We start from the raw sequence: 55,863 nt of genomic DNA, 5'->3' as shown, positions 1-55,863 counted from the left end.
CTGAAGCACCGGCCGGTCGGCATGGGCATCATGGGCTTCCAGGACTGTCTGCACCTGCTGCGCGTGCCTTATGCGTCGGACGAGGCCGTCGAGTTCGCCGATCGGTCGATGGAGGCGGTGTGCTACTACGCCTACTACGCGTCGACGGAGCTCGCCGAGGAGCGCGGCCGGTATTCGAGCTACCGCGGCTCGCTGTGGGATCGCGGCATCCTCCCGCAGGACACGTTGAACCTGCTCGCGCAGGCGCGGGGGGGCTATGTCGAAGTCGACACGAGCGAGACGATGGACTGGGCGACGTTGCGCTCGCGCATCGCCACCCACGGCATGCGCAACTCGAACTGCGTCGCGATCGCGCCGACGGCGACGATCTCGAACATCATCGGCGTGTCGGCGTGCATCGAGCCGACGTTCCAAAACCTGTACGTGAAGTCGAACCTGTCGGGCGAATTCACGGTCGTGAACGACTACCTCGTGCGCGACCTGAAGGCGCGCGGCCTGTGGGACGAGGTGATGGTGGCCGATCTCAAGTATTTCGACGGCACGCTGTCGCGCATCGACCGTGTGCCGGCCGATCTGCGCGCGATCTACGCGACGGCATTCGAAGTCGATCCCAAGTGGCTCGTCGAAGCCGCGTCGCGTCGCCAGAAGTGGATCGACCAGGCGCAGTCGCTGAACATCTACATGGGCGGCGCATCGGGCAAGAAGCTCGACGAGGTCTACAAGCTCGCATGGCTGCGCGGCCTGAAGACGACGTACTACCTGCGCACGATGGCGGCCACGCACGTCGAGAAGTCGACGGTCGCGCATGGCGCGCTCAATGCAGTGCCGTCCGCGGAAGGTGGTCCGAGCGGTGGCGGCGCCGGTGGTTTCGGCGCAACGGGTGGCGCGATGAGCGGCGGTGCGGGTTCGACGACGGGCGGGTTGAACGCAGCGCCGGCAGTGGAGCAAGCGCCGCAGGCGGACGGTCCCGTTTGCATGATGCGTCCGGGCGATCCCGGTTTCGACGAATGCGAAGCCTGCCAGTAACAGCTTCGCTTTGATGTCGGCGCGTGTGCGGCGCGCCGGCATCGCCGGACAAAGGCGCGCGGACGAAGCAAGAACGAGAAACACGACGCGCCCACGATGAAGCGCCACGCGCGCTGCGATGCATCGAACCACCGCGATGCATCGGCATCGATGAAGAGGCAGAGGACGAATAGCCGGTGACACGGGAAGCGTCGCGATCGATGCCTGTCGATGCGCTTTTTGACGAGAAGACAAACGCATCGAGACGACGCTTCACGTGTCATCGACGATCTCGCGTATGCGACCTGACGAACAAAGTGTTGTATCGAGGTCGCAGCGCGAATCGAAAAAAAGGGATTTTCATGAGCGAACCCTTTTATCGCTCGTGAAAAGATGGTACAAACCGATCTAAATTGATGGTGAGAATTTATGCTCAACTGGGATGACGAGACGACTGCCGTAACTCCCTCGATCGGGTCGCAACAGAACGCGTTGCGCAACTCCGCAGGGCAAGGCGTCGGAACGCACGCCGCGACGCATGTCGCAACGCACGCTCCGTTGGCGCAAAACATCTTCGCGGACGACTTCGCCGTCGCTCCGTACGTAGCTGCTGAACAACCTGTCGCTGCCTCCGAAGCGCGAGTCAACGTCGCCGACAAGCGGATCATCAACGGCCAGACCGACGTCAACCAACTCGTGCCGTTCAAGTACAAGTGGGCCTGGGAGAAGTATCTGGCCGGCTGCGCGAACCACTGGATGCCGCAGGAAATCAACATGTCGCGCGACATCGCGCTTTGGAAAGACCCGAACGGGCTGACCGAAGACGAACGTCGCATCGTCAAGCGCAATCTCGGCTTCTTCGTGACGGCCGATTCGCTGGCGGCGAACAACATCGTGCTCGGCACCTACCGGCACATCACGGCGCCCGAATGCCGCCAGTTCCTGCTGCGCCAGGCGTTCGAAGAGGCGATCCATACACATGCCTACCAATACATCGTCGAATCGCTGGGCCTGGACGAAGGCGAGATCTTCAACGCGTACCACGAGGTCGCGTCGATTCGCGACAAGGACGAGTTCCTGATCCCGTTCATCCATACGTTGACGGATCCCGCGTTCAAGACCGGCACGCTGGAGGCGGACCAGAAGCTGCTCAAATCGCTGATCGTGTTCGCCTGCGTCATGGAAGGCCTGTTCTTCTATGTCGGGTTTACGCAAATTCTCGCGCTCGGCCGTCAGAACAAAATGACGGGCGCGGCGGAGCAGTACCAATACATCCTGCGCGACGAGTCGATGCACTGTAACTTCGGCATCGATCTGATCAACCAGATCAAGCTCGAGAACCCGCATCTGTGGACGCGCGAATTCCGTGAAGAGATTCGCGAGCTGTTCAAGCATGCGGTCGAGCTCGAATACCGCTACGCCGAGGATACGATGCCGCGTGGCGTGCTCGGTCTGAACGCGTCGATGTTCAAGAGCTACCTGCGCTTCATCTGCAACCGGCGTTGCCAGCAGATCGGTCTCGATCCGCTGTTCCCGAACGAGGAAAACCCGTTCCCGTGGATGAGCGAGATGATCGACCTGAAGAAGGAACGCAACTTCTTCGAGACGCGAGTCATTGAATACCAAACCGGCGGTGCGCTGTCCTGGGAATGACGCGTGCTTGCCGATGCGATGAATGGATGATGGGGTGTCGCCGCGGGGTACCGCGGCGCAAATGGTAAGGAGCAAGAACGCCTGATGCAAAGCGTGCCCGGCGGTGCGACCGTCCACAAACATGACAGGCACTTTGCGAACCCTTCGGTGGGATGGGCGAACTACCCCCTGAAAAAGCCGGCGGCGAGGCCGTCGGCTTGTCACGAGCGATTATCGGGCTGCGCGAGCGTACAGCGCTCGGCTGCCAACTCGATCTGGCGTGCTGTGCCCTTGGGTACGGCACGCTTTACCGCATTCATTAGCGTAAGCGCTGGGTTTTTGCGTACGCCGATGAATAGCCCGCTTCGCAGCGCGCGCCAGGTGTCACTACTGGCGCGCAGCGGGAAGCGGGTTTGAAGAAGGGTGTAGTTCGACACTGACTCATTCTCAAACCTGAAGGAGAAGATAATGGCAACTGCCAAGAAGAAACCTGCCGCGAAGAAAGCCGCTCCGGCGAAGAAAGTAGCAGCGAAGAAGGTCACGGCGAAGAAGGTCACGGCGAAGAAGGCCGCTCCGGCCAAGAAGGCTGCTCCGGCGAAGAAGGTTGCAGCCAAGAAGGTTGCAGCCAAGAAGGTCGCAGTGAAGAAGGTTGCGGCGAAGAAGGCTGCGCCGGCCAAGAAGGCCGCAGTGAAGAAGGTTGCGGCGAAGAAGGCAGCGCCGGCCAAGAAGGCGGCAGTGAAGAAGGTCGCGGCGAAGAAGGCTGCACCGGCGAAGAAGGCCGCCGCGAAGAAGGCTGCTCCTGCGAAGAAGGCTGCTCCTGCGAAGAAGGCTGCTGCCAAGAAGGCCGCACCTGCGAAGAAGGCTGCTGCCAAGAAGGCCGCTCCTGCGAAGAAGGCTGCGCCTGCGAAGAAGGCTGCGCCTGCGAAGAAGGCTGCCGCCAAGAAGGCTGCGCCTGCGAAGAAGGCTGCACCTGCGAAGAAGGCCGCTGCTGCCAAAAAGGCTGCGCCTGCTGCGCCCACTGCGCCTGCCCCTGCGGCCGCTTCGACGGCGCCGGCTTCGACGGTGAAGACCGCGCTGAACCCGGCCGCTGCATGGCCGTTCCCGACTGGCAGCCGTCCGTAACAGGACGGTGCGGCGAGGGCGGCGCATCGCGCTCGTTCGCTAGCCAACGAAAAAAACCCCGTCGCCGGTACGCCGGCGGCGGGGTTTTTTCTTGATGTTATGCGTGTAGCTCGTCGCTGGTTCGAAGCGGGAACCGGCGCCTGCGCCGACTCAATGCGTCACGCGCGTCACACCGCCGCTCGAGAGCAGGCGGACGCGATCGCCTGCCTGGAAGAGTTCGCCGGTCGCCGATTGCGTAATGGCGCGAAGGTCGCCGTTATCGAGACGCACCGTGATCTCGACGCCTTGGCGTTTCGCCACGCCGTTTTCGACTGCGTTGCCGGCCACGGCGCCCGCGATGCCGCCGATGATCGCCGTAGCAATCGACCCCTTACCGCCGCCGATCGCGCTGCCCGCGACGGCGCCAAGCGCGCCGCCACCGAGGGCGCCGAGCCCGCTCGGCTGCCCGTCGTTGCTCGAAATCGTCACGGCGCGTACGCTTTCGACGGTGCCGAGGCGAACCGTTTGTTCGCGCTGGGCTTGTCCTGCCGTGTACACGTCGGACGAACTGCTGTTGTAGGCGCACCCCGTCATCGCCAGCGATCCTGCCAGCAGGATGGCGAGCATGGCACGAGCCGATGTATTCATTGTCTTTTGCTCCACAAAAGTATTACCGCGAGCCTCGGCTACAAGCTGTAGCCATAGGCCTGCTTGAAGCGTTGGTCGATCTCGTCGCGGGTCGGCGCATAGGTCTGCGGGCCGGGCTGCTCGATCTTGAGCGCGCCCATGACGCTTGCCAAACGGCCCGTCGTGGCCCAATCGAGCCCGTTTTCGATGCCGTAGAGCAGCCCGCCGCGGAATGCGTCGCCGCAACCGGTAGGATCGACGATCTTCGAGGCGTGGACGACAGGAATCTCCTCGCACTGGTTGCCGTGATGGATACGCGAGCCGTGTTCGCCCCGTGTCACGATCAACGCCTGCACGCGCCCGGCGATTTCCTCTAGCGACCAGCCTGTCTTATTGCTGACGAGACTTGCCTCGTAGTCGTTGACCGCCACGTACGTGGCGAGTTCAATGGCGCGCCTCAGGGCTTCGGCCGAGAATAGCGGCAGGCCCTGGCCCGGATCGAAAATGAACGGCACGCCCGCCGCTGCGAGCTTTTCGGTGTGCTGCACCATGCCGTCATAACCATCGGGTGCGACGATCGCGAGCTTGATGCCGCGGGCCTGATCGGCATGATTCAAATGCGACTGCATCATTGCGCCGGGGTGGAACGCGGCGATCTGATTGTTGTCGAGATCGGTCGTGATCATCGCTTGCGCCGTATAGGCGTCGCGCACGACGCGCACGTGCTCGGTCGAGAGGCCGAGGCTCTCGAACCGATCGAGATAGAGCTGACCGTCGACTTCGCCGAGCGTCGCCATGATGCGCGCATCGCCACCGAGCAGCTTCAACGCGTAGGCAATGTTGCCGGCACACCCGCCGAATTCGCGACGCATCGTGGGAACCAGGAAACTCACGTTGAGTATGTGAACCTGCTCCGGCAGGATGTGCTCGCGAAAGCGGCCCTGGAAGGTCATGATGTTGTCGTAAGCGAGCGAACCGCAGATCAGCGTAGCCAAGGCAAGAATTCCTTTCCGTGTCGTTTGATTTTGAGGTGCCATACGAAAACGCCGCGCGGGTGGCGCGGCGTGCTTCGATGGCGGTCGATACCGCTTACTTCAACGCGCTCAGGGCCGCGTCGTAATTCGGTTCGTTCTTGATCTCGCCGACGAGCTCGGCATGGACGACCTTGTCGTGTTCGTCGACCACGACCACCGCGCGTGCCGTGAGGCCCGTCAACGGTCCCGTTTTGATGTCGACGCCGTACGCCTGCGCGAACTCGTGGCCGCGGAAGGTCGATGCCGTGACGACGTTCTCGATGCCTTCGGTCGTGCAAAAACGAGTGGCCGCGAACGGCAGATCGGCCGAGACGACGATGACGGCCGTGTTCTGCAGCTTGGCGGCCGCTTCATTGAACTTGCGCGTCGACGTGGCGCACGTCGGCGTGTCCAGGCTCGGGACGATATTGAGCACTTTGCGCTTGCCGGCGAAATCGGCGAGCGAGATCGGCTTCAGATCTTTGCCGACGAGCGAGAACTCGGGCGCTTGTTGGCCCACCGACGGAAACGCGCCGCCGACTTCGATCGGGTTGCCGCCCAACGTGACTTGACTCATGCTAGCTCCGGATATTCGTTTCTGGTTGTCGCAGGTGCGAAGAGGCGCCGCGCATGACGCGCGGCGCTTGGATTGTGCTACGGGTAGAAAATCTGGACGCGGAAGTTCGTCGCGATCGCGTTGCCGCTGTCGAGTCGCACGATCATCGTTTGCGTCGTATGCGCCGGCAGGCCCGCGGCGACCGTCGTCCCCGGCGGGAGATAGTCTTGCGGCCATAGGATGCGGCGGATCGCGACTTCGTTCTTCGCGTCGAACAGCGTCAGCTCGATTGCCGGATAGGCGAGCGCGATACCGTAGCGGTTGCGCAGCGGCACGCGCAGTTCGAGGCGATGCGGCCCGTCGATCTGGCGCAGGTCGGAGGCTTCGACCTGTAGCCCGTCGATGTCGCGTGGCGGCGTGAGCTGGCAACCGAGTTGGGCGCAGACGCGCGCGAAAAGCGGCTGCGAGTCGGGCCAGTAGACCATGACGGCTTCGCGGCGCCACCATGCGAGCTGGGCGATCAGAACGATAATCAGGGCGAGCGCAATGACGCCGCCGACGACATAGGCGAGCCATCGGCCCGGCGCTCTCTTGCGCGCCTCGCGTGTCACCGCGAAATGATGCTCGTGGGCGCGCGAAGGCGGCGGCTCGGCGAAGATCGGCGGCGCGCCGGCCGCGTGCAGGCGCGGGTCGTCTTCAGCGGCGCCGAAATGGGGTTCCGTCTCGGCTTCTTGTTCTGCACGTGATTGAAGGCTCGCACGCAACTGCGGTTCGAGATGAGGCTCGGTTTCAGCTTGACGGGCGTACTCGGCGCGAGGGGACGGCGCAAAACCGGCTTCGACAGGCGTTCGGTTCGGCATGGCTGCACCGGGAGACGCCGGACGCGTGCCGAAGCCGGGTTCGCTATCGGCGGCGGAGCGCAGGGCATCGCTGAAGCGCGGCTCGTCGTCGTCCCACTGCGACTCGGGCGATTGCGTCCAGGTATGTTCCTCGGCGATTTCGCCGGATTCCATCGCGGGCGGCTCGGACCGGCTCGCCCGGTGCTGGCCGGCGTGCGGCGGTTCGGGCTCGTGTGTGGCGACCTCTGCGGAAACAGAGGGGGCCGGTGGGGTGAGCCGCGCTTCGTGCCGTGGCTCGTCGATCGGTGCCGGTTCGTGCAGAGGCTCCGCTTCAGGCAGCGGCTCCGCTTCAGGCAGAGGCTCGGCTTCAGGCAGATGTTCGGCTTCGGGCGGAGGCTCGGCTTCGGGCAGAGGCTCGGCTTCGGGCAGAGGCTCGGCTTCGGGCAGAGGCTCGGCTTCGGGCAGATGTTCGGCTTTGGGCAGAGGCTCGGCTTCGGGCGGCACGCCGGACTCGGTGACCGGTAGAAAGTCCCCGGAATGCGACTGCGGTGCGAATACGGGTGCCGCGAAAGGCGGCACTTCGGCGCTGATCGGTGGTTCGTATGACAGCGGGGGCTGGGACCACGTCGGGGCCGCGTTCGAAGGTGCTTCGGCTGCGGGTTTCGCTTCCGGCGCCACCTCGTTCGATTCGCCGCGACCAGGCGCGCGCGCCTCTTCCGGCGTCGACGTAGCCGCAGGCTCGGCACTGTGTGCGCCTGCATGCGGATCGAGCGCATTTTGCCGAGCGTCAAAGACCTGCTGGCAGTGTCCGCAGCGCGCGAACCCACCGGAGCGTGCAAGCATGGCATCCTGCACGCGGAAAACCGTTTCGCAGTGGGGACAGCGGGTGGCTAGAACCATAGTGAGCGGAAAAACCGGCGACAAAGGCCGGTGCATCGATCGGTAGTCGCTATTCTAATGGTTTCTTGCCGCGCCCTCGGGAGTAGCCGGACCGGCCCCCGGCTCCGAGGCGGCGCGCATGATGCCAGTCAGGCATACCCATCCGTCGAGCTCGCGCCAGACACTCATCTCGATCCACGGCCGGTAGGCCTGCGCGACCTCATCGGCTTGGCGCGCGAGCACGCCCGATAGCGCAAGGCGCCCACCAGGCTTGACCTTCGCGCTGAGCATCGACGCCATCAGCTTGAGCGGGTTCGACAAAATATTGGCGACAACGACGTCGAACTGACCCTCAGGGCATGCGTCGGGCAAAGCATAAGTGACGGCCGCCCCGTTGCGTTCGCTGTTGAGCCGGGCCGATTCGACCGCTTGCGGGTCGATGTCGACGCCGACCACCGGCGCCGCGCCGCATTTCTGCGCGAGGATCGCAAGAATGCCGGAGCCGCAGCCGTAATCGAGCAGCGATTGCCCGGGTACGACGGACTCTTCGAGCCATTCCATGCACAAGCGCGTAGTGGGATGGCTGCCCGTGCCGAAGGCCAGTCCGGGATCGAGTTCGAGAATCAGGGCCTGGGGATCGGGCGCGTCGTGCCACGATGGCACGACCCAGATTCGCTTGCCGATCGAAATCGGCTCGAACTGCGATTGCGTCAGGCGCACCCAGTCCTGCTCCGGCACTTCGCGCACCTCGAACGATGGCGTGACAGCCAGACCCACAGCATTGGCTGCTGCGGCGGCGATCAGCGCAGGCTCGTGCTCGCGCGCAAGCAGGGCGATCACGCGCGAATGCTGCCACGCCGTGCGCTCCGGCGTGAGCCCGGGCTCGCCGAACAGCGGCTGTTCGTCGGGCGTATCAGCATCGGCGTCTTCCACCGATACCGACAGCGCCCCGAGTTCGATCAGCGCATCCGATAGCGCTTCGGCGCGCGTTCGATCAAGTTCGACGATCAGTTCGCGATAGCTGCTCATGTCGATCAGGCTTCTTCCGGCGCGGCTTGCTGCTTTTCCGCGAGCCGGTTCTCGAGGTAATGAATGCTCGTGCCGCCCTCGACGAAACCGCCGTCGAGCATGAGCTCGCGGTGCAGCGGGATATTCGTCAGAATGCCTTCCACGACCATCTCCGACAGCGCAATGCGCATGCGACGGATCGCTTGCTCGCGCGTCGCGCCATAGGCGATCAGCTTGCCGATCATCGAATCGTAGTTGGGCGGAACGAAATACCCATTGTAGGCGTGCGAATCGACGCGGATGCCGGGGCCGCCCGGCGTGTGCCACGACGTGATCCGGCCGGGCGAGGGCGTGAAGCGGAACGGATCTTCGGCGTTGATCCGGCACTCGATCGCGTGGCCGCGGAGCACGATGTCGCGCTGACGCAGCGCGAGCTTCTCGCCGGCCGCGATGCGAATCTGCTCCTGTACGATGTCGATGCCCGTGATCAACTCGGTCACGGGATGCTCGACCTGCACGCGCGTGTTCATTTCGATGAAGTAGAACTCGCCGTTTTCATACAGGAACTCGAACGTACCGGCGCCAAGATAGCCCATCTTCTTGCAAGCGTCGGCGCAGCGATCGCCGATGCGCTCGATCAGGCGGCGCGCGATGCCGGGCGCCGGCGCTTCTTCGATGACCTTCTGGTGGCGGCGCTGCATCGAGCAGTCGCGCTCGCCGAGCCACAGGGCGTTCTTGAACGAATCCGTGAGCACCTGGATTTCGATGTGGCGCGGGTTCTCAAGGAACTTTTCCATGTAGACCTGCGGGTTGCCGAATGCACGTTCGGCTTCCTCGCGCGTCATGTTGACCGCGTTCACGAGCGCAGCCTCGGTATGGACCACGCGCATGCCGCGTCCGCCGCCGCCGCCCGCCGCCTTGATGATGACGGGGTAACCGATCGAGCGCGCAATCTTGACGATTTCCTTCGGGTCGTCGGGTAGCGCGCCTTCCGAACCGGGCACGCACGGCACGCCCGTTTTGATCATCGTCTGTTTGGCCGTGACTTTGTCGCCCATCAGGCGAATCGTTTCAGGTCGCGGGCCGATGAAGGCGAAGCCCGATTGCTCGACGCGCTCGGCGAAGTCGGCGTTCTCCGAGAGGAAGCCGTAGCCGGGGTGGATCGCTTCGGCATCAGTCACTTCGGCCGCGCTGATGAGCGCCGGCATGTTCAGGTAGCTCTGCGGCGACGGCGCGGGTCCGATGCAGACCGCTTCGTCGGCAAGCTTGACGTATTTGGCGTCTTTGTCGGCGGTCGAGTAGGCGACCACCGTCTTGACGCCGAGTTCGCGGCAAGCGCGCTGAATGCGCAACGCGATTTCGCCGCGATTGGCGATTAGGATTTTTTCAAACATGGCGATGGTTCGACGCAGTTATGGGCTCGTGCGTCGTGGGGCCGCGAAAAGTCGGCGGTACACGGCATTCGAGCGAAACGGCCATGCCCGAGAGGCTGAAACACGCACCCGGGCCCGCTTGCGATCAGCCAATGACGAACAGGGGCTGGCCGTATTCGACGGCTTGGCCGTTTTCGATAAGGATTTCCTTCACGACGCCGGCCTTGTCGGATTCGATTTCGTTCAGCAGTTTCATCGCTTCGATGATGCACAGCGTCTGACCTTCCTTGACCGAATCGCCCACCTGGACGAACGGCTCCGCGCCCGGCGAAGGCGAGCGGTAGAAGGTGCCGACCATCGGCGAGGTGACGACGTGGCCTTGCGCCGCCGCTGCCGCAGGCGCCGCCGCGGCAGCGGGGGCCTGCTCCGAAGCGACGAAGCCGGCCGGGGCGGGGCCCGCTGCCGCGAACTGCGGTGCGTACGCTGCGGACTGTTGCACGTAAACCGGCGGCGCATTCTTGACGATGCGGACCTTGCCTTCGCCTTCGGTCACTTCGAGCTCGGAAATGCCCGATTCGGAGACGAGGTCGATCAAAGTTTTCAGCTTACGTAGATCCATCAGGAATCCCCTCTTTTAATGCGTGAGGCGCCGGCCTGCACCGGCTCCGATTTGTGTTCTGGAATCAGCCGCGCGCGCTTTGCGGCACGAGCCGCTCTAGCGCGAACTCGAGTGCGTAGACGTAGCCTTTCCAGCCCAGGCCGCAGATGACGCCTTCGGCCTGGTCGGAAAAGTACGAGTGATGCCTGAACGGCTCCCGGCGATGCACGTTCGACAGGTGAACCTCGACGAACGGGATGCCGACGCCAGCCAACGCATCGCGCAGCGCGACACTCGTATGCGTGTAGGCAGCGGGATTGATGACGATGAACTCGACCGCTTCCCGAGCGGCGGCTTGTACGCGGTCGACGAGCTGACCTTCGTGATTGCTCTGGAACGTGAGCAGCTCGACCCCCGCTTCCTTCGCGCGTACCGAGAGCGCCTGATCGATCTGCTCGAGCGTCACGCGGCCATAGACCTCCGGCTCCCGCGTCCCCAGCAGGTTCAGGTTCGGGCCGTGCAGCACCAGCAGTCGTTTCATGGTTCGCTTCTGTTTCCGCGGAATTGCGCGCACTTTAGCGCCCTTTGGCGAAACTTGTCTAGCAGCCAATGCAAAAGTCACCCATCGTCGCGGCGCTCGCGACGCGCGAATGTCACGGAAATCTGCTAACTGCCGCCGATCGACGTCGAATTTGCTGATATCTACGCGAATTTTCGGATTTATGCGCAGATACGCTCAGAGCGTGTCCAAAGTCTTGCGCAGTTCGCTCGGCGTGATTTGTCCTAATTTTGTCGACCGTACGGCGCCGTTGGCGTCAATTACAACGGTAAAGGGCAGTGCGCCGGCCGTGTTGCCGAGGTTGCGTGCAAGATCGGCGCCGCCGAATCCGCTGACGAAAATCGGGTAGTCGACCCGCACGCGTTTCAGGAAATTTTGGACGTTCTGTCGGGAGTCGACGCCGATGCCGACGAATTCGATCCCCTTGCTCTGGTAAGTGTCGTGCAGTTGGACGAGCTCGGGCATCTCGGCGACGCAGGGTCCACACCATGACGCCCAGAAGTTCACGACGAGCACGCGTCCTTTATAGGCGGCGAGCGTTTGCGGCTTGTCGTCGACATCGCGCAGCGGCGTGGTGAGCAATTGCGCGACGGCTTCGCTTGCGGACACGCTCGCGGCAGGCGCTTCGGCGACGGCCGGCGCCGCGCTCTTGCCGGAAGCCGCGTCGGCGCCGGCGCCATTGAGCCAACGGTGAGCTGTCACACCAAGCAGGGCGGCAATCACCGCGACGGCGGCGATGGCGAAAGCGGGTTTCATCTTCATGGAGGCAGGCAGTGAGTCGACCGGGGTTCGATGGAGCCACCGATCTCGATGTTCAATTCTTCGACGGCGCTGAGCCGTCGCCTTCGTTCTGGTCAATCAATAACGCTTGCACCGCATCGAGGTTCGCCCGGGCCGTGCGGCCCCTGGCGTCGGGGCGCACGGCGCCGCGCAGGTCGTCCGTATCGTAAAGCGCGATGTGAATACCGACCGGCTCTTCGTCGCGCGCGCCGCGCCAGAGGAAACTCAGCGTTTCGACGTCGCCGCGGCCGCCGAAGTGGCGCGTTTCGGACACGTCGTACTGCACATTCGCATTCAGCAGATAGATCGCGACTTCTTTCGGGTTGTCGCAGAACACCTGTAAATGTATATCCGAGTGTTCGCCCGCCGTGCCGTTGAGCACCGCTCCCGTCAAATAGGGATTGAACGGCGCGAGCCGCTTCATCCATTCGATTGCGATTTCACGCAACCGGCGCAAGACGGCCGGCTGCGTGTCCGCCTGGAACAACGATTGATATTCCCGGATTTCTTCCTCGATCTGGTCGTTATCGGGCAGCCATTCGCCGGCGACACGGGTGGCCCCGGTGACCTGCCGCGCGGCCTTGCGTTTGGCGCTCGCATAGTCGAGCCCATCCTCCGCGATCAGCCGTGCGGCCGCCATCGCGATTTCGTCCCGCACCCGCTGCGGATCGACAAGTGTTTTACGTACCATCCGGCCATCATACTAGATCGTCTGCCGCGGCCCGGCGCGCCCGATCGACGCGAGCGCGCCGGGTACCGTCGGGTACGCCGGGTACCGTCGGGTACAATAGCGGGCCTCAAGCGCCGTCCGTCTCCATCCAGGCGTTGGCATTCATCCATGCACTCGCACTAAGCGCGGCACGAGCACGACTGTTTTATGCACATCCACATCCTCGGCATTTGCGGCACGTTCATGGGCGGCCTCGCGGTTCTCGCGCGCGCCGCGGGCCATACGGTCACCGGCTGCGATGCCGGCGTCTACCCGCCGATGAGCACCCAGCTCGAGGCGCAGGGCATCAGGCTCGTCGAAGGCTACGGCGCCGAACAGGTCGATCTGAACCCCGACCTGTTCGTCATCGGCAATGTCGTCTCGCGCGGCAATCCGCTGATGGAAGCGATTCTCGATCGTGGCTTGCCCTATGTGTCGGGGCCGCAATGGCTCGGCGAGCACGTGCTGGCCGGCAAGTGGGTGCTGGCGGTCGCGGGCACGCACGGCAAGACGACGACGAGTTCCATGCTTGCCTGGTTGCTCGAAGACGCCGGGCTCAATCCCGGCTTTCTGATCGGCGGCGTGCCGCTCAACTTCGGCGTGTCCGCGCGGCTGACCGATTCGAGCTTCTTTGTGATCGAAGCGGACGAGTACGACACGGCGTTTTTCGACAAGCGCTCGAAGTTCGTTCATTACCGGCCGCGCACGGCCGTGCTCAACAACCTCGAGTTCGATCACGCCGATATTTTTCCGGATCTGGCAGCCATCGAAACGCAATTCCATCACCTCGTGCGGACCGTGCCCGCGGTCGGCCGTCTCGTCGTCAACGGGCGCGAGCCGGCGCTCGAGCGAGTCCTGACGCGTGGCGTCTGGAGCGATGTCGAACGTTTTGGCGTGGATGGCGGTTGGGATGCGCTGCCGGCCGCCGACGGCGAACCGATCGACGAGCGCTTTGCGCTTTACTGGCGCGGCGAACGCGTCGGCATGGTCGAGTGGCAGGTGCAGGGCGAGCATAACCGGCTCAATGCGCTGGCGGCGATCGCGGCGGCGCGTCACGTCGGCGTGCCGCCGGCTCAGGCCGCCCGCTCGCTCACGCAATTTCGCAACGTCAAGCGGCGCATGGAAGTGCGGGGGAGTGTGGACGGCGTCACGGTCTATGACGACTTCGCTCACCATCCCACGGCGATCGAGACGACCATCGCCGGCCTGCGCACGCGCGTCGGCGGTGAACGCACGCGTATCCTGGCTGTGCTCGAGCCGCGTTCGAACACGATGAAACTCGGCGTCATGAAGGCTCAACTACCGGGCAGCCTGGCCGGCGCCGACCTTGTGTTCGGCTACGGTGCACCGAGCGGTCGCGATGCGCTCGGCTGGAATCTCGGTGAAGCGCTCGCGCCGCTCGGCGACAAAGCACGTGCGTTCGACGATCTGGAGGCGCTCGTGGCGGCCGTCGCCCATGCGGCGCGTCCCGGCGATCACGTGCTCGTCATGAGCAACGGCGGGTTCGGCGGCGTCCATCAGAAGGTGCTCGACGCGCTCGGTTCGCGTGCACGAGGCGGCGCGTGATTCTTTATCTGCACGGCTTTCGCTCGTCGCCGAAATCGTTCAAGGCGCAGCTGCTCGCGGCGCGCGTGGCCGAGCTGGGCGCTGCGCACGAATGGCGTTGTCCGATGCTGCCCGTTTCGCCGCTCGAAGCGGTCGCGATGGCCGAAGCACAAGTCGCGGCGGCGACGCCCGGCGGCCGGGACGACGTGACGGTGATCGGCAGTTCGCTCGGAGGCTACTTCGCCACGTATCTGGCAGAGAAGCACGGCTGGCGCGCGGTATTGCTCAATCCGGCCGTGCTGCCCGAGCGTGACCTGTCCGCCTATCTCGGCGAGCAGCCGCTCTGGCATGGCGGCGGCAGCATCGTCGTCGAGCCGCGCCACCTCGATGAATTGCGTGCGCTCGGCGTCAAATCCATCACCAGGCCGGAACGCTATTATTTGATCGCCGCCACGGGCGACGAAGTGCTCGACTACCGGGAGATGCTCGCACATTACCCAGGGGTCGAGACGAAGCTGATCGAGGGCAGCGATCATGCGATCAGCGAATTCGCCGAGTATGTCGACGACGTGCTCGCATTTTGCGGCATGACAGGGGCGGGACGGACATAGCGCCGGCGGTCGAGCCGGCGGTGCGCACGCGGTCGGGCGGCGCATCACAAAACCGAACAAGATCAATCGGCAGCGGGCGTGCGGTTTGCGGCACGACAGCGCTGCGAGGGCCATATTCGTAACGAGAGTGTCGAGTGAACGTTTTCTTTGAGGAATCAGGCGGTCTGAAGGCGGGCAGCGTGCTGTCGCGCCAGGGCGATGCGCTGCAAGTCGAGTTGCCGGGCGGCCGGCGGGCCAAGGTGCGCGCGAAAGACGTGCTGATCGAATTCGAAAAGCCGGGTGCGGCAGAACTGATGCAGCAGGCCGATGCCGCCGCTCAGCAAATCGATCTCGACTTCCTGTGGGAGTGCGCCCCGGCCGACGAATTTCCGTTTGCGGCGCTGGCAGGCGAATATTTCGGCGCGCAAGCCGGCCCCGTCGAGCGGGCCGCGCTCGTGTTGCGCATGCAGGGCGCGCCCGTTTATTTTCGTCGCAAGGGGCGCGGCCAGTATCAGCGCGCGCCCGAAGAGCAACTGAAAATGGCGCTCGCGGCGCTGGAGCGCAAGCGTCAGCAGGCGCTCGTGCAAGCACAGTACGAAGAGGAGATGAAGGCCGGCCGGTTGCCCGAGGCGCTGCGCGGCAAGGCGCTCGCGTTGCTGACGAAACCCGACAAGAACTCGATCGAGTACAAGGCGCTCGAAGGCGCCGCGGCCGCGCGCGGGATCTCTCAGGCTCGCCTCATGCTCGAATGCGGCGGCATCGCTTCGGCGCGTGCGCTGCATGAGGCACGCTTTCTGTCCGAACATTTCCCGCACGGAACGGGTTTCCCGCCCGTGACGCCCGGGCCGGTTCCCGACGATTTGCCGACCGCGCATGCGCCGGCGTTCTCGATCGACGACATCACGACGACCGAGATCGACGACGCCTTTTCGGTCGAGCTTCTCGCCGAAGATCGCGCCCGCATCGGCGTGCATATTGCGGCGCCGGCGCTCGGCATCGCACGGGGCGACGCCGTCGACGCGATTGCGCGCGCGCGGCTGTCGACCGTCTACATGCCCGGCGACAAGATCACGATGCTGCCCGACGAAGTGGTCGAAGTCTTCACGCTCAAGGAAGGCGGCCTGCGGCCGGCGCTTTCCCTCTACATCATCGTGGATCGGAACACGCAGGAGATCGTTGCGACCGAAACGCGCGCCGAACGCGTGTTCGTCCAGAGCAATCTGCGTCACAACACGCTCGACGCGTGCGTGACGGAAGAGGCGCTCGCGGCCGGCAGCGGCGAGTATCCGCACAAGAAAGACATCGCCGTATTGTGGCCGCTCGCTCAAGCCCTGTTTGAAAAGCGGCAGGCGGCGCGCGCCGGCTACGGCTTGAGGCGCGAGGTGCACGGCAACACCGATTTCAACTTCTACGTCGACGGCGAACATGTGACGATCACGCCGCGTCGCCGTGGCTCTCCGCTCGATCTGATCGTGGCTGAGCTTGCGATCCTCGCGAATTCGACCTGGGGCGCGTTGCTGCACGATCACGGCGTGCCCGGCATCTATCGGACTCAACGCACTTTTGCGGCCGCGGGACCGAAGCGCACCCGCATGCAGACGAGCGCCGCGCCTCACGAAGGACTCGGCGTGGCCCAATACGCGTGGAGCACGTCGCCGCTGCGGCGCTATGTCGACCTCGTCAATCAATGGCAATTGCTCGCCTGCGTTCAGCATGGCGTGGCCGCGAAGCTCGTCGCGCCGTTCAAGCCGAAGGACGCGGATCTTTATGCCGTCGTGCAGGGCTTCGATGACACCTACACGGCCTACGCCGACCACCAGCGGCGCATGGAGTACTTCTGGTGCCTGCGCTGGCTCACGCAGGAGCAGAAGAAGGAGGTCGTCGCGGCCGTCGTCAAGGGCGATCTCGTGCGGCTCGAGGAAGTGCCGCTGCTGCTGCACGTGCCGGGGCTGGGTGTTCATGCGCGCGGCACGCGGATCGTGCTCGAGGTGATGGGCGTCGACGAGCTGACCGTCGAGGCGTCGGTACGACCGATTCGTGTCCTCGATGCGCCTGGCGCCGCGGGCGCTGCGGCGGAGGACGAGGAAGAAGAGGTCGAGATCGTCGAGGCGTCCGATCGCTCGGCGGAGGGCGAAGAGGAAGCGCGTGCCGAAGCAGACGCAGGTGATGAAGCGGGCGAGGCGTCTCAGGGCGGCGGTGAAACGCCGACTGACTCGATGGACGGCGGCGATGCGGGAGAGGCGGGCAGCGCGGGCGACGCCGGCGACAGTGCGCAAGCCTCCGATGGGCACGGCGGCGTCTCGCGATCGGCGCAGGTGGCGCAATGACTTCGACGATCGGTCCGTCAGCACCGCATTTTGAACCGATCGAACCCGCCGCGGCCGGCTGCGATCTCTACGCGGTGATCGGCAACCCGATCGCGCACAGCAAGTCGCCGTTCATCCATGCGCGCTTCGCCGAACAGACGGGCGAGCGCATCGAATACCGGCGCGTCCTTGCTCCTGTCGATGGGTTCGTCGATGTCGTGCGAGCGTTTGTCGCGGCAGGGGGACGAGGACTCAACGTCACGGTGCCGTTCAAGCTCGAAGCGCACGCGTTCGCCGATCGGCTTTCGCCGCGGGCCGCCGCGGCGGGCGCGGTCAATACGCTGAGGTTCGATGCGGACGGGAGCTATGGCGACAACACGGACGGTGTCGGCCTTGTCGCCGACATCGAACGAAACCAGGGTGTTCGCCTTGCGGGCGCGCGCGTGTTGTTGCTAGGCGCGGGCGGTGCGGCGCGCGGCGCCGTGCTGCCGATTTTAGAGCGCAGCCCGTGCTTGCTGACGGTCGCCAATCGCACCGGGGAAAAGGCGCTGGCGCTCGTGGAACAGTTTGCGGCGGCCGCGCGCAAGGCCGATTGCGCGCTCTTGGGCGGCGCTCCGGCAACGATCGACGCGGCGCCTTATGACGTCGTCATCAATGCGACGGCGGGCTCGCTGGCGGCCGCTTTGCCCGAGTGCGACGATCGGGCGTTCGGCGCGAACACGTTGGCGTACGACATGATGTACGGCGCGCAGCCGACCGTCTTCATGCAGCATGCGCGATCGCTCGGCGCGAAAGCGTCGGACGGGCTCGGCATGCTCGTCGAGCAGGCGGCCGAGTCGTTCCTGATATGGCGCGGCGTGCGGCCCGACAGTGCCGCGGTGCTTGCGCAGTTGCGCGCGATGCTGGCGGCGTCGGCCTGACCCGCGGGCCGGCTTGGATGTCATGCCGATGCGGCCGATAGAAGCGCGAGCGATCAAGACGCGACGATGACCAAAAGGAAACAGCGGGCGGGAAGGGGGTTCGCGGACTGGCTGCTCTATGCGGCGGCGGTCTGCGTGGTCGCGTGGGTCGCGACGCAAGCCTATTACTTCGCGCAGATCGCCGTATGGACCGTCGTCGACCCGCGCTCGACCGCATTCATGCGCGCCGATGCGTGGCGCCTCGCGCAGGATCGCCCCGACGTAGCGATCGCGCACGAATGGGTGCCGTACGATCGCATTTCCCGCAATCTGAAGCGGGCGATCATCGCTTCCGAGGACGCCAACTTCGTCAACAACAACGGCTACGAAACGGAAGCGATTCTGCAGGCTTGGGAGAAGAACAAGGCGCGCGGCAAAATCGTCGCGGGCGGTTCGACTATCACGCAGCAACTCGCGCGTAATTTGTTTCTTTCACGCCAAAAGAGTTATTTGCGCAAGGGGCAAGAGCTCATCATCACCTGGATGCTCGAGACGCTGATGGACAAGAAGCGCATCTTCGAGATCTATCTGAACTCGGTCGAATGGGGCAACGGCGTGTACGGCGCGCAGGCGGCGGCGCGCTACTACTACCGGTGTTCTGCCGCGCAATTGACGGCGTGGCAGTCGGCCCGGCTGGCCGTGATGCTGCCGCGTCCCAAGTACTTCGATCAGCATCGCGGTTCCGCCTACCTCGCGCAGCGCGCCGGCGTCATTGCGCGGCGCATGGGCGCAGCCGAACTGCCGCGATGAACGCGGTTCCCCGCCGGCGGACACCTACCGTAGCCGCGGCCGCGCGGATCGACATTGGCGTCGCTAACCATGCGGCGCCTCGCGATTGAGGTTTTGGGGCGCGAGGCTGCATGCCGGCAGGCATAGCGTGCAGCCGCGCAACTCATGCGCCGCCGTTGACGAAAACGTTCAGTTGCCGTCCCAATAGCCCACGCTCTCACCCTCGCGTGAAACGAACCTGAAACCCTTCGGCTTCTCCCCCGGAGCGCCCGGGAATTCCGCGAGCACCCCGAACTTGCCGGAGTCCGGATATTCGGCGATTTCAGGCAGCATCTTCGTGCTGACCGCCAGGTACCTGAGTTCGACGTCTCCGGTATTGGCGATCTGATGCGCCGCTTCCGCCCCACCCGGCGGGCAAGCGATGACATCGCCGGCACGGATCGGATAGACAGCCTCGCCGATCCGGATTTCGCCGGTTCCCTCCAACACGAAAAACATCTCCTCGTTCACGCGATGGTTGTGGAACGGGAAGCCACGCTTGCCCGGTGCGAGCGCCGTCACGTTATAGCCAAGTTTTTGCGCGCCGATGCGCGCGCCGATGGCCCCCATGCGCGGCGCGTAGCGGTCCGCCATCGATTCGGGCGGCGCCAACGCGGCGGGCAATGGGGACAGTTCGACTTCGGCCAGATTGAGGATCGGTTTCATAGAAGGTCGGTCCTGATGGATTGAGGGGAGAAGCCAGCGGCTCCAAACCGATGCCGGGCGGGCACGGTCGGGAGCGCGGAAGCACCGTGCCGCGCGGCTTGCCGCATGCGGAGCCCGAATCGAAGCCGGACTCGCATCGGATCTTGCCACGGCAGGCGCCGATCGCTTATTTTCCCAACATATGGGCAGGTTATTCAAATGTTGGATCGTCCGCGAAGTCGTGCCTACAATTCGTCGCGAGCGGTCGAAATGGCCGCCAACCGAAAACATAGAACATTCAGCGATTCGAGAGCGAAGCATTCGAACCCGACGGAGACGCGCCCGATGACTGCACCCGATCACCAACTCGTTTCTTCCGCCCCGCACGACGACCTGTCGGAAGCGCCACGCACGAGCGTCGGCGCGCCCACGTCCGAACCGGCCGTCGCCGGCGGCTCGCTGCTCGAAGGGCTCGACGTCCCTGCCGGCACGCAGACCCTCTTGCGCGGGCTCGCGATCATCGAGGCGTGCGCAAACGGCGCACGGGACATGCGCGCCTTCTCCGCCGCTCTGGGTACGACGCGCAGCACCACACATCGGCTCGTTCACTGTCTCGTGCATGCGCGCTATCTGCGCCAGGTGCCGCAGGGATACCTGCTCGGTCCCAAGCTGATCGAACTCGGGACGATCGCGCTCGAGCAGATGCCGCTGACCGCTGTGGCCCGCCCGCACCTTGAACGCCTCGCGCAGGCGACGCTCGACACCGTTCATCTCGGCGTGCGCGACGGCGACGAAGTGCTTTACATCGACAAGTTGGCGGGCACGCGCGGGCTCGAGATGCGCTCGAAGGCCGGTCACAAGATGCCGCTCGCATCGACCGGCATCGGCAAGGCGTTGATGCTCGATTTGTCGCCGCAGATGTGGAGCACGCTGTACGACTCGGCGCAGCGCTCGCTCGAGGGCGTGCGCTTCGAAAACCACCGTCGTCCCGACAAGGCGCTGTTCCTTCAACGCATGGTGCGCTACGCGGCCGGCGGCTTTGCGCTCGATCACGAGGAAAACGAGCCGTCGATCTTCTGCGTGGCCGCGCCCGTGCGCGATGCAACAGGCGCGATCGTTGCCGCGATCTCGGTGGCGAGCACGACGCATTACATGTCTCAGGAAAGAATGGAAGAACTGATCCCCGTCGTGCAGCGCGAAGCCCGGGCAATTTCGGAGGAACTCGGCTGGAGTGCGCCTGCGGCGCGCCGTATCAAACGATGACCGCTGTGCAAGCTTTGGCCGCGACGCCGGCGCTCATCGGGCTCGACTGGGGTACCACGGCCATGCGTGCGTATCTGTTCGATGCGCAAGGCAACGTGATCGCGACGCGTGCGTCGGGCGAAGGCATCATGCGCTTGCCGCAGCCCGGCGCGTTCGACGCCGCTTTCGACGCCGCGTGCGGCGACTGGCTCGCTCTTTCGCCGAATCTGCCCGTCATCGCAGCCGGCATGATCGGCAGCGCGCAAGGCTGGCGCGAAGCGCCTTACATCGAGACACCGGCCGATGCGGCGGCCCTCGTGGCCGGGATCGTTCGTGTCACCGCGGCATGCGGGGCTTGCGTGCATATCGTGCCGGGCGTCATCGAGCATGGCGAGTTGCCGAATGTCATGCGCGGCGAGGAAACGCAAATCGTCGGCGCGTTGGCGAGCGCGGCGATCGACGGCGACACGCGTGCGCTGGTGGGTTTGCCTGGCACGCATGCGAAGTGGGCTGTCGTTAGCGGGGAGCGTATCGAATCGTTCCATACGTTCATGACGGGCGAGCTTTACGGCGCGCTGCGCGAGCACACGATTCTGGGCCGCACGATGATCCAACCGTCGCAATTCGACACCGAGGCGTTTTTGCGCGGGGTGACCGTTGCCCGCCACGCGCATCAGGCGGGCCTGCTCGCGACGATATTCAGCACGCGCACGCTCGGTTTGACGGGCGTACTGCAGCCCGAGCAGCAACCCGATTATTTGTCAGGGCTTCTGATCGGTCATGAGTTGTGCGGATTGGCCGGACTGCTCGAATCGCGCGGTGCCGCGCTGGCCGGCGAATCGCCGCGCCTGATCGGTAGCGCCGCGCTGTGCGAGCGCTATCGGCTCGCCTTGACGCAGTTCGGGTGCCTGCGCGCGAGCGTGGTCGAAGCCGCCGCCGAAAGCGGGCTGTGGCGGATCGCCACGCAAGCGGGGCTCGTCGCTCGCCACGCATTCGAGCCGGCCGGTTGAGCCGCGTTGTGCGGATCGTCCGGCGCGCGAGGAGAAGGCCGCGATAGTCGCGATGTGTTTTGCCGTTTTCGACGAATTGTCCGTTAGCCAAACCGTTTCAATGGATGCGCCATGCATACCGAATTCGATCTTCCAAAGCCGTACCGTCCGCACGCAAAGTTCATCGCCGCCTTCGAGTCGTGTCCGCTGATTGCGATTCTGCGCGGTGTCACGCCGGACGAAGCCGCGGACCACGGTCAAGCGCTCTATGACGCCGGTTTTCGCATCGTCGAAGTGCCGCTCAATTCGCCCGACCCGCTCGCGAGCATCTCGGCTTTGCGCCAGGCGTTGCCGCGGGAAGTGATCGTCGGCGCCGGCACCGTGCTGCGCCCGGAGTTCGTCGAAGAGGTGGCGCGGGCAGGCGGCGAACTCATCGTCATGCCCCACGGCGACACGCAAATTGTTAGGACTGCTAAGGAAGCCGGGCTGGCGTGCGCGCCCGGTGTGGCCACGCCGACCGAAGCGTTTGCCGCGCTCGCGAGCGGTGCGGACGTGTTGAAGATGTTTCCGGCCGAGCAACTGGGCGCGGTCGTCGTCAAGGCATGGCGCGCCGTCATCGCGAAGCGGGTGCCGCTCGTGCCGGTCGGCGGGGTGACGCCCGAGAACATGAGTGCGCTCGTCGCAGCGGGTGCGAACGGCTTCGGTCTTGGCTCGGCGCTTTATCGTCCCGGGCAGGACGCCGCGTTGACGGCTGAGCATGCGCGCGCATTCGTGGCGGCGTGGCGCAAGATCGAGCAGGCGCGCCAGTCATGAATCGGCTCGCGGGCAAGGTTGCACTCGTCACGGGCGCCGGTCGCGGGATCGGCGCGGCCATTGCGCAGGCCTTCGCGCGCGAAGGCGCGGCGACGGTGCTGGCCGAACTCGATCTCGACGCAGCACGCGAGGTGGCGCAGCGCATCGAAGCGCAGACGCCCGGCGCGCGCGTGCTGGCCGTGCGCACGGACGTCACGCAGAGCGCATCCGTCTGCGAGGCGCGCGATGCCGGAGAGCGGTCATTCGGCCCTATCGATGTACTCGTCAACAACGCGGGCATCAATGTGTTTTGCGATCCGCTGACGATGACCGACGACGACTGGCGCCGCTGCTTCGCTGTCGATCTCGACGGGGTGTGGAACGGGTGCAGGGCGGTGCTGCCGGGCATGATCGAACGCGGGCGCGGCAGCATCGTCAACATTGCCTCGACGCATGCGTTTCAGATCATCCCGGGGTGTTTTCCGTACCCGGTCGCCAAGCACGGCGTGCTCGGTTTGACGCGCGCGCTCGGCATCGAATACGCGGGCAAGCAGGTGCGCGTCAATGCGATTGCGCCCGGTTACGTCGAAACGCAGTTGACGCACGACTGGTGGAACGGGCAGCCCGATCCGGCGGCGGCGCGGCAGGCCACGCTCGATCTGCAGCCGATGAAGCGTATCGCGCAACCGGACGAGATTGCGATGACGGCCGTGTTTCTTGCCTCGGACGAGGCGCCGTTCATCAACGCGACGTGCATTACGGTCGATGGCGGGCGCTCGGCGCTGTACCACGACTAGAGAACGATGATTTCGATTGCCGTGCGGCGGACTTGCACGGCGATGTTCGAACCGGATGACGCACTGGCCGCGTGAGTCATCCGATATAGACAACGCGGCCGAACGCTCAATCAGACAGGAGACAAATGTCATGAAACGCCGAATTTTCCTTACGCTGGCTGCCGCTGCAGTGACGTCGATGGTCGCAGGCGTGCCGGCTGCTCAAGCCGCCGACCCCGTCAAGATCGGCTTCCTCGTAAAGCAGCCTGAGGAACCCTGGTTCCAGGACGAATGGAAATTCGCCGAAGCCGCCGCCAAGAAGGACGGCTTCACGCTCGTGAAGATCGGCGCGCAATCGGGCGAAAAGGTCATGAGCGCGATCGACAACCTGCACGCGCAGCAGGCGCAAGGCTTCATCATCTGCACGCCTGACGTCAAGCTCGGACCGGGCATCGTCGCCAAGGCGAAGGCCGACGGCCTGAAGATGATGACGGTCGACGACCGCCTCGTCGACGGCAGCGGCAAGCCGATCGATTCGGTGCCGCACATGGGCATCTCGGCCTATAACATCGGCCAGCAGGTGGGCAAGGGCCTCATCGACGAAATCAAGAAGCGCGGCTGGGATATGAAGGATGTCGGCGCGATCGATGTGACCTACGAGCAATTGCCGACGGCGCACGACCGCACGCAAGGCGCGACCGACATCCTCGTCGCATCGGGCTTCCCGAAGGCGAACATCATTGCGGCGCCGCAAGCGAAGACCGATACGGAAAACGCCTTCAACGCGGCGAACATCGCCATCACGAAGAACCCGCAGTTCAAACACTGGGTGGCGTACGGCCTGAACGACGAAGCCGTGTTGGGCGCGGTGCGTGCAGCGGAAGGTCGCGGCTTCAAGGCCGACAACATGATCGGCATCGGCATCGGCGGCTCGGATTCGGCATTGAACGAATTCAAGAAGCCGAACCCGACGGGCTTCTACGGCACCGTCATCATCAGCCCGAAACGCCACGGGGAAGAAACGTCGGAACTGATGTACGCCTGGATTACGCAAGGCAAGGAACCGCCGAAGCTGACGCTGACGACGGGCATGCTCGCCACGCGCGACAACGTGGGCAAGGTGCGTGAAGAGATGGGTCTCGCTGCAAAGTAAGTCATCGATGCAGTTTTCCGGGTGCGCGCGCGCAGGTGAGGCGCGTGCGCTCGGACGACCCTTCAGCACGAGGTGAGATGAGATGTCAGCAACGTTGCGATTTGACAATATCGGCAAGGTCTTTCCGGGCGTACGCGCGCTCGACGGCGTGTCGTTCGAAGTCGAGGCCGGCCAGGTGCATGGGCTCATGGGCGAGAACGGCGCAGGCAAGTCGACGCTGCTCAAGATCCTGGGCGGCGAGTATCAGCCCGATTCGGGCGTCATCATGGTGGACGGCCGCGAGGTGCGTTTCCCGAGCGCGGCCGCTTCGATCGCGGCCGGCGTCGCCGTGATCCATCAGGAATTGCAGTACGTTCCCGATCTGACCGTGACGGAAAACCTGCTGCTCGGCCGGCTGCCGAATGCGCTCGGTTGGGTACACAAGCGCGAAGCGAAGCGATTCGTCGCAGAGCGGCTGGCGCAAATGGGCGTCGATCTCGACCCGAACGCCCGCTTGGGGCGGTTGTCGATCGCGCAGCGGCAGATGGTCGAGATCTGCAAGGCGCTGCTGCGCAATGCACGGGTGATCGCGCTTGATGAACCGACGAGCTCGCTCTCGCATCGCGAGACGGAAGTGCTGTTCAAGCTTGTGCGCGGACTCAAAGCCGACGGCCGTGCGCTGATCTACATCTCGCACCGGATGGATGAAATTTACGAGTTGTGCGACGCCTGCACGATCTTTCGCGACGGCCGCAAGATCGCATCGCATCGCGCGCTCGCCGAGGTCAAGCGGGCGACGCTCGTCTCGGAGATGGTCGGGCGCGAGATTTCCGATATCTACGGTTATCGCGCGCGTTCGCAGGGCGAGGTTCGCCTCGACGTCGATGCGGTCGAAGGCCACGGGCTGTCGGCGCCGGCCAGCTTCAACGTGCGCGCGGGCGAGATCGTCGGTTTCTTCGGGCTCGTCGGCGCCGGACGCAGCGAGCTCATGCGTCTCGTCTACGGCGCCGAGAAACGGCGCGGCGGGCGTTTGACGCTCGATGGTCGTGCGGTCGACGTCAAGCGCCCCGGGCAGGCGATTCGCAGCGGCATTGTGCTGTGTCCTGAGGATCGGAAGGAGGAGGGCATCCTCGCGATGGCTTCCGTCGACGAGAACATCAATATCAGTTGTCGGCGGCACGATCTTCGCGCGGGACTGTTCCTCAATCGCGCGAAAGAGATCAAGACGGCCGAACGGTTCATCAAGCTGCTCAAGATCAAGACGCCGAGTCGGCGGCAAAGGATCCGGCTGCTTTCGGGCGGCAATCAGCAAAAGGTGATTCTGGCGCGCTGGCTCGCGGAGCCCGATCTGAAGGTCGTCATCCTCGACGAGCCGACGCGCGGTATCGACGTCGGCGCGAAGCACGAGATCTATAACGTCATCTATGAACTGGCCGAGCGCGGCTGCGCCGTGGTGATGGTGTCGTCGGAACTGCCCGAAGTGCTGGGGGTGTCCGATCGCATCGTCGTCATGAGGGAGGGGCGGATTTCGGGCGAACTGCCGCGCGAGCAGGCGAACGAGGCGGCGCTGCTCGAGCTTGCGCTGCCGCAAGGCGCGCGCGCAGCCGCGGTGCGCGATGCGGCCTGAAAGCCCGGACGACAAACGTAGCCGAAACAGAAACGGATGCAACAAGCCCGTCGCGAACGACGGCGAAGGAGTCACGACATGCAAGCAAGAGAAAACCTCGTAGAGGCCGGCGCGAAGCGCGCGGCCGAAGCGCTGATCCCGCAGCCGAACGATCGGCAAAAGTGGTGGCAGCAGATCACCGAATACAGCCTCATCCTCATCTTCGCCGTCATGTTCGTGACGACGTCGCTGACGGTCGATCACTTCTTCTCGATCGACAACATGCTCGGCCTCGCGTTGTCGATCTCGCAGATCGGCATGGTGGCCTGCACGATGATGTTTTGTCTTGCTTCGCGCGACTTCGACTTGTCGGTGGGCTCGACGGTCGCGTTCGCGGGCGTGCTCTGCGCGATGGTGCTCAACGCGACCAACAGCACCTTCCTCGCGATCGTGGCGGCCGTGGCCGCCGGCTCGGTCATCGGCTGGGTCAACGGCGCCGTGATCGCCTATCTGCGCATCAACGCACTGATCACGACGCTCGCCACCATGGAAATCGTGCGCGGCCTGGGCTTCATCGTCTCGCACGGACAGGCCGTGGGCGTGTCGTCCGACACGTTCATTGCGTTGGGCGGTCTGACGATGTTCGGCGTTTCGCTGCCGATCTGGGTGACGCTCGTGTGCTTCATCGTGTTCGGCGTGTTGCTCAATCAGACGGTCTACGGGCGCAACACGCTCGCGATCGGCGGCAACCCCGAAGCCTCGCATCTGGCCGGTATCAACGTTGAACGTACGCGCGTGGTGATCTTCCTCGTGCAAGGCGCGGTGACGGCGCTGGCCGGCGTGATTCTCGCCTCGCGCATCACGTCGGGGCAGCCGAACGCGGCCGAAGGGTTCGAGCTCAATGTGATCTCGGCATGTGTGCTCGGCGGCGTCTCGCTGCTGGGAGGCCGTGCGACGATCTCGGGCGTCGTGATCGGCGTGCTCATCATGGGCACGGTCGAAAACGTCATGAATCTGCTCAACATCGACGCGTTCTATCAATACCTCGTGCGCGGCGCGATCCTGCTCGCTGCCGTGCTGCTCGATCAGCTCAAGAATCGCGGTTCGCGCAATTGAGCGGGTTCCCGCACGAAGCGTCCGCCATCGCGGGCGGACGCTGAGTGGCTGAGTCCTTTTGGAGATTTTTACGATGGCGCTTCCCGATCATCCGCAAACGGGCCCTTATGCGCGTTATCCGAGCCTCGTCGGCCGCACTGTGTTCATCACGGGCGGCGCGACCGGAATCGGGGCCTCGTTCGTCGAACATTTCGCGGCGCAGGGCGCGCGCGTCGCTTTCTGCGACATTGACGCGAGTGCCGGTCAGGCGCTGGCCGATGCGCTCGGCGATGCACCCGCGAAGCCGCTCTTTCTCGCTTGCGACGTCACCGACATCGACGCCCTGCGCGGCGCGATCGCCGATGCGCAAAGCGCGCTCGGCTCGATCGCGGTGCTCGTGAACAACGCGGCGAACGACGTGCGGCACGCGATCGCCGACGTGACGCCGGCTTCGTTCGACGCCGGCATCGCCGTGAACCTGCGGCATCAATTCTTCGCCGCACAGGCCGTGGCCGAGGACATGAAGCGCGCGGGCGGCGGCTCGATCATCAATCTCGGCTCGATCAGTTGGATGCTCAAGCAAGGCGGGATGCCCGTTTACCTGACATCGAAAGCGGCGATCACGGGCCTCACGCACGCGCTGGCGCGCGATCTCGGTCCGTTCGGCATTCGCGTGAACACGCTCGTGCCGGGCTGGGTGTTGACCGAAAAGCAGCGCCGGCTATGGCTCGACGAAGCGGGCAAGCGCGCCCTCAAGGAAGGGCAATGCCTCGATGGCGAATTGATGCCCGAGGATCTGGCGCGCATGGCGCTGTTTCTGGCAGCCGACGACAGCCGCATGATCACGGCGCAGGACTTCATTGTCGACGGAGGGTGGGCATGAGCGGCGAGGTCTTTCGCGCATCGCTTGCGGTGCGCTCGCGTTGTGCGCTCGGCGAGGGCGCGACCTGGTGCGCGCGCACGGGCCGTTTTTATTGGACCGATATCGAAGGCGCACGCCTGTATCGCTACGACCCCGCCACGGGAGAGCGAACGAGCTGGGACATGCCCGAGCGACTTGCAACGTTCGCGCTGTGCGCCGATCCGCACTATCTGCTGCTCGGTCTGGCCACGCATCTGGCTTTTTTCGATTTGACGACGCGCGAAATGCGCCGCATCGTCGAAGTCGAGCCCGGGCTCGACACGCGCTTGAACGACGGACGTTGCGATCGCCAAGGCCGTTTCGTGTTCGGCACGAAGCACGAGGGCGCGACGTTGCGTGCGGTTGGCGGCTTTTATCGGCTGGGCCGCGATTTGTCGCTCGAGCGGCTGCCGCTGCCGGCGCCGGCGATTTCGAACAGTATCGCGTTCAGCCCCGATGGCGCCACGATGTACTTCTGCGATTCGCCGACGCGCGAGATCCTCGCCTGCGATTACGGCGCCGATGGTGCAGTGGGCAACGTGCGCGTGTTCACGCGGCTGACCGATTCGGACGGGGTGCCTGACGGTTCGACGGTCGATGCCGACGGTGGGCTCTGGAATGCGCAATGGGGCGGCGCCCGCGTCGTGCGCTATGGCGCGGACGGCGTCGAAACCGATCGCGTGAGCGTGCCTACGAGTCAACCCAGTTGCGTCGCGCTGGGCGGCCCGCATCTCGGCACACTTTATATGACGACGGCGCGCGTCGAACTCGATGCGGCGGCGCTGGCCGCCGAGCATGGCGCAGGTGCCATCTTCACCGTGCCGAGCGGGCGGCGCGGTTTGCCCGAGCCGCTCTTTGGCGGGCAGTGGCGGTAAACCCCAGGCTGATCCGATTAAACGGAAACGGTCGATCGCGAGTCAAAGCCCCAAAAAAAGACAGACTTCCGAACCTGACCCTGCGCCGGCGCCTGGCCGGCAACGGGCGCCTCTCGACGGAGCTCATCATGTCCACAGCGAATTCCGATGCGGTTACAACCGGGGGCGTGCGCGCCGTCGATCCGCAGGGCAGTCGTACGCCGACACGCGGTACACGCGCGAAGGCGCGCAATGCGAAGCTCGCGACGCTGGTGCAACCGGTCCGTCCAGGGCCGCAAACCTCGGCGGTCTCTCGCGCGGCGGGCGGCGTCCATTGCGCCGCGCCGCTCACGCTTGCGAACGAGCAGCTGCGGGTCGATCTGGCGCCTTCGCTCGGCGGCGGGATGACGCGCTTCGAATGGCACGGCGACGGCGGCCAGCCGACACCGCTGTTCCGGCCCTGCGCCCAAGCGCAGTCCGACACCGATCCGAATGCGCTCGCCTGCTACCCGCTCGTGCCTTACTCGAACCGCATTGGCGGCGCGCGCTTTCGGTTCGACGGGCGCGAGCTCGCTGTGCCGCGCAATCGGGCGGCCGAGCCGTTGCCGCTGCACGGCGACGGTTGGCTGCGCGCCTGGCGTGTCGCCGAGCTTGGCGCGACCCACGCGACGCTGACGCTGGAGCGTGAGCGCGCGAAGCCGCATGCGTATCGCGCTCGATTGGCTTATGCCCTTGACGGCGCGACGCTCTCGGTGACGCTGGCCGTCGAAAACGCGGGCCGCGAGCCGCTGCCGTTTGGTCTCGGACTGCATCCGTTCCTGGCGCGCGAGCCCGACACGCGGCTATCGGCGGCCGCAAGCGGGCTGTGGCTTTCAGGGCACGACTGGCTGCCCGTGCGCCATGTGCCGGCGCCGCTCGCGTGGGAGTTCGGCGTGGCGTACCCGTTGCCCGACGTGCTCGTGAATCATGCGTTCACGCAGTGGAGCGGCCGCGCCGCTGTGGTCTGGCCGCGCAAGCGGCTGTCGCTGACGATCTACGCCGACGCCGATTACTACGTCCTCTATACGCCGCCGGGCGAAGATTTCTTCTGCTTCGAGCCCGTCGATCATCCGATCAACGCGGTCAACCTGCCGGGCGGTGCGAGCGCACACGGCATGACCGTGCTCGCGCCGGGCGAGACGCTCGAGCGGGCGTTTCGCTTCACCGTCGAGCCGGTAGGGCGCTAGCGGCGAGCCGTCCGCATCGGGGCGCGACGCGCACCGCGTCGGCGAGCGCGCCGGCGCGGGTAGAATACGGGCCTTTCCCGCCACTGGCCCGCTTTGCGCCACCGTCTTCGCCATGTCCACGTCCTACTCGTTCGTCCGCTCGCTCAACGACGCCTGGAAGCGCACAGGGTCGCTCCTGTGCGTCGGCCTCGATCCCGAACCGAAGCGCTTCCCTGGCGCGCTCGCTAACCGCGCCGACAAGATCTTCGACTTCTGCCGCGACATCGTCGATGCCACGGCGCCCTTCGCCAGCGCGTTCAAACCGCAGATCGCGTACTTCGCCGCACACCGCGCCGAGGATCAACTGGAAGCATTGATCGGGCATATCCACGATCGGCATCCGGGCTTGCCCGTGATCCTCGACGCCAAGCGCGGCGATATCGGCAGCACAGCCGAGCAATACGCGCGCGAAGCGTTCGAGCGCTATCGGGCCGACGCGGTCACGGTCAATCCGTACATGGGTTTCGATTCGATTGAGCCGTACCTCGCCCATGCGGGCAAGGGCGTCATCGTTCTGTGTCGCACGTCGAACCCGGGCGGCTCGGATCTGCAGTTTCTCGAAACGGGCGGGCGGCCGCTCTATCAGGTGGTGGCCTCGCTCGCAGCCGAAAAGTGGAATGGGAGCGGCGAACTCGGCCTCGTCGTGGGCGCGACGTTCCCGAAAGAAATCGAAGTCGTGCGCGGTATCGTCGGCGAGATGCCGCTGCTGATCCCGGGGATCGGTGCGCAGGGCGGCGACGTCGAGGCAACCGTCCGAGCGGGCCGCACGGGCGGCGGCGGCATGATGATCAATTCGTCGCGCGCGATTCTCTACGCGGGCAACGACGAACATTTCGCCGAGGCTGCCGCGCGCGCGGCGCTCGAGACGCGCGACAAGATCAACGCCTATCGCTGAGCCGTCGTACGCGAATCGGTGTGGATCGGCTCAACGCTCGTTGTCGTCGATGTGCTTGAGCAGGCCGCGCAGCGCATGCGTCGCGGCCTGCACGCGGATCTGCTCCCGATCGCCTTTGAATACGAGCGTTTCCGCCGATGTTTCGAGCCGATTGCTCCAGGCGAAGCAGACCATCCCGACGGGTTTCGTCTCCGTGCCTCCGCCCGGGCCGGCTACCCCGGTGATCGCAAGCGAGACTTGTGCGCGGCTGTTGCGCAGCGCGCCTTCGGCCATTGCTCGGGCGACCTGTTCGCTGACGGCGCCATGCTTGTCGATCAGCTCGGCCGGCACGCCGATCATCTCCGTCTTCGCCTGGTTCGAGTAGGTCACGAAGCCGCGCTCGAACCACCCGCTGCTGCCTGAAATGTCGGTGACGGCCGTCGCCACCATGCCGCCGGTGCATGACTCGGCGGTCGTGAGCAGGAGGCGCGTGTCACGCAGCTTGTTGCCGACGCGCACAGCGAGTTGATGAACGACGGAATCGGTGGGCATCGCGTGGTCTCGGTGAGATCGAGGTTGAAATGACACGGGCGGCGCCGTTCGCAGCGGCCGCCTGGCGGATCAGATCGTCATACGCCACAGGGCGATGACGAGTAGCGTGAAAAATGCGGCGACGAGGTCGTCGAGCATGATGCCGAAGCCGCCTTTGACGTGGCGATCGAAGTACCGGATCGGCGGCGGCTTGACCATGTCGAAGATTCGGAACACGACGAACGCCCACAACTGACCGACGAACGTTTCGGGCGTAACGAATAGCAGCACGAGCCAGAACGCGACGATTTCGTCCCATACGACGGGCGATGGATCGTCGGTGCCGAGCTTGCGCGCGGTGAAGCCGGTGATGTAGATGCCGGCCACGAACCCGACGACGATGAGCAGCGCCCATTCGATGATGGTCAGGCGCGCATCGAGTGCCGCGAACGACGCCCAGGCGAACAGCGTACCCATCGTGCCCGGCATGACGGGCGAGAGCCCGCTGCCAAAGCCGAGCGAAATGAGATGCAAGGGGTGCGACAGCATGAAGCGCGCGCTCGCGCGCCGCTTCTGCGGCGGGGGCGGCGGCGCATAAGGCCGTGTGGGCGGTGTGGGCGGCGTTGTCGGCGGGCCGCCGGGAAGCGTCGGGTCAGTTTGCATCGAAATGGTCAAAACCGTGCAGCGTCAGGGAGAGCTGTGCGTGCGACGCGTCGCGCCACGTGATCGCCGGCTCGTCTGTCGCATGGCGCAGGGCCGTTATTGTACCGATCCGCGTCACGGCGACCTGCGCGCGGGCGCCGGCATCGAGGATCGCGTCGCGCGCGTGCGGCGGCGCGGTGAAGATGAGCTCGTAGTCGTCGCCGCCCGCAAGCGCACATTGCCGCTGCACATCGAGCGGCAGTTTGCGCAGCGCTTGCGAGCGCGGCACGGCGTCGACATCGACGTCGGCCCGCATGCGCGAGCGTTCGAGGATATGCAGCAAATCGCCGGCGAGACCGTCGGACACATCGAGCGCCGCATGCGCGAGGCCGCGCAGCGCGAGTCCGAGCGCAATGCGCGGCTCGGGCCGATCGAGCGCCTCGTGCAGCGACGCGCGTTCGCGTTCGTCGAACAGGCTCGCGTCCCACTCTGCGCGCATGAGGCCGAGCCCGGCTCGCGCGTCGCCCAGTGTGCCGGAGACCCAGACATCGTCGCCATCGCGGGCGCCATCGCGTCGCAACGCGGCTTGCGCTGGCACATCGCCAAATACGGTCACGCACAGGTTCAACGGGCCGCGCGTGGTGTCGCCGCCGATCAGCTCGCAGTCGTATCGATCGGCGAGCGCGAACAGTCCTTCAGCGAACGCTTCGAGCCAGGCTTCGCGGGGCGATTCGAGCGCGAGCGCGAGCGTGAATGCACGCGGCTTGGCGCCCATTGCGGCGAGATCCGACAAATTAACGGCGAGCGTCTTGTGGCCGAGCGCGAGCGGGTCGGCGTTCGGCAGGAAGTGGCGGCCTTCGACAAGCATATCGGTCGAAACGGCGAGCACTTCGCCGGCCGCGGGTGCGATCAACGCGCAATCGTCGCCGATGCCGAGCACGGCGCGTTGCGGGCCGCGGCGTGCGCGCCGGGCGAAGAAGCGCTCGATCAACGAGAACTCGGAAAGGGGCATGAATGACCTGCGGTAAAGGTGAGGCACGAGCGCAGCCATCACGCCAACGTGCCGGGCCTGCGGCGCTTGCCACACCCCAGCGGACAGACGAGGCGGTCGGGCAGGGGGGGCGATTGGCGCTACAATGCAGTCGAGTATTAATTCTAATCCGCGTAACGAAGACTGGACTTTCGACTCATGTCTACCAACCCCGCTGCCGCCAAGGCGAAGCTGCGCGATGCCGCGCTCGATTATCACGAATTTCCTTCGCCGGGCAAGATTGCCATCGCGCCGACGAAGCAGATGATCAACCAGCGCGACCTCGCGCTCGCGTATTCGCCCGGCGTCGCCTTCGCGTGCGAGGAGATTGTCGAAAATCCGCTCAACGCGGCCCGCTTCACGGCGCGCAGCAATCTGGTCGGCGTCGTGACGAACGGCACGGCGGTGCTGGGCCTCGGCAACATCGGCCCGCTTGCGTCGAAGCCGGTGATGGAAGGCAAGGCCGTGTTGTTCAAGAAGTTCGCCGGCATCGACGTATTCGATATCGAATTGAACGAAGCAGACCCGCATAAGCTCGTCGATGTCATCGCCGCGCTCGAGCCGACCTTCGGCGGGATCAACCTCGAAGACATCAAAGCGCCCGATTGCTTTATCGTCGAGCGCGAATGCCGCAAGCGGATGAAGATCCCCGTCTTCCACGACGATCAGCACGGTACGGCGATTGTCGTCGCGGCGGCCGTGACGAACGGTCTCAAAGTCGTGGGCAAGGACATCTCGAAGGTCAAGCTCGTCGCTTCGGGCGCTGGCGCCGCCGCGCTGGCCTGTCTCGACCTGCTCGTCGATCTCGGTCTGCCGCTCGAGAACATCCTCGTGACGGATCTGGCTGGCGTAGTCTACAAGGGCCGCACCGAGTTGATGGACCCGGACAAGGAACGCTTCGCGCGCGAAACGACGGGGCGCACGCTCGCCGAAGTGATCGAAGGCGCCGATATTTTCCTCGGCCTGTCGGCCGGCGGTGTGCTCAAGCCCGAGATGGTCAAGGGCATGGCCGCCAAGCCGCTGATTCTCGCGCTCGCCAATCCCACGCCCGAAATCCTGCCCGAGCTGGCGCTTGAAGTGCGGCCGGACGCCGTTCTGGCGACGGGGCGCACCGATTACCCGAACCAGGTCAACAACGTCCTGTGCTTCCCGTTCATCTTCCGCGGCGCACTCGATGCGGGTGCGACCACGGTCACGCGCGAGATGGAGATCGCGGCCGTCAATGCGATTGCCGAACTCGCGCGCCAGGAGCAAAGCGACATCGTCGCGACCGCGTATGGCATTCAGGATCTCTCGTTCGGTCCCGAGTACCTGATTCCGAAGCCGTTCGATCCGCGCCTGATCGTCAAGATCGCGCCGGCCGTCGCCCAGGCGGCCATGGATTCGGGCGTCGCCACGCGGCCGATCGAGGACATGGAGGCGTACAAGCAGCACCTGCAGCAGTTCGTCTACCACAGCGGTACGACGATGAAGCCGATCTTCCAACAGGCGCGCAGCGTCGAAGCGAGCAAGAAGCGGATCGTCTTCGCGGAGGGCGAGGAAGAGCGCGTGTTGCGCGCCGTGCAGATCGTCGTCGACGAGAAACTCGCCACCCCCATTCTGATCGGCCGCCCGTCCGTCATCGAGCACCGGATCGAACGCTACGGCCTGCGGCTGACGCCGGGTGTCGATTACACGGTCGTCAACACCGAGCATGACGAGCGCTATCGCGAGTTCTGGCAGGAGTACTACCACCTGATGGCGCGCAAGGGCATCAGCCAGCAATTGGCGAGGGTCGAGATGCGCCGGCGCACGACGCTGATCGGCTCGATGCTCGTGAAGAAGGGCGAGGCGGACGGCATGATTTGCGGCACGATTTCAACGCCGCACCGTCATTTGCACTTCATCAATCAGGTCATCGGCAAACGCGAAGGCTGCACGGTTTTCGGTGCGATGAACGGCCTCGTATTGCCCGGGCGGCAGATTTTCCTCGTCGATACGCATGTGAACGTCGATCCGACCCCGGCCGAGCTGGCCGAAATCACGATCATGGCGGCGGAAGAAGTGCGCCGCTTCGGCATCGAGCCGAAAGTGGCGCTCGTCTCGCACTCGAATTTCGGGACGAGCAATGCACCTTCGGCGCAGAAGATGCGCGACACGCTCGAGATCCTCAAGCAACGCGCGCCCGACCTGCAGGTCGACGGCGAAATGCACGGCGACGTCGCGCTCGATGCCGAATTGCGTCGTGAAGTGTTGCCCGAATCGACGCTCGAAGGCGAGGCCAACCTGCTCGTCTTGCCGAACATCGACGCGGCCAATATCGCCTACAACCTGCTCAAGACCGCGGCCGGCAACAACATCGCGATCGGCCCGATCTTGCTGGGCGCCGCCAAGCCGGTCCATGTGCTGACCGAATCGGCAACGGTGCGCCGCATCGTCAACATGGCCGCGCTGCTCGTGGCCGACGTCAGCGCCGCCGCGCGCTGAATTCGCCAGCCACTTCGGCCCAGCCCTGCGCTCGGCCGAAGCACACGGCAGTCCCACGCATAGAAGAAAAAACGGCGTGCCCGTTGCGGGCACGCCGCGGGACGAAAAGAGAGACTGCCGCCCCAAATGCGTGAAACGACGGTTTCCGACTTGCGTCATGCCGCGACGAGGAGGCAAAGACTCGCCGCATCGGCGACCGTCACGACTAGTTTATCCTTCATAAGATAAATTTCTCCTGTGTGAGAGAAAAACAGGACGATCGGCAGGCTGAAAAATCTGCTAAGTCTTTCATTTTCCATACAAAGATTGCGTCCGGGTGCCGTTAGAGATACCCTTACACTTTTCGTGGTCGTTCACATCTGATCGAGCAGCAGGGAACTCTTGCCGATGACACGCGCGGGGATACGCGAACGAGCGGGTAAGTGGGTTCGTCAGGGCGCGTTCGTCGCGGTTCTGGCCTCAACCGGGTGGGCCGGCGTCGGTGCGGCTGGCGCTCTGGCCGTTTCGTCGGTGGCCTGGGCGCGCGAGGCGCCACAGTCTGCGGTTGGGGCTGTGGCGGGTACGATCGAGCAGGCGCAGTTGCCGCACGAGGCGGTCGACACCTTGAGTCTGATCGCGGCGGGCGGTCCCTATCCGTATGCAAAGGACGGCGTCGTGTTCGGCAATTTCGAGCGGCTGCTGCCATCTCATCGGCGCGGTTACTACCATGAGTACACGGTCCCCACGCCGCGAGCGAAAAACCGCGGCGCGCGCCGCATCGTTTGCGGTGGCCCGTTGCGGCGGATCGACAACTGCTTCTATTCAGACGACCACTACACCAGTTTTAAACGCATAGTTGAATGATATCGGGATGAACGGCATGAGCGACAACGTTTACGCGCACGAAGCGCCCGTCGCGACGGATCTGTTCGCGGCCGGCGACGGCAATCTTTTCCAGCGCGTCATGCAAATGCGCACGGCCGAGCGCGGCCAGCCATTGCAGGATGAAGCGGTATCCCGGCATTCACCGAGCGAGGAGCCTATGAGCCTTTTCGCGACCGTGCGACCGAACATCGTCCAGTCGATCCGGGCGTTTCGCGTACAGGATCTCGCCGACGAGGCCCAGCGGCTCGAGCAGCATTTTCTGTTTGCCTATTGCGGCCAGGCCGCATCGAAGCAGGAAGTGCTCGAGACCATCGCCACGTCGTTCCTGTTCCCGAAACACTTCGGCAAGAACTACGACGCGCTCTACGATTGCCTGACCGATCTCGTGCATAAGGCCGGCGCGCAGCCTGGCTTCGTCATCGTGCTCGAAGGGTTGCCGATCGCGCAGAAGTTCGACAAGGAAGGCCGCGAGACGTTGCTCGACGTGTTCCGCGAAGCCGCCGAGTTCTGGGCCGAGCGCAAGGTTGCGTTCCGCGTGTTCTACTCGTTCGCCTGATTGCGTTCCGACGAGCGCGCCTGCGGCGCCCTCGTCGCTGCGCTTTCCCAGGGGCCTGCGGACGCGGGCCTTTTCATTATCGTGCTCACCAGCCGCCCCACCGCGCCGCGAGGGCGGCCAGCACGGCGATCCCGGCAGTTTCCGTGCGCAGCACGCGGGGGCCCAGCGACAGCCCGATGAAGCCGTGCGCGGCCGCAGCCGCTTCCTCCTCGGGCGACAATCCCCCTTCGGGCCCAATCAGCAAAACGATCCCCGCGCTGGGCGGCGTGCCCGGCAGCGCATCGAACGAGAGGCTCGCACGCGGCGACAGCATCAGGCGCAGCGCGTTCGGGTTACCAGCCGCCGGCGAGGCGTCGAGCCACCTGGACAGATCGTGTGCCGGCTCCACTTCGGGGAGCCGATTGCGCCCGCACTGCTCGCAGGCCGCGCGCACGATACCTTGCCAATGGGCGTGGCGCCGGGCAGCGCGTTCGGCCGACAGCCGCACGACGCCGCGCGCGGTGACCAGCGGCGCGATCTGCGTCACCCCGAGTTCGACCGCCTTCTCGATAAGCCAATCCATCTTGTCGCCGCCCGCGATACCCTGGGCGAGCGTGACGCAATACGGCGGCTCGGCTTCGACGCCTTCATGCGCGCCGATCTCGACGAGCGCGTTGCGCCGTCCGACTTCGACGAGGCGTGCCGCGTGCTGTCCGCCCTGGCCGTTGAACAGCGTCAACGCGTCGCCGGCTTGCAGACGCAGCACCTGGACGTGCCGGGCCACTTCGTCGGGCAGCGTAAGAATGTCACCGGCGGCAAGAGTCGAATCGACAAAAAAGCGGGGCATAAAACGGCGTACGAGGTTGGGTCAGCGAAACGGCGCGTGCGCGGCTGCCTATGGACGGCATGCGCCGCTAGCGCAGCTGCTCGCGCAGGCCGCGCGGCAGGGCGAACAGGCCCGCATGGAGCGCGGCGTCATAGTACCGCAGGCCGCTCACGCCCCGGGTCGCGAGCCGCTCTTCGACGTCGCGCTTGAACAGCGAGGCGGCGTCGAGCGTATCGCTCGCGAGCGCCATGAGCCATAGCGAGCCGTACAACGGGACGAACGCCGCCATCACGTCGACGAGCGCGAAGCTTTCGCGTAGACCGCGGACAAGCGTTGCCGCTCGTTCGAGGTGGAACTGGGCGGAGCCCAAGTGCATGGAGAGCATGGCGCACGGCGCGAGCACGGTTTTCAAGCGCCGATAGAAGGCCGGCGTGTAAAGTTCGGCGGCGGGCGAATCGGGCGGCGTGAGATCGAATACGACGAGATCGAAGCGCTCCACCGTCGTTGCAATGAAGCGCGCGGCGTCGCCGACGACGATCCGTACGCGTGGATGGTCGAGCGCACCCTGATGGACATCGGCCAAATGCTCGCGCGCCATGCTGAGGACAGCCTCGTCGAGCTCGGCCACGACGATGCGCTCGATGCCCGGGTGCGCAAGCAGTTGCCGGGCCGCGCCGCCGTCGCCGCCGCCGAGCACGAGCGCCTGGCGCGGCTGCGGGTGAGCGAGCGCGGCCGGATGCACCATGCACTCGTGATAGACGAACTCGTCGCCCACCGAAGTCATCGGCCGCCCGTCGAGCGTAAACAGCAAGCCCAGCTGCGGCGTGTCCCAGACCTCGATGCGCTGATGCGGCGATTGCAGATGGGCGACACGGCGCGCCCCCGGAAAACCGTAGACGGCGCCAGGGGCGGGATGGAACATGAGCGGCGGCTCGGCGCGGGAGAACACGATGGACGGGAAGATCGGTCGGTCGCAATGAACCCATTATAGAGGCGCCGACGGGCCTGCCCGGCCGGTGCGCACCCGGGCAGGCGGGCGGATAGTGCGGGCGCCATCTGTTAGAATGGCACGCTTTGCAGCCCTGTCCGCTTGCTCTCCTGCCGCTTCGCGCCGCGGCGCATGCGCCCCCTCGCGCGGGCGGCCTTTCATCGGAGCAGCGGGCCACCGCGCGCACGCTTTCTCGACTCGTTCTCCGGACCCGACATGACGACCTCGTCTCCCGCTCCCACCGCTCTCATGGCGAACGCGATCCGCGCGCTCGCGATGGATGCCGTGCAACAAGCGAACTCAGGCCACCCGGGCATGCCGATGGGCATGGCCGAAATCGCCGTCGCCCTTTGGTCGCGCCATCTGAAGCACAATCCGGCCAACCCGCACTGGGCCGACCGCGACCGCTTCGTGCTCTCCAACGGTCACGGTTCGATGCTGCTCTACTCGCTGCTGCATCTGACGGGCTACGATCTGCCGCTCTCCGAACTCAAGAACTTCCGTCAGCTGCATTCGAAAACCCCGGGCCATCCCGAGTACGGGATCACGCCGGGCGTCGAAACGACGACGGGCCCGCTCGGCCAGGGTTTGGCGAACGCCGTCGGCATGGCGCTCGCCGAATCGTTGTTGGCAGCCGAATTCAATCAGGCTGATGCCTCGATCGTCGACCATCACACGTATGTGTTCCTCGGCGACGGCTGCCTGATGGAAGGCATTTCGCACGAAGCATGCTCGCTGGCCGGAACGCTCAAGCTGAACAAGCTGATCGCGCTCTACGACGACAACGGCATTTCGATCGACGGTCATGTCGAATACTGGTTCGGCGATGACACGCCCAAGCGCTTCGAGGCCTACGGCTGGAATGTGATTCGCGACGTCGACGGCCACGACGTGCAAGCGGTCGACGCCGCGATCGCCAGCGCGAAGCGCGCCGACAAACCCACGCTGATCTGCTGCAAGACTGTCATCGGCAAGGGTGCGCCGACGAAGGCCGGCGGTCACGACGCGCACGGCGCGCCGCTCGGCGCACAGGAAATCGCAGCGACGCGCGAGGCGATCGGCTGGAAGTGGGAACCGTTCGTGATCCCCCAGGAAGCGTACGCGGCATGGGATGCGAAGCCAGCGGGCGCGCAGCGCGAAGCGGCGTGGAACGAAACGTTCGCCCGGTATCGCGCGAAGTATCCGCAGCAAGCGGCCGAGTTCGAGCGCCGCGCCGCCGGCAAGCTGCCGGCCGATTGGGCGGCCAAGGCGCAGGCGATCATTGCCGGAGCCAACGAGCGCGCCGAGACGGTGGCGACGCGCAAGGCGTCGCAGCAGGCGATCGAAGGTCTGGCCGCCGCGCTGCCCGAGTTGCTGGGCGGCTCGGCCGACCTGACCGGCTCGAACCTCACGAACTGGAAGGCCAGCAAGCCCGTGCGCGCGGGTGAGCACGGTATCCAGTGGGGCAACCATATCAACTACGGCGTGCGCGAGTTCGGCATGAGCGCCGTCATCAACGGCATCGCGCTGCATGGCGGCTACAAGGCGTTCGGCGGCACGTTCCTGACGTTCTCCGATTACAGCCGCAATGCGCTGCGCGTGGCCGCGTTGATGAAGTCGCCATCGATCTTCGTTTTCACGCACGATTCGATCGGTCTCGGCGAAGACGGTCCGACGCACCAATCGGTCGAGCACGTCGCCAGCCTGCGTCTGATCCCGAACCTTCAGGTCTGGCGTCCGGCCGATACGGTCGAGACGGCGGTCGCCTGGACGCAGTCGGTCGAGCACCAGGGTCCCTCGTGTCTGATCTTCAGCCGCCAGAATCTGCCGTTCTCGCCGCGCAGCGACGCGCAAATTGCGAACATTGCGAAGGGCGGCTACGTACTGCGCGACTGGAACGACGAGATCGTCGCGCGCAAGGTCATCCTGATCGCCACGGGCTCCGAGGTCGAGCTCGCGTTGGCCGCGGTCGAGCCGCTTGCGCAGCAAGGCATCGCCGCGCGCGTGGTGTCGATGCCGTCGACGACGGTCTACGATCGCCAGGACGCCGGGTATCGCGAGGGCGTGTTGCCCAAGGGCGTGCGTCGCGTTGCGATCGAAGCGGGCGTGACCGATTTCTGGCGCAAGTACGTCGGCCTCGAGGGCGGCGTGATCGGTATCGATACATTCGGTGAGTCGGCTCCGGCCGGCGTGTTGTTCAAGCATTTCGGCTTCACCGTGGAGCACGTTGTCGCAGCGGCCAAGGCTGCGCTCGAATAAGAGCGGGCAACGGATAAACTTCACGGCAAGACGCAATACGGCTTGCCGGCGGCGGCGAGGCTGCGGGCGACTCTCGCTGTCGCGCCGCGCCGGCAGGCATGCAGTAGCGACAGGTTTTTTCAGCCCAAATATCAGGAGAACCAACATGACGGTACGCGTTGCAATCAACGGATATGGCCGGATCGGCCGCAACACGCTGCGTGCGTTCTACGAGAGCGGCAAGAAGCACGATCTGCAGATCGTTGCGATCAACGACCTCGGCGATGCGAAGACGAACGCCCACCTGACGAAGTACGACACGGCACACGGCCCGTTCCCGGGCGACGTGGCGGTCGAGGGCGAGAACCTCGTCGTCAATGGCGACAAGATCCGCGTGCTGGCCAACCGCAACCCGGCCGAACTGCCGTGGGGCGAGCTCGGCGTTGACGTCGTGATGGAATGCACGGGCTTCTTCACGTCGAAGGAAAAGGCGAGCGCGCATTTGGCCGGCGGCGCGAAGAAGGTGCTGATCTCGGCGCCGGGCGGCAAGGATGTCGATGCGACGATCGTCTACGGCGTGAACCACAACACGCTGAAGGCCGCGCACACGGTCGTCTCGAATGCGTCCTGCACGACGAACTGCCTCGCGCCGCTCGTCAAGCCGCTCAACGATAAAATCGGCCTCGAAACGGGCCTGATGACGACGATCCACGCCTACACGAACGACCAGGTGCTGACGGACGTCTATCACGAAGACCTGCGCCGCGCGCGGTCGGCCACGCATAGCCAGATCCCGACGAAGACGGGCGCTGCCGCTGCGATCGGCCTCGTGCTGCCCGAGCTGGCCGGCAAGCTCGACGGCTACGCCATCCGCGTTCCGACGATCAACGTCTCGATCGTCGACCTCTCGTTCATCGCCAAGCGCGACACGACGGTCGAAGAGATCAACGCGATCATGAAGGACGCTGCCGAAGGCGAACTGAAGGGTATCCTCGGCTATAACACGGCGCCGCTCGTTTCGATCGACTTCAACCACAATCCGGCGAGTTCGACGTTCGACGCGACGCTGACGAAGGTTGCGGGCCGTCTCGTGAAGGTGTCGAGCTGGTACGACAACGAGTGGGGCTTCTCGAACCGTATGCTCGATACGGCGATCGCGCTCGCGACGGCGAAGTAAGCCGACGTCGCATCCGGCCGCCAGCGGCGGCCGGGCGTCACAAACTGAAAGAGCCGCCTCTCGTCAGAGGGCGGCTCTTGTCATTTGGCAAACGAAACGGCCGTGTCGCTCAGTGCTTGCGATGCGGGCAGGCTTCCTTGGTGCAGACGCCGTAAAGCGCGAGCGCGTGTTCCTGCAGCTTGAAGCCGCGTTCTTCGGCGATCTGCTGTTGGCGTTTCTCGATTTCAGGGTCGAAGAACTCTTCGACGCGGCCGCAGTCGATGCAAACGAGGTGATCGTGGTGTGAGCCTTCGTTCAGCTCGAATACGGCTTTACCCGATTCGAAATTGCTGCGCGACAGCAGACCCGCCTGCTCGAACTGCGTCAGGACGCGGTAGACGGTGGCGAGGCCGATGTCGAGTTCTTCGCTAAGCAAATTGCGATAAACGTCTTCGGCGGTCAGGTGCCGCACGGCGCTGCGCTGAAAAATTTCGAGAATCTTGAGGCGCGGTAGGGTCGCCTTGAGCCCGATGTTTTTGAGATCGGTCGGATTGGTCATGGCTAGGCATCCCTAGAGTACAATGCACGATTCGAATAGTAATGGGTTTTTGCTGTTCCGGTCATCTTCGATGAAACTCGCGCGGCCCGACGCTGTGCATAAAACGGGGCCCGCACGGTGGGTGAAATGAGTCCAAATTTTCTTATGAAGCGCGGGGGAAGCCACGTGCGCAACCTGTTGATCGCTGCCTCCACGGTTGCGCTCGTTGCGGGATGTTCGACCTACGACAGTCTCACGCAGCGCGTCGCCCAGAGCATTACGCCGTATCGCATCACCATCGTGCAGGGCAACTTCGTTTCGAAGGAAGCGGCTGCGAATATGCGCGTCGGCATGACGCGCGACGAAGTGAAGGCGGCGCTCGGCACGCCGCTGCTCACCGACATGTTCCATAACGAGCGCTGGGATTACGTCTTCTACTTCAAGCGCGGCTCGACGGCCATCGTGCAGCAGCGCGATTTCGTCGTCAACTTCGACGGCGATCACGTCGTGAGCTGGTCAGGCGGAGAGGATCTGCCATCCAACCTCGAGCTGCTCGCCGATATCGACGGCGATAAGCATGGCAAGAAGGCGAAGGCGGCCGCGGCGGCGTCGGGCGCTTCGGCATCAGTAGCGGCTGCGGCGCCTGTCGAGGCTGCCAGCGGTGCGGCGAGTGCGAGCGAGGCCGAGGCGGCCAATGCGCAAGCCGCGCAAGCAGCGAACCGGGCAACGAACCAGGTCCCCGCGACGCCGGCCAAGCGGCCGGTCCGTTCGGGTACGCCGTCGCCCTCGGGCGCGCTGCCGAGCGCGACGCCGCAGTTTCAGTTCCATCGCGAGCCGCAGCCTGCTTCGCCGGATCAAAGCAATCCGGTCGGCCCGACCGGTTCGCCTTCGGGCAGCATCGGGGCGGGCAAGCAGTCGGTGTCGTCCTCGTCGCAGGGCGCGTCCGGTACGGGCGGCTGAGCGTTCGATTTCCCGGGCCAGGATTGGGATGGTCCTCGAGGCGGGCCGTGCGCAAGGCGCGCCGCCCGCTTTTTTGTTTTCCAGGGCGCCTCGATGGGCGCTGCCGGCCTGCCGAAGGCGGCCGGGCCTTCAATCAAAGAGGTACGCATGTCGCCGATGAAGATCGCGATCGCCGGAGCATCGGGCCGAATGGGCCGGATGTTGATCGAAGCCGTTTTGAACGAGTCCGATGCGACGCTCGCCGGCGCGCTCGATCGGCCGGGCGCGCCGCAACTGGGCGAGGATGCGGGCGCGTTCCTCGGTCAGCGCACCGGCGTGGCGCTGACCGACGATATCGAGCAGGTGTTCGCTCAAGCCGATTGCCTGATCGATTTCACGCGCCCCGAAGGCACGATGACGTACATCGATGCAGCCTTGCGGCACGGCAAGAAGCTCGTCATCGGCACGACGGGCATGAGCGAAACCCAGCGCGAAGCCGTGCGTGCGGCCGGCGAGAAGATCGGCATCGTATTTGCCGCGAACATGAGCGTCGGCGTCAACGTCACGCTGAAGTTGCTCGAATTCGCCGCGCGTCATTTCGCTACCGGTTACGACATCGAGATCATCGAAGCGCATCACCGCCACAAGGTCGACGCGCCCTCGGGCACGGCGCTCGCGATGGGCGAGGCGATCGCCGGCGCGCTCGGCCGCGACCTGAAACAGTGCGCGGTCTACGGGCGCAACGGCGTCACCGGCGAACGCGATCCGTCGACGATCGGCTTCTCGGCCATTCGCGGCGGCGACATTGTCGGCGATCACACGGTGCTGTTCGCCGGCACCGGCGAGCGCATCGAAATCACGCACAAATCGGCAAGCCGCGTCTCGTATGCGCAAGGGGCGCTGCGCGCCGCGCGCTTTCTCGCCGAACGTGACGCCGGGCTGTACGACATGCAGGACGTCCTCGGCTTGCGCTGATCCGCGGCCGACAGGGGCGCCAGGCTCTCGCGGGCGCTTTCTTTCAAGTTGTTGCTCTCGGTTTCCAGTTCTCGCATGCAAAACACGGGCGTCGTTCACTATTTGCAAGCGGGTGACGCGCTCACGCACGGCGTCGCCTATTTGCTGCTGGCCATGTCGATCGCGAGCTGGTGCTTTCTGATCGTCAAAGGCTGGATGCTCACACGCGCCAAGCGTCAAGGCCCGCGCGCGATCGCGTTGTTTTGGCAATCGGCTACGCTCTCCGAGGGCGTGCTGGCCCTGCGCGGGGCCGACCGCGAGCGCGTTTTCGCGCCGTTGGCCGAGGCGGCCCTGGCTGCCGCCGAAGTGCAGGCTCCATCCGCCATGCTCGCGCGCGTCGAGCGCGGCGAGCGCGTGCTGCGGGCGCTGCGCGAAGCGTTGCTCGCGTCGCAGCGTCGGCTCGAGTTTGGGCAGGTGTTGTTGGCGTCGGTCGGCAGCACCGCGCCGTTCGTCGGTCTGCTCGGCACCGTCTGGGGCATTTATCACGCCCTTGGCAGCATTGCCGCAAGCGGGCAGGCGATGATCGAGAATGTCGCCGGCCCCGTCGGCGAAGCGCTCATCATGACGGCCTTCGGTCTCGTCGTCGCTATTCCGGCTGTGCTGGCGTACAACGTGCTCGGCCGGATGCAACGCCAACTGTCCGAAGAATTGGACGGGTTTGCGCACGATTTGCACGCCTATGTATGCGCGCCGGATTTGCACCAGGAAACGCACGAGCAAACGGCGGGTTCCGGCATTGCGCGTCCGCACCAGGCGGGCGACGCGTTCGGGGCCGAGCGCACCCAGGGCGGCAACGCGGCGCGCAAAGCCCGCGTGTGAGGCACGAGCGTAACGGCTGAACGATAGGGGGCGATGATGGCATTCGGTGGGTTCGACAAGGATCGCTCGGTCGCGCCGATGGCCGACATCAACATGACGCCGTTGATCGACGTCATGCTCGTGCTGCTCGTGATTTTCATCATCACTGCCCCGTTGCTGACGCACGCGATCCGGCTCGATCTGCCGAAGGTCGCCGCGGCGCCGGCGCCCGAAACGCCCAAGACCATCACGCTTTCGATCGACGATGCCGGTCATCTTTATTGGGACGGCCACCCGCTGACGCTCGATGCACTGCGCGAGAGCCTCGTTCGCGCCGGCAAGGCCGCAGAGCCCCCTGAGCTGCATTTGCGCGCGTCGAAGGCCACGCGTTACGACGTCATCGCGCAGGTGATGGGCGCGGCCCAGCAAGCGGGCATGACGCGGATCGGCTTCGTGACGGAGCCGCCCGCCGCCGCTGCCACTGCCACGCTCGCTTCGCCAGCGGCGCCCACCGCGCAGACCAAGGCAGCCAAGCCTTAGGGGAAAAACCGGCGAAACGCAGAGAGCCTCGGCACCGACGCCGGCCGTGACGCGGCGGGCGCGCCGTGGATGCCTCCGCGGGCGGTATAATCGACCTTTTCCCCATTTGCGGGGAAACGCATCCCGACGTATCGCCGCGCCCCGTTTCGCAAGGCGCCACGACAGCCAAGCCCGAACCACCGCCATGCAAGAAAAATACTTACCCGCCGACATCGAAGCCGCCGCCCAGGCAGAGTGGCGCGCATCCAATGTTTACCGCTCGGAGGAAGTCGCCGGGAAGCCGAAGTTCTATTGCGTCTCGATGCTGCCGTATCCGTCGGGCAAGCTGCACATGGGGCACGTGCGCAATTACACGATCAACGACGTCATGTACCGTTATCTGCGGATGAACGGCTATAACACGTTGATGCCGATGGGGTGGGACGCGTTCGGCATGCCTGCCGAAAATGCGGCGATGGCCAACGGCGTGCCGCCGGCGAAGTGGACCTACGACAACATCGCTTACATGAAGAAGCAGATGCAGTCGATGGGGCTCGCGATCGATTGGTCGCGCGAGGTCGCCACCTGCGATCCGAACTACTACAAGTGGAATCAGTGGCTGTTCTTGAAGATGCTCGAAAAGGGCATCGTCTACAAGAAGACGGGCACGGTCAATTGGGACCCTGTCGATCAGACGGTCCTCGCGAACGAGCAGGTCATCGACGGGCGCGGCTGGCGTTCGGGCGCGCTCGTCGAGAAGCGCGAAATCCCGATGTACTACATGCGCATCACGCAGTACGCCGACGAGCTCCTGAACGATCTCGACGCGCTGGGCTGGCCCGAGCGCGTGAAGGTGATGCAGCAAAACTGGATCGGCAAGAGCTTCGGCGTGAACTTCGGCTTTCCGTACGAGCTCGACGGCGAAAGCAAGCTGCTGCGCGTGTTCACGACACGTGCCGATACGATCATGGGGGTGACCTTCTGCGCGATCGCGGCCGAGCATCCGCTTGCCGCGCGCCTCGCGCAGGGCAAGCCGGAGCTGCAAGCGTTCATCGACGAATGCCGGCACGGCGGCGTGGCCGAGGCCGAGATCGCGACGATGGAAAAGAAGGGCATGCCGACAGGCTTTTTCGTCACGCATCCGCTCACGCAGGCGCCGGTCGAAGTCTGGATCGGCAACTACGTACTCATGAGCTACGGCGAAGGCGCCGTCATGGGCGTGCCCGCGCACGACGAGCGCGATTTCGCGTTTGCGAAGAAATACGGTTTGCCGATCAAGCAGGTGATCGCGAAGGCGGGCTGCGAGTATTCGCTCGACGCCTGGCAGGCCTGGTACGGCGACAAGGAAGGCGTTGTCTGCATCGACAGCGGCCGCTACGACGGCATGAACCATGAGCAGGCGGTCGACGCGGTGGCGGCCGATCTGAAGGCGCTCAACTTCGGCGACAAGCAGGTCACGTGGCGTCTGCGCGACTGGGGTATTTCGCGTCAGCGCTATTGGGGCACGCCGATTCCGATCATTCACTGCGCAACGTGCGGCGATGTGCCGGTTCCCGAGCAGGATCTGCCGGTCGTTTTGCCCGAGGATCTCGTGCCGGACGGCACCGGCAACCCGCTCGCGAAGTCGGCGGCATTCGTCGATTGCGCGTGCCCGAAGTGCGGCGCGCCCGCCAGGCGCGAAACCGATACGATGGACACGTTCGTCGATTCGTCCTGGTACTTTTCGCGCTACACGTGCCCCGATGCCGAGACGATGGTCGATGCGCGCACCGACTACTGGATGCCGATGGACCAATACATCGGCGGTATCGAGCACGCGATTCTGCACCTGCTCTATTCGCGCTTCTGGACGAAGGTGATGCGCGACATGGGCCTCGTCAAGTTCGGCGAGCCGGCGAAAAACCTGCTGACGCAGGGCATGGTGCTCAACGAAACGTTCTATCGCGAAGATGCTTCGGGCAAGAAGACCTGGTACAACCCCACCGACGTGACGGTCGAGCATGACGACAAGGGCCGCCCCGTCGGCGCCACGTTGCTTACCGACGGTCAGCCGGTCGTGCTGGGCGGCGTCGAGAAGATGTCGAAGTCGAAGAACAACGGCGTCGATCCGCAATTGTTGATCGATCAATACGGGGCCGATACGGCCCGCCTGTTCACGATGTTCGCTGCGCCGCCCGAGCAGCAACTCGAGTGGTCCGGTTCGGGCGTCGAAGGCGCGAGCCGCTTCCTGCGTCGCGTGTGGGCTTTCGGCCACGCCAACCAAGCCGAGCTGATTGCGCGCGACAGGTTCGATCCGGCGCAGCTCTCCGAAGTCGACAAGACACTGCGCCGCGAGATTTACGGCGTGCTGAAGCAGGCCGATTTCGACTACCAGCGTCTGCAGTACAACACGGTCGTGTCGGCCGCGATGAAGATGCTCAATGCGCTCGAAAACGCCAAGCTTGCGCGCCCGAGCGTGCTGCGCGAATGCTACGGCGTCTTGCTGCGCGCGCTGTATCCGGTCGTGCCGCACATTACGCACGCGCTTTGGCAGACGCTCGGCTTCGTCGACGAATTCGGGACGTTGCTCGATGCGCCGTGGCCGAAGGTCGATGAAAAGGCGCTCGAGCAAGCCGAGATCGAGCTCGTGCTGCAGGTCAACGGCAAGGTTCGCGGCGCGCTGACGATCGCGAAGGACGCCCCGCGCGAGGCGATCGAAGCGGCCGCGCTCGCGCACGAAATGTTCGAGCGCTTCGGCGAAGGCAAGAGCCCGAAGAAGATCATCATCGTGCCTGGTCGGCTCGTGAACGTCGTCGTGTAAAGCGCAGTACGCCGCGGCGGTCCGTGTGCAAGTGGCACGGCCACCGCGTGTCAACAGACTCTAAGGAGCCAATGTGATTCGCCGATCGTTTCTCGCGCTGACGTGCGGCACGATGATGCTCGCCGCCTGCGGTTTCCAACTGCGCGGGCAGCAAAACTATGCGTTCAAGCGGCTCGTGATCGTCGGCGCGCCGCCGGTCGTGACCGCCCGCTTGACGCGGATGATCGAAGGCGGCAGCGATACGGTCGTGGTCAAGTCGCCGGCCGACGCCGATGCCGTTCTGTCCCTCAGCGAATCGCGCGGGCAGAACGTGTTGACGCAGAACTCGCTCGGCGTGGCGGCCGAGTATCAACTCAATTACTCGCTCGGCTACTCGCTTACGGCCGTGGACGGTTCCGTCCTGATCCCGTCGAGCATCATCGCGCTCAATCGCGCGATGACCTACAGCGTCCAGTACTCGCAGGCAAAGGCGCAAGAGGCCGATTTGCTCTACCTCGACATGCAGAACGATGCGGTCGATCAACTGACGCGTCGTCTCGCAACGGTGCATACGCTGCGTCCGGTGCCGGGACAACAGACCCCGGGCGTTGCGCCGCGCGCGCCGTTGCCGCCGCCGCCGCTGTGATCGCGCCGGCCGATCGCAATCACCCGCTTAGTCCGATCCGCTCATGCAACTGCGACTCGACGCGCTCGACACGCATCTGACGAAGGGCCTTGCCGGCCTCTACGTCGTCTTCGGCGACGAGCATCTGCTCGCGCAGGAGGCGTGCGATCGCATTCGCGCGGCGGCGCGGGCGGCCGGATTCACCGAACGCAACGTGTTTACCGTCGAGCGCAGTTTCGATTGGAGTTCGCTGCTTGGTGCGACGCAGTCGATGTCGCTGTTCGGCGAGCGCCAATTGATCGAGTTGCGGATTCCGACGGGCAAGCCGGGCAAGGAAGGCGCCGATGCGCTGAAGACGCTCGCGGCTGCCGGCAATCCCGACGTGCTGATGCTGGTGACGCTGCCGCGGCTCGATGCCGCGACGCAGAAGTCGGCGTGGTTTACGGCGTTGACGGAGGGCGGCGTGTCGTTGCGGATCGATCCCGTCGAGCGCGCGCAGTTGCCCAATTGGGTCGCGCAGCGTCTGGCGCAGCAAGGCCAACGCGTACCGCCAGGCGAAGACGGGCGGCGAGCGTTGCAATTCATTGCCGAGCGCGTCGAAGGCAATCTGCTGGCCGCTCACCAGGAGATTCAGAAACTCGGGTTGCTGTACCCGCAGGGCGTTTTGACGTTCGAACAGGTGCATGACGCGGTGCTCAATGTCGCCCGTTACGACGTCTTCAAGCTCAACGAGGCGATGTTGGCCGGCGATGTGGGCCGGCTCTCGCGCATGCTCGACGGCCTGAAAGGCGAGGGCGAGGCGGCCGTGCTCGTGCTCTGGGCGCTGACCGAGGAATTGCGAACGTTGTTGAAGATCAAGCGCGGTACGGCGGCCGGCAAGCCGCTCGCGATGCTGCTGCGCGAGAATCGCGTGTGGGGGCCGCGCGAGCGCCTTGTCGGGCCGGCGCTCTCACGCGTGACGGAGCCGCTGCTCGAGGAAGGTCTCGCGCTGGCCGCCGCGCTCGATCGGCAAGTGAAGGGGCTGACGGGCTCGGCCCCGGGCAGCCGCCGGCGCGCGGCGCTGCCGCCGGACCCATGGGACGGTTTGTTCGAGCTTGCCGCGCTGGTCGCTGCGCCGGACAAGCATGGCGCCGCACGCCCGCTGCGCGCCTGAGGCTACAATCGACACGACGGCCCTTGCGCCGCTGACACGATAGACGGAAGGCGCGCCGGCCGCGCCGCGAACGAGAATCATGATGGAAATCGACGAGTACATGACCGGCATCGGCCGCCGCGCGCGGGCCGCTTCGCGCGCAATGGCGCGTGCTGCAACGAGCGCCAAGAACGACGCACTGGAGGCTATCGCCTGCGCGATCGAGCGCGAGCAGGCCGCCCTCAAGGAAGCGAACGCGCGCGATGTCGCGAACGCGCGCGAAAAGGGCATGGACGCGGCGTTCGTCGATCGTCTGACGTTGTCGGACAAGGCCGTGGCGACGATGATCGAAGGCCTGCGGCAGGTCATTGCGCTGCCCGATCCCATCGGTGAAATCGACAACCTCAAATATCGGCCGAGCGGTATCCAGGTGGGCCGGATGCGTGTGCCGCTGGGTGTGATCGGCATCATTTACGAATCGCGGCCGAATGTGACGATCGATGCCGCGGCGCTGTGTTTGAAGTCGGGCAACGCGGCTATTTTGCGTGGCGGCTCGGAAGCGCTCGCGTCGAATACGGCGCTGGCCAGGCTGATCGCCGAAGGTTTGGCCGCCGCGGGCTTGCCGCGCGATGCCGTGCAGGTGGTCGAGACCGCCGATCGCGCGGCCGTCGGCAAGCTGATTACGATGACGGAGTACGTCGACGTCATCGTGCCGCGCGGCGGCAAGAGCCTGATTGCACGGCTCATCGAGGAAGCGCGGGTGCCGATGATCAAGCACCTCGACGGCATCTGCCACGTCTATGTCGATGACCGCGCCGATCTATGCAAGGCGCTCGCCGTCTGCGACAACGCGAAGACGCATCGTTACGGTACCTGCAACACGATGGAGACGTTGCTCGTCGCTCGCGGCATCGCCCGCGCCGCTTTGCCTGCGCTGGCGCGCGTCTACCGCGACAAGGACGTCGAACTGCGCGTGGACGCCGCCACGCGCGCTGTGCTGGAAGCTGCGCCCTGGCCCGCCGATGCGCCGCCGCTCGCGCTCGTCGATGCGACCGAAGAAGATTGGCGTACCGAGTATCTGGCGCCCGTGCTGGCGATCAAGGTCGTCGATGGAATCGACGCGGCGATCGAGCACATCAACGCGTACGGCTCGGCGCATACCGATGCGATCGTCACCGAGGACCACGACCGTGCAATGCGTTTCTTGCGCGAAGTCGATTCGGCCAGCGTCATGGTGAATGCCTCTACGCGCTTCGCCGATGGCTTCGAATTCGGTTTGGGCGCCGAGATCGGCATCTCGAACGACAAGCTGCATGCGCGTGGCCCGGTCGGACTCGAAGGGTTGACCTCGCTCAAGTACGTCGTGCTGGGGCACGGCGAAGTACGCCAGTAGCGGGAAATCGATCGACGCGACCGATCGACGCTGTGGCGGTGAAACCCACCCACGACAACGCTGGACGACACACACGATAACGATGCTCTGGCTCAAGACGTTTCACATCGTATTTGTGGCCTCCTGGTTTGCAGGCCTGTTCTATCTGCCGCGAATTTTCGTCAACCTCGCCATGGAGACCGAGCCGGCTGCCTGTGCGCGGCTGCTGACGATGGCGCGCAAGCTCTATCGCTTCATGACGATGATCGCCGTCATTGCGCTTGCCTGCGGGCTGGGGCTATGGCTTGGCTACGGCATCGGCAGCGGGCAGGGGTGGCTTCACGCGAAGCTTGGCGTGGTCGTGCTGCTGATCGCTTATCACCACTACTGCGGCCGCTTGCTGACCGCGTTCGAGCGCGGCGAGAATCGTCGCTCGCACCGCTGGTATCGGTACTTCAACGAACTGCCTGTGCTCGGCCTGATCGCGGCCGTCGCGCTCGTCGTCGTCAAGCCGTTTTAGCTGTCCTCTTCTTCTTGTGCTTGCGCCGCGTCGATGCGGCGGCGCGTGATCGCTTTCTTGGCACGGCCCAGTTTGTCGACGAGATCCGGTCCGCGTTTGAGCGCGACCCCGACGGCCAGGATATCGCCGATCGCCAGATGCGAAACGCGCGAAGTCATCGGCGAAAAAATATCGGTTTCCTCGGCGACGTTCGCAAACAGGCTCACCGTCGCGACCTGAGCGAGCGGGGAACTGCTATGCGTGATCGCGATGACTTTCGCCCCGCAGGCCGTGGCGGCGCGTGCAGCTTCGACGATGTCGCGCGTGCGCCCCGTATTCGAAATCGCGACGACGACGTCGCCTTCCCCGAGTAAAGCCGCCGACATCGTATAGGTGTGGGGATCGGCATAGGCGACGCTCGGTATGCCGAGCCGGAAGAACTTGTGCTGGATGTCCTGAGCGGCAATGCCCGAACCGCCGGCCCCGTAGAACTCGATGCGCGACGCCTGCGCGAGCAGATCGATCGCCTTGCCGACGCTGTGCGCCGACAAGCTGTTCCTGACCTCGATCAGTGCGCCGATCGTGCGGTCGAAGACTTTGGCGACGACGCCCGGCGCCGGTTCGTCGGGGCGTACGTCGCGATAGACGGACGGCAAGCCCGGGGCGATGCTCTGCGCAAGGCGGATTTTGAATTCGCGGAAGCCGCCGCAGCCCAGGGCCTGGCAAAAGCGGGCGATCGTCGGCTGACTGACGCCGACGCGTTGCGCAAGCTCCGTCATCGCCAAATCGAGCACCTCGCGCGGGGTCTCGAGCACGTAGTCCGCCAGTTTGCGCTCGGACGGACGCAGCTGGGCGCGCATGGCTTCGATTCTGGCAAGCATCTGAAAAATGCCTCGATGGGGTGTATCGTTTTCTATCGACGGCGATAGTATGGCCTGTGAAATGTAGAAAAGCTACAAGCATTTTCTACCGATGTGCCGGGCGCGGTTTCTTGTCGAGTTAAGCCGCTATTGACAATCGCGGCCAATCCGCATTGCGGCGATGTAGTTTTTCTACTAAACTTCTCGACCAAAATCGAGCTGCGCGGTCGTCAGGCCGCATCCGCGCCACCCGCTCGGCGTTTTGCCGCCGACTTTCAGGAAGGAGCGTTCCCCCATGGTTTCGCCGCATCCCACGCTGACCGCAGTCACCCGCCGTATCGTCGAGCGTAGCCGCTCCACCCGCTCCGCCTATCTCGCGCGTATCGATGCCGCGCAAGGGCGGTTCCCGGCACGCGGCGCGCTTTCGTGCGCGAACCTCGCTCACGGCTTTGCCGGTCTCGAAGGCAACGACAAGATCGCGATCAAAGCGATGCGCGAACCGAACATCGGCATCGTTTCCGCCTACAACGAGATGTTGTCCGCGCACGCGCCGTACAAGGATTACCCGGACATCATCAAGCGCGCCGCGCGCGAGAACGGCGGCATTGCCCAGTTCGCGGGCGGCGTGCCGGCAATGTGCGACGGCGTCACGCAAGGCAACGCGGGCATGGAGCTCTCGTTGTTTTCGCGCGAAGTCATCGCCATGGGCACGGCGGTGGCGCTCACGCACAACATGTTCGATGCGGCGCTGTGCCTCGGCATTTGCGACAAGATCGTGCCGGGTTTGCTGATCGGCGCGCTGCAGTTCGGGCACCTGCCTACGATCTTCGTGCCGGCCGGGCCGATGACGAGCGGGTTGTCGAACGACGAGAAAGCCAAGATCCGGCAGCAGTTCGCGACAGGCCAGGTGGGCCGCGACGCGCTGCTCGAAGCCGAATCGGCCGCCTACCACGGGCACGGGACCTGCACGTTCTACGGCACGGCGAACAGCAATCAGATGCTCATGGAAGTCATGGGCCTGCATTTGCCCGGCTCGGCGTTCGTTCACCCGCACACGCCGCTGCGCGATGCGCTGACGGCGGCGGCGGCCCGGCGCGTGCTCGATCTGACCGTCGAGCGCGGCCAGTACACGCCGATCGGTCATGTCGTCGATGAAAAGGCGATCGTAAACGGCATCGTGGCGTTGCTCGCGACGGGCGGTTCGACCAATCACACGCTTCACCTCGTCGCGATCGCGCGGGCCGCGGGCATCGTCATCGATTGGGACGACTTCGACCAGCTTTCGCAAGCGGTGCCGTTACTCGCGAAGATCTATCCGAACGGCAAGGCCGACGTGAACCACTACCACGCGGCCGGCGGCATGGCATTCCTGATCCGCAACCTGCTCGACGGCGGGCTGTTGCACGAGGACGTCACGACGGTCATGGGCAAGGGCCTGAGCCGCTATACGGAGGAACCCAAGCTCGTCGACGGGCAGCTCGCCTGGGTGCCCGGGCCCGAGCAAACGGCCGACGCGAAGGTGCTGCGGCCGATCGGCGAGCCGTTTCAGCCCGACGGCGGGCTGCGGCTCATGCAGGGCAAGTTGGGACGCGGCGTCATCAAGATCTCGGCTGTCGCGCCCGAGCACCGCACGGTACGTGCTCAAGCTCGCGTGTTCGATTCGCAGGAAGCCGTGCAGGAAGCCTTCGACAAGGGCGAGCTCAAACGCGACGTCGTCGCAGTCGTCAGGTTCCAGGGCGCGCGCGCGAACGGCATGCCCGAGCTGCACCGCTTGACGCCGTTGCTCGGCGTATTGCAGGACCAGGGCTTTCACGTCGCGCTCGTGACCGATGGGCGTATGTCGGGTGCCTCGGGCAAGGTGCCCGCGGTGATCCACGTCTCGCCGGAGGCATTGCTGGGCGGCCCGCTCGGCAAGGTGCGCGACGGCGATACGATCGTCATCGATGCCGAGCGCGGCATCCTCGATATCGAAATCGATGCGGCGCAATGGGACGCGCGCGCGGTTGAGCAACCGAAGCATCAGGCAGAAAACGAAGTCGGCTTCGGCCGCGAGTTGTTCGGCGTCTTTCGGGCGGCGGCAGCGCCGGCCGAGATGGGCGCCTCGGTGTTCGGCCCTCTGGTGGGAGCGGCGGCCGAGCCTGTCAATCCGATCCACGCAAGCAAGCAATAAGGAGCCCAGCATGAAAAAGGTTGAAGACATCGTCCGCCTCGGCCCCGTCATCCCGGTGCTGGCCTTCGACACGGTCGAACAAGGCGAACACGTGTCGCGCGCGCTGCATGCGGGCGGCGTCAAAGTGCTCGAGATCACGCTGCGCACGCCGGCCGGCATCGGCGCGATCGAGCGCGCGGCGCATCTTTCGCCCGACATCGTCGTCGGCGTCGGCACCATCACGAAACCCGAGCATTGCGCACAGGCGAAGAAGGCCGGCGCGCAATTCGGCGTGTCCCCGGGCCTGACGAAAGACATCCATCTGGCCGCGCAGGACGCCGGTCTGCCGTTGCTGCCCGGTGTCAT

The 55,863-nt window shown here is 65.0% G+C and carries 54 protein-coding genes (2 of these 54 running past the window's edge); 36 read left to right on the top strand and 18 right to left on the bottom strand.

Features of this window, described 5'->3' with window-relative positions; translation table 11 throughout:
- The 4 genes from C0Z19_RS09490 to C0Z19_RS09475 form a co-directional block, all read left to right on the top strand.
- Window positions 1-1,026, top strand: partial view of a ribonucleoside-diphosphate reductase subunit alpha gene (locus C0Z19_RS09490; RefSeq protein ID WP_102609552.1) — the 3' portion only. It extends 1,971 nt beyond the left edge of the window; the window shows 1,026 of its 2,997 coding nt (coding positions 1,972-2,997); the start codon falls outside the window, past its left edge; its stop codon occupies window positions 1,024-1,026.
- A 408-nt stretch (window positions 1,027-1,434) separates the two neighbouring features.
- On the top strand, window positions 1,435-2,658 hold the full coding sequence (locus tag C0Z19_RS09485; protein WP_102609551.1) for a ribonucleotide-diphosphate reductase subunit beta: 1,224 nt from the start codon (window positions 1,435-1,437) through the stop codon (window positions 2,656-2,658).
- Between the two features lie 84 nt (window positions 2,659-2,742).
- Complete coding sequence (locus tag C0Z19_RS28650) at window positions 2,743-3,054, top strand: hypothetical protein (protein ID WP_425330236.1); 312 nt, start codon at window positions 2,743-2,745, stop codon at window positions 3,052-3,054.
- Window positions 3,055-3,105: 51 nt separating this feature from the next.
- Complete coding sequence (locus tag C0Z19_RS09475) at window positions 3,106-3,759, top strand: histone H1-like DNA-binding protein (protein WP_102609550.1); 654 nt, start codon at window positions 3,106-3,108, stop codon at window positions 3,757-3,759.
- A 150-nt stretch (window positions 3,760-3,909) separates the two neighbouring features.
- Here the strand turns inward: C0Z19_RS09475 and C0Z19_RS09470 are convergent, their stop codons facing one another.
- The 10 genes from C0Z19_RS09470 to C0Z19_RS09420 form a co-directional block, all read right to left on the bottom strand.
- A complete protein-coding gene (locus tag C0Z19_RS09470; RefSeq protein ID WP_102609549.1) occupies window positions 3,910-4,386 on the bottom strand; it encodes an outer membrane lipoprotein in 477 nt (158 codons plus the stop codon).
- A gap of 38 nt (window positions 4,387-4,424) precedes the next feature.
- Window positions 4,425-5,360 (bottom strand): carbohydrate kinase family protein, encoded by a 936-nt coding sequence (locus C0Z19_RS09465; protein WP_102609615.1) that lies wholly within the window; start codon window positions 5,358-5,360, stop codon window positions 4,425-4,427.
- 94 nt (window positions 5,361-5,454) lie between these two features.
- Window positions 5,455-5,955, bottom strand: a complete 501-nt coding sequence (gene tpx, locus C0Z19_RS09460; protein ID WP_102609548.1) for a thiol peroxidase — start codon at window positions 5,953-5,955, stop codon at window positions 5,455-5,457.
- Window positions 5,956-6,032: 77 nt separating this feature from the next.
- Window positions 6,033-7,673, bottom strand: coding sequence for a DUF3426 domain-containing protein (locus tag C0Z19_RS28645; protein WP_269844822.1), 1,641 nt, complete (start codon window positions 7,671-7,673; stop codon window positions 6,033-6,035).
- Between the two features lie 54 nt (window positions 7,674-7,727).
- Complete coding sequence (gene prmA / locus C0Z19_RS09445; RefSeq protein WP_102609547.1) at window positions 7,728-8,681, bottom strand: 50S ribosomal protein L11 methyltransferase; 954 nt, start codon at window positions 8,679-8,681, stop codon at window positions 7,728-7,730.
- 5 nt (window positions 8,682-8,686) lie between these two features.
- Complete coding sequence (accC, locus tag C0Z19_RS09440; RefSeq protein WP_102609546.1) at window positions 8,687-10,054, bottom strand: acetyl-CoA carboxylase biotin carboxylase subunit; 1,368 nt, start codon at window positions 10,052-10,054, stop codon at window positions 8,687-8,689.
- Window positions 10,055-10,178: 124 nt separating this feature from the next.
- A complete protein-coding gene (accB, locus tag C0Z19_RS09435; protein WP_102609545.1) occupies window positions 10,179-10,652 on the bottom strand; it encodes an acetyl-CoA carboxylase biotin carboxyl carrier protein in 474 nt (157 codons plus the stop codon).
- Window positions 10,653-10,716: 64 nt separating this feature from the next.
- Complete coding sequence (gene aroQ / locus C0Z19_RS09430; RefSeq protein ID WP_102609544.1) at window positions 10,717-11,172, bottom strand: type II 3-dehydroquinate dehydratase; 456 nt, start codon at window positions 11,170-11,172, stop codon at window positions 10,717-10,719.
- 195 nt (window positions 11,173-11,367) lie between these two features.
- The gene (locus tag C0Z19_RS09425; protein ID WP_102609543.1) at window positions 11,368-11,952 is read right to left on the bottom strand and encodes a TlpA family protein disulfide reductase; all 585 of its coding nucleotides are present in this window, start codon (window positions 11,950-11,952) and stop codon (window positions 11,368-11,370) included.
- A gap of 52 nt (window positions 11,953-12,004) precedes the next feature.
- On the bottom strand, window positions 12,005-12,661 hold the full coding sequence (locus tag C0Z19_RS09420; RefSeq protein WP_102609542.1) for a UDP-N-acetylmuramate--alanine ligase: 657 nt from the start codon (window positions 12,659-12,661) through the stop codon (window positions 12,005-12,007).
- Between the two features lie 186 nt (window positions 12,662-12,847).
- On the opposite strand from C0Z19_RS09420, the gene mpl reads away from it, so the two are divergent.
- The 5 genes from mpl (at window position 12,848) to mtgA (ending at window position 18,829) form a co-directional block, all read left to right on the top strand.
- Window positions 12,848-14,245 carry a UDP-N-acetylmuramate:L-alanyl-gamma-D-glutamyl-meso-diaminopimelate ligase gene (mpl, locus tag C0Z19_RS09415; protein ID WP_102609541.1) on the top strand — a complete coding sequence of 466 codons (1,398 nt, stop codon included), beginning with the start codon at window positions 12,848-12,850 and terminating at the stop codon, window positions 14,243-14,245.
- Window positions 14,242-14,835 (top strand): YqiA/YcfP family alpha/beta fold hydrolase, encoded by a 594-nt coding sequence (locus tag C0Z19_RS09410; protein ID WP_102609540.1) that lies wholly within the window; start codon window positions 14,242-14,244, stop codon window positions 14,833-14,835. The genes mpl and C0Z19_RS09410 overlap by 4 nt, the downstream gene beginning before the upstream one ends.
- Before the next feature lie 134 nt (window positions 14,836-14,969).
- Window positions 14,970-17,141 carry a ribonuclease catalytic domain-containing protein gene (locus C0Z19_RS09405; RefSeq protein WP_102609539.1) on the top strand — a complete coding sequence of 724 codons (2,172 nt, stop codon included), beginning with the start codon at window positions 14,970-14,972 and terminating at the stop codon, window positions 17,139-17,141.
- Complete coding sequence (gene aroE / locus C0Z19_RS09400) at window positions 17,138-18,040, top strand: shikimate dehydrogenase (protein WP_102609538.1); 903 nt, start codon at window positions 17,138-17,140, stop codon at window positions 18,038-18,040. The genes C0Z19_RS09405 and aroE overlap by 4 nt, the downstream gene beginning before the upstream one ends.
- 66 nt (window positions 18,041-18,106) lie before the next feature.
- Window positions 18,107-18,829 (top strand): monofunctional biosynthetic peptidoglycan transglycosylase, encoded by a 723-nt coding sequence (gene mtgA, locus C0Z19_RS09395; protein ID WP_102609537.1) that lies wholly within the window; start codon window positions 18,107-18,109, stop codon window positions 18,827-18,829.
- 168 nt (window positions 18,830-18,997) lie between these two features.
- Here the strand turns inward: mtgA and C0Z19_RS09390 are convergent, their stop codons facing one another.
- A complete protein-coding gene (locus tag C0Z19_RS09390) occupies window positions 18,998-19,513 on the bottom strand; it encodes a cupin domain-containing protein (RefSeq protein ID WP_102609536.1) in 516 nt (171 codons plus the stop codon).
- A 324-nt stretch (window positions 19,514-19,837) separates the two neighbouring features.
- Here C0Z19_RS09390 and C0Z19_RS09385 point away from each other — a divergent pair, with 324 nt between their 5' ends.
- From C0Z19_RS09385 to pyrF, 11 genes are all read left to right on the top strand, one after another.
- Entirely contained in the window at window positions 19,838-20,755 is a 918-nt protein-coding gene (locus tag C0Z19_RS09385; protein ID WP_102609613.1) for an IclR family transcriptional regulator, read from the top strand.
- Window positions 20,752-21,744 (top strand): 2-dehydro-3-deoxygalactonokinase, encoded by a 993-nt coding sequence (locus C0Z19_RS09380; RefSeq protein WP_102609535.1) that lies wholly within the window; start codon window positions 20,752-20,754, stop codon window positions 21,742-21,744. The genes C0Z19_RS09385 and C0Z19_RS09380 overlap by 4 nt, the downstream gene beginning before the upstream one ends.
- A 111-nt stretch (window positions 21,745-21,855) precedes the next feature.
- Complete coding sequence (locus C0Z19_RS09375) at window positions 21,856-22,536, top strand: 2-dehydro-3-deoxy-6-phosphogalactonate aldolase (RefSeq protein WP_102609534.1); 681 nt, start codon at window positions 21,856-21,858, stop codon at window positions 22,534-22,536.
- Complete coding sequence (locus C0Z19_RS09370) at window positions 22,533-23,312, top strand: SDR family oxidoreductase (RefSeq protein WP_102609533.1); 780 nt, start codon at window positions 22,533-22,535, stop codon at window positions 23,310-23,312. The genes C0Z19_RS09375 and C0Z19_RS09370 overlap by 4 nt, the downstream gene beginning before the upstream one ends.
- Window positions 23,313-23,442: 130 nt before the next feature.
- Complete coding sequence (locus C0Z19_RS09365) at window positions 23,443-24,444, top strand: arabinose ABC transporter substrate-binding protein (RefSeq protein WP_102609532.1); 1,002 nt, start codon at window positions 23,443-23,445, stop codon at window positions 24,442-24,444.
- Between the two features lie 82 nt (window positions 24,445-24,526).
- Window positions 24,527-26,050 carry an L-arabinose ABC transporter ATP-binding protein AraG gene (gene araG, locus C0Z19_RS09360; RefSeq protein WP_102609531.1) on the top strand — a complete coding sequence of 508 codons (1,524 nt, stop codon included), beginning with the start codon at window positions 24,527-24,529 and terminating at the stop codon, window positions 26,048-26,050.
- A 78-nt stretch (window positions 26,051-26,128) separates the two neighbouring features.
- On the top strand, window positions 26,129-27,145 hold the full coding sequence (gene araH / locus C0Z19_RS09355; RefSeq protein ID WP_102609530.1) for an L-arabinose ABC transporter permease AraH: 1,017 nt from the start codon (window positions 26,129-26,131) through the stop codon (window positions 27,143-27,145).
- Window positions 27,146-27,218: 73 nt separating this feature from the next.
- The gene (locus tag C0Z19_RS09350) at window positions 27,219-28,007 is read left to right on the top strand and encodes an SDR family NAD(P)-dependent oxidoreductase (protein ID WP_102609612.1); all 789 of its coding nucleotides are present in this window, start codon (window positions 27,219-27,221) and stop codon (window positions 28,005-28,007) included.
- Entirely contained in the window at window positions 28,004-28,900 is an 897-nt protein-coding gene (locus C0Z19_RS09345; protein ID WP_102609529.1) for an SMP-30/gluconolactonase/LRE family protein, read from the top strand. The genes C0Z19_RS09350 and C0Z19_RS09345 overlap by 4 nt, the downstream gene beginning before the upstream one ends.
- Before the next feature lie 128 nt (window positions 28,901-29,028).
- Window positions 29,029-30,105, top strand: coding sequence for an aldose 1-epimerase (locus tag C0Z19_RS09340; protein WP_102609528.1), 1,077 nt, complete (start codon window positions 29,029-29,031; stop codon window positions 30,103-30,105).
- Window positions 30,106-30,217: 112 nt separating this feature from the next.
- The gene (gene pyrF / locus C0Z19_RS09335; RefSeq protein ID WP_102609527.1) at window positions 30,218-31,039 is read left to right on the top strand and encodes an orotidine-5'-phosphate decarboxylase; all 822 of its coding nucleotides are present in this window, start codon (window positions 30,218-30,220) and stop codon (window positions 31,037-31,039) included.
- Window positions 31,040-31,069: 30 nt separating this feature from the next.
- On the opposite strand, the gene C0Z19_RS09330 is transcribed toward pyrF, so the two are convergent.
- From C0Z19_RS09330 to thiL, 3 genes are all read right to left on the bottom strand, one after another.
- Window positions 31,070-31,570 (bottom strand): CinA family protein, encoded by a 501-nt coding sequence (locus C0Z19_RS09330; protein ID WP_102609526.1) that lies wholly within the window; start codon window positions 31,568-31,570, stop codon window positions 31,070-31,072.
- 69 nt (window positions 31,571-31,639) lie between these two features.
- Window positions 31,640-32,212: a phosphatidylglycerophosphatase A family protein gene (locus tag C0Z19_RS09325; RefSeq protein ID WP_175083932.1), complete on the bottom strand. Its 573-nt coding sequence runs from the start codon at window positions 32,210-32,212 to the stop codon at window positions 31,640-31,642.
- The gene (gene thiL, locus C0Z19_RS09320) at window positions 32,202-33,203 is read right to left on the bottom strand and encodes a thiamine-phosphate kinase (protein WP_102609610.1); all 1,002 of its coding nucleotides are present in this window, start codon (window positions 33,201-33,203) and stop codon (window positions 32,202-32,204) included. The genes C0Z19_RS09325 and thiL overlap by 11 nt, the downstream gene beginning before the upstream one ends.
- 177 nt (window positions 33,204-33,380) lie before the next feature.
- Here thiL and C0Z19_RS09315 point away from each other — a divergent pair, with 177 nt between their 5' ends.
- From C0Z19_RS09315 to C0Z19_RS09305, 3 genes are all read left to right on the top strand, one after another.
- Window positions 33,381-35,687, top strand: coding sequence for an NADP-dependent malic enzyme (locus tag C0Z19_RS09315; protein ID WP_102609525.1), 2,307 nt, complete (start codon window positions 33,381-33,383; stop codon window positions 35,685-35,687).
- Between the two features lie 387 nt (window positions 35,688-36,074).
- A complete protein-coding gene (locus C0Z19_RS09310; protein ID WP_102609524.1) occupies window positions 36,075-36,530 on the top strand; it encodes a ribonuclease in 456 nt (151 codons plus the stop codon).
- A 7-nt stretch (window positions 36,531-36,537) separates the two neighbouring features.
- The gene (locus tag C0Z19_RS09305; RefSeq protein WP_102609523.1) at window positions 36,538-37,107 is read left to right on the top strand and encodes a barstar family protein; all 570 of its coding nucleotides are present in this window, start codon (window positions 36,538-36,540) and stop codon (window positions 37,105-37,107) included.
- Between the two features lie 85 nt (window positions 37,108-37,192).
- Here the strand turns inward: C0Z19_RS09305 and C0Z19_RS09300 are convergent, their stop codons facing one another.
- The gene (locus C0Z19_RS09300) at window positions 37,193-37,933 is read right to left on the bottom strand and encodes a 16S rRNA (uracil(1498)-N(3))-methyltransferase (protein WP_102609522.1); all 741 of its coding nucleotides are present in this window, start codon (window positions 37,931-37,933) and stop codon (window positions 37,193-37,195) included.
- A gap of 67 nt (window positions 37,934-38,000) precedes the next feature.
- Window positions 38,001-38,834 (bottom strand): polyamine aminopropyltransferase, encoded by an 834-nt coding sequence (gene speE, locus C0Z19_RS09295; protein WP_102609521.1) that lies wholly within the window; start codon window positions 38,832-38,834, stop codon window positions 38,001-38,003.
- 282 nt (window positions 38,835-39,116) lie between these two features.
- Here speE and tkt point away from each other — a divergent pair, with 282 nt between their 5' ends.
- On the top strand, window positions 39,117-41,138 hold the full coding sequence (gene tkt, locus C0Z19_RS09290) for a transketolase (protein WP_102609609.1): 2,022 nt from the start codon (window positions 39,117-39,119) through the stop codon (window positions 41,136-41,138).
- Window positions 41,139-41,283: 145 nt separating this feature from the next.
- Window positions 41,284-42,294: a type I glyceraldehyde-3-phosphate dehydrogenase gene (gene gap, locus C0Z19_RS09285; RefSeq protein ID WP_102609520.1), complete on the top strand. Its 1,011-nt coding sequence runs from the start codon at window positions 41,284-41,286 to the stop codon at window positions 42,292-42,294.
- A 109-nt stretch (window positions 42,295-42,403) separates the two neighbouring features.
- On the opposite strand, the gene fur is transcribed toward gap, so the two are convergent.
- Window positions 42,404-42,832 carry a ferric iron uptake transcriptional regulator gene (gene fur, locus C0Z19_RS09280; protein WP_102609519.1) on the bottom strand — a complete coding sequence of 143 codons (429 nt, stop codon included), beginning with the start codon at window positions 42,830-42,832 and terminating at the stop codon, window positions 42,404-42,406.
- Window positions 42,833-42,958: 126 nt separating this feature from the next.
- Here fur and C0Z19_RS09275 point away from each other — a divergent pair, with 126 nt between their 5' ends.
- The 9 genes from C0Z19_RS09275 (at window position 42,959) to C0Z19_RS09235 (ending at window position 52,509) form a co-directional block, all read left to right on the top strand.
- A complete protein-coding gene (locus C0Z19_RS09275; protein WP_102609518.1) occupies window positions 42,959-43,771 on the top strand; it encodes an outer membrane protein assembly factor BamE in 813 nt (270 codons plus the stop codon).
- Between the two features lie 156 nt (window positions 43,772-43,927).
- Window positions 43,928-44,725, top strand: a complete 798-nt coding sequence (gene dapB / locus C0Z19_RS09270; protein ID WP_175083938.1) for a 4-hydroxy-tetrahydrodipicolinate reductase — start codon at window positions 43,928-43,930, stop codon at window positions 44,723-44,725.
- Between the two features lie 75 nt (window positions 44,726-44,800).
- Window positions 44,801-45,583, top strand: a complete 783-nt coding sequence (locus tag C0Z19_RS09265) for a MotA/TolQ/ExbB proton channel family protein (protein WP_102609517.1) — start codon at window positions 44,801-44,803, stop codon at window positions 45,581-45,583.
- A 36-nt stretch (window positions 45,584-45,619) separates the two neighbouring features.
- On the top strand, window positions 45,620-46,102 hold the full coding sequence (locus C0Z19_RS09260; protein ID WP_102609516.1) for an ExbD/TolR family protein: 483 nt from the start codon (window positions 45,620-45,622) through the stop codon (window positions 46,100-46,102).
- A 184-nt stretch (window positions 46,103-46,286) separates the two neighbouring features.
- Window positions 46,287-48,881 (top strand): leucine--tRNA ligase, encoded by a 2,595-nt coding sequence (leuS, locus tag C0Z19_RS09255; protein ID WP_102609515.1) that lies wholly within the window; start codon window positions 46,287-46,289, stop codon window positions 48,879-48,881.
- Between the two features lie 73 nt (window positions 48,882-48,954).
- A complete protein-coding gene (locus tag C0Z19_RS09250; RefSeq protein WP_102609514.1) occupies window positions 48,955-49,506 on the top strand; it encodes an LPS-assembly lipoprotein LptE in 552 nt (183 codons plus the stop codon).
- A 43-nt stretch (window positions 49,507-49,549) separates the two neighbouring features.
- Entirely contained in the window at window positions 49,550-50,638 is a 1,089-nt protein-coding gene (holA, locus tag C0Z19_RS09245) for a DNA polymerase III subunit delta (protein ID WP_102609513.1), read from the top strand.
- A gap of 82 nt (window positions 50,639-50,720) precedes the next feature.
- On the top strand, window positions 50,721-52,010 hold the full coding sequence (locus tag C0Z19_RS09240) for a glutamate-5-semialdehyde dehydrogenase (protein WP_102609512.1): 1,290 nt from the start codon (window positions 50,721-50,723) through the stop codon (window positions 52,008-52,010).
- Window positions 52,011-52,092: 82 nt separating this feature from the next.
- Complete coding sequence (locus C0Z19_RS09235; RefSeq protein ID WP_175083931.1) at window positions 52,093-52,509, top strand: CopD family protein; 417 nt, start codon at window positions 52,093-52,095, stop codon at window positions 52,507-52,509.
- On the opposite strand, the gene C0Z19_RS09230 is transcribed toward C0Z19_RS09235, so the two are convergent.
- Window positions 52,506-53,369 carry a MurR/RpiR family transcriptional regulator gene (locus tag C0Z19_RS09230; RefSeq protein WP_102609510.1) on the bottom strand — a complete coding sequence of 288 codons (864 nt, stop codon included), beginning with the start codon at window positions 53,367-53,369 and terminating at the stop codon, window positions 52,506-52,508. The two genes, C0Z19_RS09235 and C0Z19_RS09230, sit on opposite strands and share 4 nt — an antisense overlap.
- A 274-nt stretch (window positions 53,370-53,643) precedes the next feature.
- Between C0Z19_RS09230 and edd the strand changes: the two genes are divergently transcribed.
- Both edd and C0Z19_RS09220 read left to right on the top strand, forming a co-directional pair.
- Window positions 53,644-55,518, top strand: coding sequence for a phosphogluconate dehydratase (gene edd, locus C0Z19_RS09225; RefSeq protein WP_102609509.1), 1,875 nt, complete (start codon window positions 53,644-53,646; stop codon window positions 55,516-55,518).
- 10 nt (window positions 55,519-55,528) lie between these two features.
- On the top strand, window positions 55,529-55,863 hold the 5' portion of the coding sequence (locus tag C0Z19_RS09220; RefSeq protein ID WP_102609508.1) for a bifunctional 4-hydroxy-2-oxoglutarate aldolase/2-dehydro-3-deoxy-phosphogluconate aldolase. It continues 301 nt past the right edge of the window; only the first 335 of its 636 coding nucleotides appear in the window; it begins with the start codon at window positions 55,529-55,531; its stop codon lies off the right edge, out of view.

The organism is Trinickia soli (genome assembly GCF_002879855.1).
GTDB lineage: Bacteria > Pseudomonadota > Gammaproteobacteria > Burkholderiales > Burkholderiaceae > Trinickia > Trinickia soli.
The sequence above is the reverse complement of the archived record's forward strand: the minus strand, read 5'-3'. Positions and strand labels throughout refer to the sequence as shown.

What these genes read in the sequence shown, in the direction of transcription:
- C0Z19_RS09485 (WP_102609551.1), top strand. Translation starts at nt 1,435, where the DNA reads ATGCTCAACTGGGATGACGAGACGACTGCCGTAACTCCCTCGATCGGG.
- C0Z19_RS28650 (WP_425330236.1), top strand. Translation starts at nt 2,743, where the DNA reads ATGCAAAGCGTGCCCGGCGGTGCGACCGTCCACAAACATGACAGGCAC.
- C0Z19_RS09475 (WP_102609550.1), top strand. Translation starts at nt 3,106, where the DNA reads ATGGCAACTGCCAAGAAGAAACCTGCCGCGAAGAAAGCCGCTCCGGCG.
- C0Z19_RS09470 (WP_102609549.1), bottom strand. Translation starts at nt 4,386, where the DNA reads ATGAATACATCGGCTCGTGCCATGCTCGCCATCCTGCTGGCAGGATCG.
- tpx (WP_102609548.1), bottom strand. Translation starts at nt 5,955, where the DNA reads ATGAGTCAAGTCACGTTGGGCGGCAACCCGATCGAAGTCGGCGGCGCG.
- C0Z19_RS28645 (WP_269844822.1), bottom strand. Translation starts at nt 7,673, where the DNA reads ATGGTTCTAGCCACCCGCTGTCCCCACTGCGAAACGGTTTTCCGCGTG.
- prmA (WP_102609547.1), bottom strand. Translation starts at nt 8,681, where the DNA reads ATGAGCAGCTATCGCGAACTGATCGTCGAACTTGATCGAACGCGCGCC.
- accC (WP_102609546.1), bottom strand. Translation starts at nt 10,054, where the DNA reads ATGTTTGAAAAAATCCTAATCGCCAATCGCGGCGAAATCGCGTTGCGC.
- accB (WP_102609545.1), bottom strand. Translation starts at nt 10,652, where the DNA reads ATGGATCTACGTAAGCTGAAAACTTTGATCGACCTCGTCTCCGAATCG.
- aroQ (WP_102609544.1), bottom strand. Translation starts at nt 11,172, where the DNA reads ATGAAACGACTGCTGGTGCTGCACGGCCCGAACCTGAACCTGCTGGGG.
- C0Z19_RS09425 (WP_102609543.1), bottom strand. Translation starts at nt 11,952, where the DNA reads ATGAAGATGAAACCCGCTTTCGCCATCGCCGCCGTCGCGGTGATTGCC.
- C0Z19_RS09420 (WP_102609542.1), bottom strand. Translation starts at nt 12,661, where the DNA reads ATGGTACGTAAAACACTTGTCGATCCGCAGCGGGTGCGGGACGAAATC.
- mpl (WP_102609541.1), top strand. Translation starts at nt 12,848, where the DNA reads ATGCACATCCACATCCTCGGCATTTGCGGCACGTTCATGGGCGGCCTC.
- aroE (WP_102609538.1), top strand. Translation starts at nt 17,138, where the DNA reads ATGACTTCGACGATCGGTCCGTCAGCACCGCATTTTGAACCGATCGAA.
- mtgA (WP_102609537.1), top strand. Translation starts at nt 18,107, where the DNA reads ATGACCAAAAGGAAACAGCGGGCGGGAAGGGGGTTCGCGGACTGGCTG.
- C0Z19_RS09390 (WP_102609536.1), bottom strand. Translation starts at nt 19,513, where the DNA reads ATGAAACCGATCCTCAATCTGGCCGAAGTCGAACTGTCCCCATTGCCC.
- C0Z19_RS09385 (WP_102609613.1), top strand. Translation starts at nt 19,838, where the DNA reads ATGACTGCACCCGATCACCAACTCGTTTCTTCCGCCCCGCACGACGAC.
- C0Z19_RS09380 (WP_102609535.1), top strand. Translation starts at nt 20,752, where the DNA reads ATGACCGCTGTGCAAGCTTTGGCCGCGACGCCGGCGCTCATCGGGCTC.
- C0Z19_RS09375 (WP_102609534.1), top strand. Translation starts at nt 21,856, where the DNA reads ATGCATACCGAATTCGATCTTCCAAAGCCGTACCGTCCGCACGCAAAG.
- C0Z19_RS09370 (WP_102609533.1), top strand. Translation starts at nt 22,533, where the DNA reads ATGAATCGGCTCGCGGGCAAGGTTGCACTCGTCACGGGCGCCGGTCGC.
- C0Z19_RS09365 (WP_102609532.1), top strand. Translation starts at nt 23,443, where the DNA reads ATGAAACGCCGAATTTTCCTTACGCTGGCTGCCGCTGCAGTGACGTCG.
- araG (WP_102609531.1), top strand. Translation starts at nt 24,527, where the DNA reads ATGTCAGCAACGTTGCGATTTGACAATATCGGCAAGGTCTTTCCGGGC.
- araH (WP_102609530.1), top strand. Translation starts at nt 26,129, where the DNA reads ATGCAAGCAAGAGAAAACCTCGTAGAGGCCGGCGCGAAGCGCGCGGCC.
- C0Z19_RS09350 (WP_102609612.1), top strand. Translation starts at nt 27,219, where the DNA reads ATGGCGCTTCCCGATCATCCGCAAACGGGCCCTTATGCGCGTTATCCG.
- C0Z19_RS09345 (WP_102609529.1), top strand. Translation starts at nt 28,004, where the DNA reads ATGAGCGGCGAGGTCTTTCGCGCATCGCTTGCGGTGCGCTCGCGTTGT.
- C0Z19_RS09340 (WP_102609528.1), top strand. Translation starts at nt 29,029, where the DNA reads ATGTCCACAGCGAATTCCGATGCGGTTACAACCGGGGGCGTGCGCGCC.
- pyrF (WP_102609527.1), top strand. Translation starts at nt 30,218, where the DNA reads ATGTCCACGTCCTACTCGTTCGTCCGCTCGCTCAACGACGCCTGGAAG.
- C0Z19_RS09330 (WP_102609526.1), bottom strand. Translation starts at nt 31,570, where the DNA reads ATGCCCACCGATTCCGTCGTTCATCAACTCGCTGTGCGCGTCGGCAAC.
- C0Z19_RS09325 (WP_175083932.1), bottom strand. Translation starts at nt 32,212, where the DNA reads ATGCAAACTGACCCGACGCTTCCCGGCGGCCCGCCGACAACGCCGCCC.
- thiL (WP_102609610.1), bottom strand. Translation starts at nt 33,203, where the DNA reads ATGCCCCTTTCCGAGTTCTCGTTGATCGAGCGCTTCTTCGCCCGGCGC.
- C0Z19_RS09315 (WP_102609525.1), top strand. Translation starts at nt 33,381, where the DNA reads ATGTCTACCAACCCCGCTGCCGCCAAGGCGAAGCTGCGCGATGCCGCG.
- C0Z19_RS09310 (WP_102609524.1), top strand. Translation starts at nt 36,075, where the DNA reads ATGACACGCGCGGGGATACGCGAACGAGCGGGTAAGTGGGTTCGTCAG.
- C0Z19_RS09305 (WP_102609523.1), top strand. Translation starts at nt 36,538, where the DNA reads ATGAACGGCATGAGCGACAACGTTTACGCGCACGAAGCGCCCGTCGCG.
- C0Z19_RS09300 (WP_102609522.1), bottom strand. Translation starts at nt 37,933, where the DNA reads ATGCCCCGCTTTTTTGTCGATTCGACTCTTGCCGCCGGTGACATTCTT.
- speE (WP_102609521.1), bottom strand. Translation starts at nt 38,834, where the DNA reads ATGTTCCATCCCGCCCCTGGCGCCGTCTACGGTTTTCCGGGGGCGCGC.
- tkt (WP_102609609.1), top strand. Translation starts at nt 39,117, where the DNA reads ATGACGACCTCGTCTCCCGCTCCCACCGCTCTCATGGCGAACGCGATC.
- gap (WP_102609520.1), top strand. Translation starts at nt 41,284, where the DNA reads ATGACGGTACGCGTTGCAATCAACGGATATGGCCGGATCGGCCGCAAC.
- fur (WP_102609519.1), bottom strand. Translation starts at nt 42,832, where the DNA reads ATGACCAATCCGACCGATCTCAAAAACATCGGGCTCAAGGCGACCCTA.
- C0Z19_RS09275 (WP_102609518.1), top strand. Translation starts at nt 42,959, where the DNA reads ATGAGTCCAAATTTTCTTATGAAGCGCGGGGGAAGCCACGTGCGCAAC.
- dapB (WP_175083938.1), top strand. Translation starts at nt 43,928, where the DNA reads ATGAAGATCGCGATCGCCGGAGCATCGGGCCGAATGGGCCGGATGTTG.
- C0Z19_RS09265 (WP_102609517.1), top strand. Translation starts at nt 44,801, where the DNA reads ATGCAAAACACGGGCGTCGTTCACTATTTGCAAGCGGGTGACGCGCTC.
- C0Z19_RS09260 (WP_102609516.1), top strand. Translation starts at nt 45,620, where the DNA reads ATGGCATTCGGTGGGTTCGACAAGGATCGCTCGGTCGCGCCGATGGCC.
- leuS (WP_102609515.1), top strand. Translation starts at nt 46,287, where the DNA reads ATGCAAGAAAAATACTTACCCGCCGACATCGAAGCCGCCGCCCAGGCA.
- holA (WP_102609513.1), top strand. Translation starts at nt 49,550, where the DNA reads ATGCAACTGCGACTCGACGCGCTCGACACGCATCTGACGAAGGGCCTT.
- C0Z19_RS09240 (WP_102609512.1), top strand. Translation starts at nt 50,721, where the DNA reads ATGGAAATCGACGAGTACATGACCGGCATCGGCCGCCGCGCGCGGGCC.
- C0Z19_RS09235 (WP_175083931.1), top strand. Translation starts at nt 52,093, where the DNA reads ATGCTCTGGCTCAAGACGTTTCACATCGTATTTGTGGCCTCCTGGTTT.
- C0Z19_RS09230 (WP_102609510.1), bottom strand. Translation starts at nt 53,369, where the DNA reads ATGCTTGCCAGAATCGAAGCCATGCGCGCCCAGCTGCGTCCGTCCGAG.
- edd (WP_102609509.1), top strand. Translation starts at nt 53,644, where the DNA reads ATGGTTTCGCCGCATCCCACGCTGACCGCAGTCACCCGCCGTATCGTC.